Origin of the sequence: Bradyrhizobium lupini (assembly GCF_040939785.1) — a bacterium.
GTDB classification, from domain to species: Bacteria; Pseudomonadota; Alphaproteobacteria; order Rhizobiales; family Xanthobacteraceae; genus Bradyrhizobium; species Bradyrhizobium canariense_D.
The window spans coordinates 4,260,045-4,317,715 of the sequence record NZ_CP162553.1 but is presented as its reverse complement, the minus strand read 5'-3'; the positions used below and the strand labels follow the sequence as shown (position 1 = coordinate 4,317,715).

The 57,671-nt window shown below is 62.5% G+C and carries 44 protein-coding genes and 3 pseudogenes (2 of these 47 cut by a window edge); 19 read left to right on the top strand and 28 right to left on the bottom strand.

Annotated features, from left to right (window positions below):
- The 3 genes in view from AB3L03_RS20340 to AB3L03_RS20330 are tightly spaced (at most 18 nt apart) and all read left to right on the top strand, a layout consistent with a single transcriptional unit that may run on beyond the window.
- On the top strand, nucleotides 1-387 hold the 3' portion of the coding sequence (locus AB3L03_RS20340; protein ID WP_018453072.1) for an acetyltransferase. The gene continues 273 nt to the left of window position 1, outside the view; 387 of the gene's 660 nt are visible here — the last part of the coding sequence; its start codon lies off the left edge, out of view; the stop codon is at nucleotides 385-387.
- A complete protein-coding gene (locus AB3L03_RS20335; RefSeq protein ID WP_018453071.1) occupies nucleotides 384-1,577 on the top strand; it encodes an alpha-D-ribose 1-methylphosphonate 5-triphosphate diphosphatase in 1,194 nt (397 codons plus the stop codon). The genes AB3L03_RS20340 and AB3L03_RS20335 overlap by 4 nt, the downstream gene beginning before the upstream one ends.
- 18 nt (nucleotides 1,578-1,595) lie before the next feature.
- On the top strand, nucleotides 1,596-2,294 hold the full coding sequence (locus tag AB3L03_RS20330) for a DUF1045 domain-containing protein (protein WP_018453070.1): 699 nt from the start codon (nucleotides 1,596-1,598) through the stop codon (nucleotides 2,292-2,294).
- 3 nt (nucleotides 2,295-2,297) lie between these two features.
- Here AB3L03_RS20330 and AB3L03_RS20325 read toward each other — a convergent pair whose 3' ends face one another.
- The 6 genes and pseudogenes from AB3L03_RS20325 to AB3L03_RS20300 form a co-directional block, all read right to left on the bottom strand.
- Nucleotides 2,298-2,891 carry a hypothetical protein gene (locus tag AB3L03_RS20325; protein ID WP_018453069.1) on the bottom strand — a complete coding sequence of 198 codons (594 nt, stop codon included), beginning with the start codon at nucleotides 2,889-2,891 and terminating at the stop codon, nucleotides 2,298-2,300.
- 77 nt (nucleotides 2,892-2,968) lie between these two features.
- Nucleotides 2,969-4,369, bottom strand: a complete 1,401-nt coding sequence (locus AB3L03_RS20320) for a selenium-binding protein SBP56-related protein (RefSeq protein ID WP_085351558.1) — start codon at nucleotides 4,367-4,369, stop codon at nucleotides 2,969-2,971.
- A 258-nt stretch (nucleotides 4,370-4,627) separates the two neighbouring features.
- Nucleotides 4,628-5,568 (bottom strand): annotated as a pseudogene (locus AB3L03_RS20315) (dihydrodipicolinate synthase family protein).
- 124 nt (nucleotides 5,569-5,692) lie between these two features.
- Nucleotides 5,693-7,774 (bottom strand): methyl-accepting chemotaxis protein, encoded by a 2,082-nt coding sequence (locus AB3L03_RS20310; RefSeq protein ID WP_204512553.1) that lies wholly within the window; start codon nucleotides 7,772-7,774, stop codon nucleotides 5,693-5,695.
- 133 nt (nucleotides 7,775-7,907) lie between these two features.
- On the bottom strand, nucleotides 7,908-8,678 hold the full coding sequence (locus AB3L03_RS20305; RefSeq protein WP_204512554.1) for an enoyl-CoA hydratase: 771 nt from the start codon (nucleotides 8,676-8,678) through the stop codon (nucleotides 7,908-7,910).
- 17 nt (nucleotides 8,679-8,695) lie between these two features.
- Nucleotides 8,696-9,163 carry a MarR family winged helix-turn-helix transcriptional regulator gene (locus tag AB3L03_RS20300; protein ID WP_204512555.1) on the bottom strand — a complete coding sequence of 156 codons (468 nt, stop codon included), beginning with the start codon at nucleotides 9,161-9,163 and terminating at the stop codon, nucleotides 8,696-8,698.
- Between the two features lie 209 nt (nucleotides 9,164-9,372).
- Here AB3L03_RS20300 and AB3L03_RS20295 point away from each other — a divergent pair, with 209 nt between their 5' ends.
- Entirely contained in the window at nucleotides 9,373-11,091 is a 1,719-nt protein-coding gene (locus tag AB3L03_RS20295; protein WP_231190861.1) for an ATP-dependent Clp protease adaptor ClpS, read from the top strand.
- Nucleotides 11,092-11,112: 21 nt separating this feature from the next.
- Here AB3L03_RS20295 and AB3L03_RS20290 read toward each other — a convergent pair whose 3' ends face one another.
- The 6 genes and pseudogenes from AB3L03_RS20290 to AB3L03_RS20265 form a co-directional block, all read right to left on the bottom strand.
- On the bottom strand, nucleotides 11,113-12,774 hold the full coding sequence (locus AB3L03_RS20290) for a tannase/feruloyl esterase family alpha/beta hydrolase (RefSeq protein ID WP_204512556.1): 1,662 nt from the start codon (nucleotides 12,772-12,774) through the stop codon (nucleotides 11,113-11,115).
- 77 nt (nucleotides 12,775-12,851) lie between these two features.
- The gene (gene serA / locus AB3L03_RS20285) at nucleotides 12,852-14,096 is read right to left on the bottom strand and encodes a phosphoglycerate dehydrogenase (protein ID WP_368506949.1); all 1,245 of its coding nucleotides are present in this window, start codon (nucleotides 14,094-14,096) and stop codon (nucleotides 12,852-12,854) included.
- Nucleotides 14,097-14,195: 99 nt separating this feature from the next.
- Entirely contained in the window at nucleotides 14,196-15,428 is a 1,233-nt protein-coding gene (locus tag AB3L03_RS20280) for a rhodanese-like domain-containing protein (RefSeq protein WP_204512558.1), read from the bottom strand.
- 78 nt (nucleotides 15,429-15,506) lie between these two features.
- On the bottom strand, nucleotides 15,507-16,700 hold the full coding sequence (locus AB3L03_RS20275) for a PepSY-associated TM helix domain-containing protein (RefSeq protein ID WP_368506948.1): 1,194 nt from the start codon (nucleotides 16,698-16,700) through the stop codon (nucleotides 15,507-15,509).
- 62 nt (nucleotides 16,701-16,762) lie between these two features.
- Nucleotides 16,763-19,087 (bottom strand): annotated as a pseudogene (locus AB3L03_RS20270) (TonB-dependent siderophore receptor).
- Nucleotides 19,088-19,293: 206 nt separating this feature from the next.
- Nucleotides 19,294-20,179, bottom strand: a pseudogene (locus AB3L03_RS20265) (dihydrodipicolinate synthase family protein).
- A gap of 177 nt (nucleotides 20,180-20,356) precedes the next feature.
- Between AB3L03_RS20265 and AB3L03_RS20260 the strand changes: the two are divergent.
- The gene (locus AB3L03_RS20260) at nucleotides 20,357-21,769 is read left to right on the top strand and encodes an FAD-binding oxidoreductase (protein ID WP_204512560.1); all 1,413 of its coding nucleotides are present in this window, start codon (nucleotides 20,357-20,359) and stop codon (nucleotides 21,767-21,769) included.
- Nucleotides 21,770-21,777: 8 nt separating this feature from the next.
- The gene (locus tag AB3L03_RS20255; RefSeq protein WP_204512561.1) at nucleotides 21,778-22,443 is read left to right on the top strand and encodes a GntR family transcriptional regulator; all 666 of its coding nucleotides are present in this window, start codon (nucleotides 21,778-21,780) and stop codon (nucleotides 22,441-22,443) included.
- Nucleotides 22,444-22,449: 6 nt separating this feature from the next.
- On the opposite strand, the gene AB3L03_RS20250 is transcribed toward AB3L03_RS20255, so the two are convergent.
- Entirely contained in the window at nucleotides 22,450-22,614 is a 165-nt protein-coding gene (locus tag AB3L03_RS20250; protein ID WP_162847272.1) for a hypothetical protein, read from the bottom strand.
- Between the two features lie 266 nt (nucleotides 22,615-22,880).
- Here AB3L03_RS20250 and AB3L03_RS20245 point away from each other — a divergent pair, with 266 nt between their 5' ends.
- Nucleotides 22,881-24,902 (top strand): YgiQ family radical SAM protein, encoded by a 2,022-nt coding sequence (locus tag AB3L03_RS20245; protein ID WP_204512562.1) that lies wholly within the window; start codon nucleotides 22,881-22,883, stop codon nucleotides 24,900-24,902.
- Between the two features lie 659 nt (nucleotides 24,903-25,561).
- Here AB3L03_RS20245 and AB3L03_RS20240 read toward each other — a convergent pair.
- The 6 genes from AB3L03_RS20240 to AB3L03_RS20215 all read right to left on the bottom strand — a co-directional run bounded on the left by AB3L03_RS20240 (nucleotide 25,562) and on the right by AB3L03_RS20215 (nucleotide 33,382).
- A complete protein-coding gene (locus AB3L03_RS20240; RefSeq protein WP_018453052.1) occupies nucleotides 25,562-26,107 on the bottom strand; it encodes a hypothetical protein in 546 nt (181 codons plus the stop codon).
- A gap of 76 nt (nucleotides 26,108-26,183) precedes the next feature.
- Nucleotides 26,184-27,092 carry an alpha/beta hydrolase gene (locus tag AB3L03_RS20235; protein ID WP_368506947.1) on the bottom strand — a complete coding sequence of 303 codons (909 nt, stop codon included), beginning with the start codon at nucleotides 27,090-27,092 and terminating at the stop codon, nucleotides 26,184-26,186.
- 215 nt (nucleotides 27,093-27,307) lie between these two features.
- A complete protein-coding gene (locus AB3L03_RS20230) occupies nucleotides 27,308-30,292 on the bottom strand; it encodes an efflux RND transporter permease subunit (RefSeq protein ID WP_245288364.1) in 2,985 nt (994 codons plus the stop codon).
- A 50-nt stretch (nucleotides 30,293-30,342) separates the two neighbouring features.
- Nucleotides 30,343-31,428: an efflux RND transporter periplasmic adaptor subunit gene (locus tag AB3L03_RS20225; protein ID WP_204512565.1), complete on the bottom strand. Its 1,086-nt coding sequence runs from the start codon at nucleotides 31,426-31,428 to the stop codon at nucleotides 30,343-30,345.
- Between the two features lie 91 nt (nucleotides 31,429-31,519).
- Nucleotides 31,520-32,602, bottom strand: a complete 1,083-nt coding sequence (locus AB3L03_RS20220) for a calcium:proton antiporter (protein ID WP_018453047.1) — start codon at nucleotides 32,600-32,602, stop codon at nucleotides 31,520-31,522.
- 273 nt (nucleotides 32,603-32,875) lie between these two features.
- The gene (locus AB3L03_RS20215) at nucleotides 32,876-33,382 is read right to left on the bottom strand and encodes a DUF2867 domain-containing protein (protein ID WP_368506946.1); all 507 of its coding nucleotides are present in this window, start codon (nucleotides 33,380-33,382) and stop codon (nucleotides 32,876-32,878) included.
- Nucleotides 33,383-33,655: 273 nt separating this feature from the next.
- Here AB3L03_RS20215 and AB3L03_RS20210 point away from each other — a divergent pair, with 273 nt between their 5' ends.
- Nucleotides 33,656-34,678: an LLM class flavin-dependent oxidoreductase gene (locus AB3L03_RS20210; protein WP_368506945.1), complete on the top strand. Its 1,023-nt coding sequence runs from the start codon at nucleotides 33,656-33,658 to the stop codon at nucleotides 34,676-34,678.
- A gap of 44 nt (nucleotides 34,679-34,722) precedes the next feature.
- Here the strand turns inward: AB3L03_RS20210 and AB3L03_RS20205 are convergent, their stop codons facing one another.
- The 5 genes from AB3L03_RS20205 to AB3L03_RS20185 all read right to left on the bottom strand — a co-directional run bounded on the left by AB3L03_RS20205 (nucleotide 34,723) and on the right by AB3L03_RS20185 (nucleotide 41,225).
- Nucleotides 34,723-36,303, bottom strand: coding sequence for a hypothetical protein (locus AB3L03_RS20205; RefSeq protein ID WP_018453044.1), 1,581 nt, complete (start codon nucleotides 36,301-36,303; stop codon nucleotides 34,723-34,725).
- 78 nt (nucleotides 36,304-36,381) lie between these two features.
- Nucleotides 36,382-37,488, bottom strand: a complete 1,107-nt coding sequence (locus AB3L03_RS20200) for a glycoside hydrolase family 5 protein (RefSeq protein WP_368506944.1) — start codon at nucleotides 37,486-37,488, stop codon at nucleotides 36,382-36,384.
- 59 nt (nucleotides 37,489-37,547) lie between these two features.
- Nucleotides 37,548-39,701, bottom strand: a complete 2,154-nt coding sequence (locus AB3L03_RS20195; RefSeq protein ID WP_368506943.1) for a GumC family protein — start codon at nucleotides 39,699-39,701, stop codon at nucleotides 37,548-37,550.
- A 256-nt stretch (nucleotides 39,702-39,957) separates the two neighbouring features.
- Nucleotides 39,958-40,116: a hypothetical protein gene (locus AB3L03_RS20190; protein ID WP_018453041.1), complete on the bottom strand. Its 159-nt coding sequence runs from the start codon at nucleotides 40,114-40,116 to the stop codon at nucleotides 39,958-39,960.
- 698 nt (nucleotides 40,117-40,814) lie between these two features.
- Nucleotides 40,815-41,225: a hypothetical protein gene (locus tag AB3L03_RS20185; RefSeq protein WP_231190860.1), complete on the bottom strand. Its 411-nt coding sequence runs from the start codon at nucleotides 41,223-41,225 to the stop codon at nucleotides 40,815-40,817.
- 302 nt (nucleotides 41,226-41,527) lie between these two features.
- Between AB3L03_RS20185 and AB3L03_RS20180 the strand changes: the two genes are divergently transcribed.
- The 6 genes from AB3L03_RS20180 (at nucleotide 41,528) to AB3L03_RS20155 (ending at nucleotide 45,707) form a co-directional block, all read left to right on the top strand.
- Nucleotides 41,528-41,752 carry a hypothetical protein gene (locus AB3L03_RS20180; protein ID WP_018453038.1) on the top strand — a complete coding sequence of 75 codons (225 nt, stop codon included), beginning with the start codon at nucleotides 41,528-41,530 and terminating at the stop codon, nucleotides 41,750-41,752.
- Nucleotides 41,753-42,082: 330 nt separating this feature from the next.
- Nucleotides 42,083-43,336 carry a tyrosine-type recombinase/integrase gene (locus AB3L03_RS20175; RefSeq protein ID WP_368506942.1) on the top strand — a complete coding sequence of 418 codons (1,254 nt, stop codon included), beginning with the start codon at nucleotides 42,083-42,085 and terminating at the stop codon, nucleotides 43,334-43,336.
- Nucleotides 43,308-43,880, top strand: coding sequence for a hypothetical protein (locus tag AB3L03_RS20170; protein WP_368506941.1), 573 nt, complete (start codon nucleotides 43,308-43,310; stop codon nucleotides 43,878-43,880). Before AB3L03_RS20175 ends, AB3L03_RS20170 begins: the two co-directional genes overlap by 29 nt.
- A gap of 407 nt (nucleotides 43,881-44,287) precedes the next feature.
- On the top strand, nucleotides 44,288-44,917 hold the full coding sequence (locus tag AB3L03_RS20165; protein WP_368506940.1) for a hypothetical protein: 630 nt from the start codon (nucleotides 44,288-44,290) through the stop codon (nucleotides 44,915-44,917).
- Between the two features lie 38 nt (nucleotides 44,918-44,955).
- Nucleotides 44,956-45,249, top strand: coding sequence for a hypothetical protein (locus tag AB3L03_RS20160; protein WP_368506939.1), 294 nt, complete (start codon nucleotides 44,956-44,958; stop codon nucleotides 45,247-45,249).
- 41 nt (nucleotides 45,250-45,290) lie between these two features.
- Entirely contained in the window at nucleotides 45,291-45,707 is a 417-nt protein-coding gene (locus tag AB3L03_RS20155) for a hypothetical protein (protein ID WP_368506938.1), read from the top strand.
- A 401-nt stretch (nucleotides 45,708-46,108) separates the two neighbouring features.
- Here AB3L03_RS20155 and AB3L03_RS20150 read toward each other — a convergent pair whose 3' ends face one another.
- Nucleotides 46,109-46,717 carry a hypothetical protein gene (locus AB3L03_RS20150; RefSeq protein ID WP_368506937.1) on the bottom strand — a complete coding sequence of 203 codons (609 nt, stop codon included), beginning with the start codon at nucleotides 46,715-46,717 and terminating at the stop codon, nucleotides 46,109-46,111.
- A gap of 64 nt (nucleotides 46,718-46,781) precedes the next feature.
- Complete coding sequence (locus AB3L03_RS20145) at nucleotides 46,782-49,445, bottom strand: adenylate/guanylate cyclase domain-containing protein (protein ID WP_368506936.1); 2,664 nt, start codon at nucleotides 49,443-49,445, stop codon at nucleotides 46,782-46,784.
- A gap of 409 nt (nucleotides 49,446-49,854) precedes the next feature.
- Here AB3L03_RS20145 and AB3L03_RS20140 point away from each other — a divergent pair, with 409 nt between their 5' ends.
- Both AB3L03_RS20140 and AB3L03_RS20135 read left to right on the top strand, forming a co-directional pair.
- A complete protein-coding gene (locus AB3L03_RS20140; RefSeq protein WP_368506935.1) occupies nucleotides 49,855-50,253 on the top strand; it encodes a hypothetical protein in 399 nt (132 codons plus the stop codon).
- 488 nt (nucleotides 50,254-50,741) lie between these two features.
- Nucleotides 50,742-51,113 carry a hypothetical protein gene (locus tag AB3L03_RS20135; RefSeq protein WP_368506934.1) on the top strand — a complete coding sequence of 124 codons (372 nt, stop codon included), beginning with the start codon at nucleotides 50,742-50,744 and terminating at the stop codon, nucleotides 51,111-51,113.
- A 429-nt stretch (nucleotides 51,114-51,542) separates the two neighbouring features.
- On the opposite strand, the gene AB3L03_RS20130 is transcribed toward AB3L03_RS20135, so the two are convergent.
- Nucleotides 51,543-51,983: a DUF4440 domain-containing protein gene (locus tag AB3L03_RS20130; RefSeq protein ID WP_368506933.1), complete on the bottom strand. Its 441-nt coding sequence runs from the start codon at nucleotides 51,981-51,983 to the stop codon at nucleotides 51,543-51,545.
- Nucleotides 51,984-52,297: 314 nt separating this feature from the next.
- Here AB3L03_RS20130 and AB3L03_RS20125 point away from each other — a divergent pair, with 314 nt between their 5' ends.
- The 3 genes from AB3L03_RS20125 (at nucleotide 52,298) to AB3L03_RS20115 (ending at nucleotide 55,685) form a co-directional block, all read left to right on the top strand.
- The gene (locus AB3L03_RS20125) at nucleotides 52,298-53,398 is read left to right on the top strand and encodes a hypothetical protein (protein WP_368506932.1); all 1,101 of its coding nucleotides are present in this window, start codon (nucleotides 52,298-52,300) and stop codon (nucleotides 53,396-53,398) included.
- A gap of 70 nt (nucleotides 53,399-53,468) precedes the next feature.
- Entirely contained in the window at nucleotides 53,469-54,386 is a 918-nt protein-coding gene (locus AB3L03_RS20120; protein WP_368506931.1) for a site-specific integrase, read from the top strand.
- 567 nt (nucleotides 54,387-54,953) lie between these two features.
- Nucleotides 54,954-55,685, top strand: a complete 732-nt coding sequence (locus AB3L03_RS20115; RefSeq protein WP_368506930.1) for a hypothetical protein — start codon at nucleotides 54,954-54,956, stop codon at nucleotides 55,683-55,685.
- A gap of 1,356 nt (nucleotides 55,686-57,041) precedes the next feature.
- On the opposite strand, the gene AB3L03_RS20110 is transcribed toward AB3L03_RS20115, so the two are convergent.
- On the bottom strand, nucleotides 57,042-57,671 hold the 3' portion of the coding sequence (locus AB3L03_RS20110) for a hypothetical protein (RefSeq protein WP_368506929.1). 477 nt of this gene lie beyond the right edge of the window; the window shows 630 of its 1,107 coding nt (coding positions 478-1,107); the start codon falls outside the window, past its right edge; its stop codon occupies nucleotides 57,042-57,044.

The window sequence follows — 57,671 nt, the reverse complement described above, 5'->3', positions numbered from 1 at the left end:
TTCGAAGGCGAGAGCGACGACACGGAATTCTTCGACTGGCGGCGCCAGCATCACGTCCATATCGGCCATGACGTCTGGATCGGCCATGGCGCGATCGTTCTGCCGGGCCGCAACATCGGCACCGGCGCGGTGATCGCGGCCGGCGCCATCGTCACCAAGGACGTTCCGGCCTACACCATCGTCGCCGGCAATCCGGCGCGCATCGTGCGCCGGCGGTTCTCGGAAGAGGTTGCGGGGCGGCTTGCGAGGCTCGCTTGGTGGGACTGGGATCACGACAAGTTGCGTGAAGCCCTGCCCAATTTCCGCAAGCTCGGGATTGAGGATTTCCTCACGGCATACGAAGCAGGGGCACCCTCTTCTGCCAGCAAACGAAGCGCGGTCGCGTGACAGACATATTCCTCGAGGGCGGGCGGGCCCTGATCGGCTCCGAGTTCGCCGAAACGTCGCTTCTCGTGTCCGGAACGGACATCGCAGAGATCAATGCCTCGCGCAGCCGGGCGCGGCTGGCGATCAAGGCGCGCGATCTGCTGGTCCTGCCGGGCATCGTCGATCTGCATGGCGATGCCTTCGAGCGACAGATGATGCCGCGCGCCGGGGTCGATTTCCCGATCGACGTCGCGCTCGCCGACAGCGACCGCCAGGCGATCAGCAACGGCATCACCACGGTTTTTCACGCCACGACCTGTTCGTGGGAGCCGGGCCTGCGCAGCGCCGGCAATGCGCGCAGCCTGATGGAGGCGATCGAACGGCAGCGCCCGCAATTCGCCGCCGACACCCGCTTTCACCTGCGCCACGAGACCTACAATCTCGACGCCGAAACCGAGATCAGCCAATGGCTCACTGAGGGCCGCGTCGACCTGTTCGCCTTCAACGACCACATGGACGGCACGGTTGGGGACATGGCCAAGCCGCGCAAGCGCAATCGCATGGTGGAGCGCACCGGCCTGTCGAGCGAGGAATTCGACCGGCTGGTCGGACACATAATGTCCCGCGCCGCGGATGTGCCGGCTTCCGTGTCACGGCTGGCCGCGACGGCCCGCGCCGCCGACGTGCGGATGCTCTCGCACGATGATGCGACGCCCGCGATGCGCGAAGGCTTTCGCGCCATGGGCGTGGCGATTGCGGAGTTTCCGATCAACGAGGAGACAGCGCGGGCGGCAGCAAGCCACGGTGACGCCATCGTCTACGGCGCGCCGAACGTCGTGCGCGGAGGCAGCCACACGGGCTGGACCAGGGCATCCGACATGATCGCCAAAGGGCTCTGCTCGGTTCTGGCCTCGGACTACTACTATCCCGCGCAGCTGCTCGCTGCGTTCCGGCTCGCCGCCGATGGCGTGCTGCCGCTGACCGAGGCCTGGAATCTGGTCTCCGCCGCGCCCGCGCGCGCGACCGGTCTTGCAGATCGCGGCGTGCTCGCGGAAGGCCGGCGCGCGGACATTCTGCTGGTCGACGACAGCATGCCGCTGCGGCCGCGGCTGATCGCCGTGATATCAGGCGGCAAGCTCGTGCATCTCACCGAGGCGACGCGGTTGCTTGGCATGCCAGCTACCCCGCGCCAAGCTGTCGCCGCGGCATAAACCCGCTATGCTCGGACGATGACGAGTTTCCCCCGCTACGCGATCTATTTTGCCGCAGGCAGCGACAGCGCGCTCACCCGCTTCGGCGCGGAGTTGCTCGGCTACGATGCCTATACCGGCAACGAGCTGCCGTTTCCCGCCGACGCATCGCGTCTCGCGCCGGACTGGCGTGATGTCACCGCCGATCCCCGCAAATACGGCTTTCACGCCACGCTGAAGGCGCCGATGGCGCTGGCGTCCGACAGGCGCGAGGTCGAGCTTGTTGCGGCCTGCGCGACATTCGCCGGCAGGGCACGCGCAATTCCGGTGATCCGCCCGGTCGTCGATTCCATCAGCGGCTTCATCGCCGTCATTCCCGGGGAGCCGGTCGGCGAACTCCAGCAGCTCGCCGCCGATTGCGCGCGCGACTTCGACTCCTTCCGCGCGCCGCTGAGCGCGGAAGACCGTGCGCGGCGCAAGCCGGAGAAGCTGAGCGAACGGCAGCGCCACTATCTCGACCGCTGGGGCTATCCTTACGTGATGGAGGAATTCCGTTTCCACATGACGTTGACGGGCCGGCTCGACGTGGAGCGGCGCGGGCCGATTCTGGAAATGCTGCAGGGAAGGTTTGCTGCGCTCGGCCTCAAGACGCTTGCGATCGATCGCGTCGCGCTGTTCAAACAGGACCACGCCAAGGCTCGCTTCCGCATCATCGGCGAGTGGGCTTTGACCCAGTAAGCGTCAGTGCCAGCTCGCGAGATTGAAGCCGAAGGCCACAACGCCAACCAGAATGAGGCTGGTGGCCCAGATTACATCCAGATTGAACCAGCTTCGCGAGACGAACCTCAATCCCAGATGGCGGTAGACCAGCCACGCCAGACATCCGCCGGCGCTGACCATGGCAGCGACGTGCACCAAAGACACCAGAACCGCCATCCCGAGACTCGCCTTCATCAGCGCGCCGGCGGCCTCATGGCCGGCATCGAGTTCGAAGGCCTGGCAGAGCCCGAGATAGATCGGCACGAGCATCAAGGCGGCGCCGTGAGCAATGGCAACGGCAAATGACCAGAGCGCCAATTGCGTCGGCGGAATTCGTGCCAGCGCGCGCGGATGGCGCCGCTCGACCAGCCGATAGACGCCGAAGCCGATGACGAAAAGGCTCGCGCCGAGCTGGATCGAACGCTGCCACTCGGCCAGCACGAGCAGGAACGCGAATGGCAGCAGCACGAGAAGCGTTGCCAGGAGATGTCCGGCGGCCAGAGCCCACAACGCACGAAAGAGCGCGCGCGGGCTCTTGTCCATGAGCCCGGCCGAAACGGCGAGCGGCCAGCCCATTCCCGGATTGACCCCGTGATAGAGACCGCTCGCAACAAGAGCGAGCCACAGCCAGCCGAGGCTCGCGTGTGCCCAATCTAGGCCGACGGGTAGCAAAAGGAGTCCGTCGAACAATCGCCGCCCTCCAGCCTGATCTGGTGCGCACGATATCCGTCGGGGAAGCTCACGAAGTAGTTCTTGTCGAGCTCGAGGCCACCATTGCGACCGACATTGGCCATGACTTCCAAACCCGGAACGCCATCGGGATAGAACTGGTCATCCCAGGTGGAATAGAGCGAATTGGTCCAGTACACCCGCCTGCCGTCCCGGCTGATCTCGACCATCTGCGGACCGGCCGCAAATGCCTTGCCGTTCGGATGGGGGGTGCGGCGCGCGATGCCGCCGATGTGAACCGAGCCCGCAAGCTTCGGCTTTCGCGGATCACTCACGTCGTACTGGCGCATTTCACCCGTGCCCCAGCACGAGACATAGAGAAAACGATCATCCATCGACAGGTCGATGTCGGTCACCAGCGGCGGCACGGCGCCAAAGCCCTGAAGCAGCGGCGGGAGCTTCTCCTTTGGCGCAGGCTCGGGCGGGATCGTCGCCGTCTTCTCCGCATGGAATTTTCCGCCTTCGCGCCACCAGGTCCAGATCGAGGCTTCGAGATTCGTGGTGTCGACCACAACGCCTACAAAGCCGTATTCGCGAACCGGATCGTGCGCCGGCCGTACCTCCAGCGCCATCTGATGATTGGCGCCGAGGTCGATGGTCTGCACGTTGCGACGGGCGCGGAGATCCCAGAAGTGGAGACGATGGCCATATTTGTTCGCCAGCAGATCTTCCGGGACGATCCCGTTCTCGAACTGCGGCGGCAATGCCCATTCGCTCGTCACCATGTAGTCGCGCGGCAGGTTCCACCAGAAATCATAGTGCAGCGTCTGCGGACCGCGGTCGATCTCCCATCGTCCAAGGACCTCGAACGTCTCGCAATCCATGATGAAGACGCCTGGAGGCCCGTTGGTGCCGTCCTTGCCGCCGCCGCCGAGCGTGCTCACATAGACGCCGTCCGGCCCGCAATGGATGGTGTGCGGCCGCGAATAGCCGGTCTTTTTGAAGACTTCCTCGGGCTCGATGATCTTGTGGATTTTGGCTTTGGTCGGATCGGGCTTGGTATCGATGATGTAAATCCGCGACGAGCGCAGCCCGGGGATGATGAGATAGCGCCGCTCGATGAAGGCATGCCCAGTGAGCGGCGACAAGGCGGAGGAGCAGGCATTCCAACCGAAGTGATGAAACTCATCGCCCTTGTTGGGCATCGTCACGGTGTGGACGATCTGGCTGTAGGTCGGCGATCCCGGCTTGGCGTCGATCACCGCGAGAGCATCCGGTTTCGAGAAATCCGGACTGAGCAGCAACGTGTAGGCAAAGTTCTCCGCAGGAGCTTCCATCGCAAGCTTGGGCGATGCGTGAAAGGTGGGATCCGGCCTCATCGTCATGGCACTGCCTCCCTGTTTCGTTGGTTCGCACCAACCTGGTTCGGAATAGCGGCATAATGAAGAGCTGTTGCGCGATGTCTTGAGTTGCTCCGCGGGCCAGGTTGGCGAGCGTACAATATGTCATCGCCGGGCTGCGGGAAACCGCCCGAACCGCGTTAATTCGACGCCTTCAGCCAGATGGAAGCTGGCGGGATCAGGCCAGGGTGCGCACCTCACACTCAGCGTCGTCCCGGCCTTCGCCGGGACGACAGCGTTGCGCTACTTCCCCCACCTCAACGCCAGCGCATCGCGCTCCTTGGCCAACTCCAGCAGCCCGGCCCGCGTCGCCGGGTGCAACGGCTGGAGCGGATGCCGCACCGTGTCCGACTTGATCACGCCGCCGGCCTGCATCATCGCCTTGCAGGCGATCAGGCCGCATTGGCGGTTTTCGTAGTTGATCAGCGGCAGCCAGCGTTCGTAGGCGGCTTTGGCCTCTTCACGCTTGCCGGCGAAATAAGGATCGACGATCTGGCGGATGCCGTCGGGATAGCCGCCGCCGGTCATCGCGCCGGTGGCGCCGGCATCGAGATCGGCGAGCAGCGTGATCGCTTCCTCGCCGTCCCAGGGACCCTCGATATCGCTGCCGCCGGCGTCGATCAGGCTGCGCAGCTTTGCAGCCGCGCCCGGCACCTCGATCTTGAAATAGCGGATGTTGGCGAAATCGCGCGCCAGCCGCGCGAGCAGCTCAACCGACAGGGGGTGCCGGCGACAGGCGCATCCTGGATCATGATCGGAATCTTGATCGCGCCCGACAGCACCTTGAAGAATTCGACGACGCCTTTTTCGGGCACGCGGAAGGTGGCGCCGTGATAGGGCGGCATCACCATGACCATGGCGGCACCGGCCGCCTCGGCCTGCCGGCTGCGCGCGGCGCAGACGGCCGAGCTGAAATGCGTGGTGGTGACGATCACGGGAACGCGGCCCGCGACATGCTCCAGCACCGCATGCATCACGGTCTCGCGCTCGGCATCCGTGAGCACGAACTGCTCGGAGAAATTGGCGAGAATGCACAGACCGTTCGAGCCTGCGTCAATCATGAAATCGATGCAGCGACGCTGTCCCTCAAGGTCGAGTTCGCCGCGCTCGTCGAAGATGGTGGGTGCGACCGGGAACACGCCGCGATAGGGGCGCTGGGCCTTGTGGTGGGGCGTGACCGGCATCGAACTCTCCATCCCTGATATCTCTTACATCTGCCGCGACGCTCGCACAGCGCCACAGATGTACCCGCCGCGCGCATCGGCGGCAATGCCGATCGCGCGACGTAAGGACGGAAGATTGTCGAAGCTATGCGGTCCTCACCGCGCCCAAAAAGCCCTCGACCGCGACGCGGAGACGATCGGCGTCGGCGGACATTTTCGTCACGGACACCGACAGGACCGAACCGGCATTGCCCGTCTCCTGGTTCAGCCTGGCGACGCTGCCGATGGTGTCGGTGACCTCGCGGGTTCCCTGCGCGGCCTGCTGGAAGTTGCGGGAGATCTCGGTGGTGGCCGCACGCTGCTGTTCGACCGCTGCCGCGATCGCCGTCATCTTTTCGTCGATGCCGCTGATCGCGCCGCCGATCGCGCGGATGGCCGCGACCGCCTGGCCCGTCGCGCCCTGGATCTCCGCGACCTGGCGGGAGATTTCTTCCGTCGCCGTCGCCGTCTGCGAAGCGAGGCTCTTGACCTCGCCGGCGACCACGGCGAAGCCGCGGCCGGCCTCGCCCGCGCGCGCGGCTTCGATGGTGGCGTTCAACGCCAGGAGATTGGTCTGCCCTGCGATGGCGTTGATCATCTTCACGACCTCGCCTATGCGGCCAGCGGTCTGATCGAGGATTTCGACCGTCGCATTGGTCTGCGCTGCCTGCGACACGGCTTCGCGGGCCTCGCGGGCGCTGGCCTGCACCTGCGCGGAGATCTCGCCGACGGACGCCGAGAGTTCTTCGGTCGCCGCTGCGATGGTCTCGAGATTGTTGGTGGCCTGCTCGGCGGAGGAGGAGACCGCCGCGGTCTGGCTGCTCGATTCCGAAACCAGTGAGCGGACGTCCGTCGCGGTGGCATCGAGCTCCTTGGTCGACGCCGCAACGCTGTGAATGACGGCTTGCACGGTGTCGTCGAAACTGCGGCAGGCCGCATCGACGGTGCCGGAGCGGGCGAGCTGGAGCGCCTGCTGCGATTCGCGCTCCTGGCCCAGGCGTTCCGCGGTCGCCGCGCTCTCGCGCAGGCTTTCGAGTGCGGCCGCCATGGTGCCGAACTCGTCGGGATACCTGGATTGCGGGACGGGCGTCGCGTAGTCGCGGGCGCTGATCTTGGCGATCGCGTCCAGGATGGCGCGCACCGGGCGCATCAGGCGATTGCGCACCACGTACACGCCGGTCAGGGTCACGGCGAGCGCGAGCAGGAACGCGAGCGACTGCACGACGAGATTGGTGAGCGCCTTGGCCTGCACCGTTTCCGCCCGGACGATTGACTGGTCGAGCGCCTTGTTGGCCACCGCGACGATGGACGCAAAGGGTGACTGACACAGCGTATTCCATTCCGCGGCGGGCATCGCGGGCTTACCGCTGCCGTCGAAATTCTTGGTGAGGTCGCCGATCTGCTTGAGCGCACCGTCGGTCTTGGCCTTCGCGTCCGTCGCGGCCGTCACCAGCTCCGCCGCCACGTCGGGCGAGGCCAGCAACTCGGCCATGCCTGCCCAGCCGGAGGCGATCGTGCCATCCCATTGCGCCACTGACCGCTTCTGGGCGTCGTCGAGCGGCTTGCTGCTGTTGACGTTGGAGCGAAGCGACGAACAATGGATCCCATAACGGTCGCGCACCTGCCAGGCGAAGCGCCGGACCTGGATCATGCGGGCGATGAAAGGGTCATTCATCCAGGCACGGTTCGACACCGCGGTGGAGGCGAGGTTGGCCGTTTCGATCACCTTGGTGACGGCATCATACCAGGAGTTGGTCCGCTCGATCTTGCGTTCGGCGCGCGGGCGCTTGGCCTCGTCGTAGAACAGCTGGAATTGCGGCGCGGCGGCGCTCCAGCCCTGCTTCAATGTGCCAGCGAGTTCGTCGCGGCGGGCGAAATCGACGGTGGCGAGCGCGGCGCCGATGGCGTCATAGCCGCCCTGCTCGGCCTTCTCCGCCGCCTCGAGTTTTGCTCGCGGATCATCCTCGCCGAGGATCGCGCTCTGGGCATCGCCGCGATTGTTGCGCAGCGCCAGCACGCCATGGAAGATCGCCTTGTCGGCCGCGGCAAGCCGCGCGGTCTCGAGGCTGTCGCTATAGCGGCCGAACGCCCCAACCATCTGGATCGCCGTGGAGGCCAGCGCACCCGCAGCCAGCAGGGCCATCAAGGTCAGAAGGAGCGAACTTACTGATTTCTTAAACATTGCCATGGTGTCGGGGGCCTGGGTCGGGGGCCTATTCTTTCGAGCGCCACCTTGCCCGCGACATGCCAATGTTCCGTTAAGGTTTTAATCGAATGGGCGTGAGTTTCCGGCCCGACGAGCCTCAGCGCAGTCCCGGATATCACGCAACCTTGGTGAAATCCGGCGGGCGGCGTTCCGTGAACGCCGTGAAGGCCTCGCGCGCCTCAGCGGTGCGCAGGCGCAGCCCGAACTGCTCGCCTTCGGCATTCATCTGCGCGACCAGCGTCTCGCCGTTGCGCATCAGCTTCTTGGTGGCGGTGAGTGCGCCGGCCGGCTGACGGGCAAGACGCTGCGCCAGCGCGAGCGCCTCGGCATCGAGCTTGTCGAGCGGCACGACGCGGTTGGCGAGCCCCCATTCCAGCGCGGATTTGGCCGGCACCGTCTCGCCCAGCGCGAACATCTCGTAGGCCCGCGCATAGCCGATGCGCGCCGGCATCAGCAGGCTGGAGGCTGCTTCCGGCACCAGTGCGAGGCTGACGAAGGGCGTCGACAATTGCGCGTTGTCGGCAAGCACGACGAGGTCGCAATGCAGCAGCATCGTGGTGCCGACGCCGACGGCGCGGCCCTGCACCGCGGCCACCAAGGGCCGGGAGCAGCGCGCCAGCGACTGGATGAAGCGCACGACGTTGCGGCTTCCTTCCGACTTGCCCGCCGCGACCGCCGCGAACTCGCCGACATCGTTGCCGGCGGTAAACATGTCGCCTTCGCCGCGGATCAGGATCACGCGGACCGACGGATCGTGCTCGGCTGATTCGATGGCATCGGCGAGCTTGCCGTACATCGCATCCGTCAGCGCATTCTTCTTGTCGGGGCGTGCCAGCGTGAGCGTGAGAATTCCGCCGTCGTTCCGGATCCGGACGTGCTCGGTCATGGGTCTCTCCTCTATTCCTATGGATCTCTAGAAAGCTCTGTTGAAAGCTGTCTTGGAAACTTGTCCTGAATGCTGGTCAGCCAGCGCGCGACGATATCGATCTCCGCACTGGTGAATCCGTCCGTCAACGCCGCGTTGATCTGTGCCGCGCTGGCCTTCGCCTGCGCCAGTGCCGTCCGCCCCTTCGGCGTCAGCCAGACGCGCCAGGCGCGACCATCCTCGTGATCCGCGCGCCGCTCGACCAGTTTAGCCGCCGCCGTACGGTCGACCAGCCCCGAGATGCCGGCCGGCCCCATGTCGAGCGCCGCGCCCACCTCACCCATCAGGACGCCGTTCTGCTTGCCGAGGATGAACAGCAGCCCCGCTTGCGCCGGCGTGACCTCGCTCGAAGGCTGCGCCGCCATCCAGCGCTGCACGCGCCGCTGCGCCACGCTCAACAGGTAGATCAACCGATGGTGTCTCGCGCCCGCGTCTTTATTTCGCATGCGAAATAGATAATCGAGGCGGATCAGATTGTCAAAGGACGGCAGCTGGACATGTGCCGCGGCAGTCGTCGAGGAACAGGGCCGCCCCGGCGCACCAGGACCTCACCCACCAATCGCAATTAGCCGCCGCCGTCACGCTTGACGGCCGCTTCCTTTTATGTTCCCTATTCGTTCTATTCAATCATAGATTGTCCCGGAGACCTTTCGTGATGAACAGTATGCGTGGCGAGAATCAGCCGACCCAGCTCGTAATTCATAATGACGATGATACGCCGGACCAATTCGTGATGGATCTGCTTCGGCAGGTTTTCGGCAAATCAGACCGTGAAGCGACCGCGCTGATCACCCAGATCGAGCAGAAGGAAAAAGCGGTTTGCGGACCTTACCCGCAATCGGTTGCCGAAGCCCTTTTCAAATCTGCGCAACAATCCATCGAATTGGCCGGCCACCAACTGCAGGTCACGCTAGAGGCGGTCAAGACTCCTTGCGAACTCTGTGGCAAGCCTGAGGGACAGATCGACGTTCGTATCGGCGACCGAACGGTCTGGCTGTGCAGCGACTGCATGCGTGCGGCGGATGAACCCTCGAACGAACAAGAGGAAGATTTCGACTTTGCTTGCGACGTTCTCGATTGGCACCTTGCCAGCACCGCGCGCAGCAAACTCGTGACCACGATCCGCCAGTTTCCTGGCCACATGCGGGTCGATCTCCAGGCCGCCGTCGACCGGCTCTTCGGCAAGGCCATCCGGCTGGTGGGATTAAACGAGGAGCAGCGCTACGAAACGCTGTCGATTCCACGACTGCTCAAGGAGGGCCGCTATGCGATCGCGATTGCCCCGCTGCAATATTCCGACGTCGACGTAGGCGAGAAGAGCCCGGTCAAGTGTCTGGATAACGGGCTGTGGCTGTGTGAGCAGGATCATCTCCGCTATGCGGTTTTGCTCTGCGCACACCGCGAATACAGTCGCGAGCCCGGAATTCGGATCGAAATCCTGGTACCCTCAGGTTCCGCAGGCGCGGCTCTGGTCCAGCAATGCTTCAATGAATTGGAAGAAGCCGTACAGGCTGCGCGGACCTATCGCGGCAAGATCCTGTCGCTCGATGCCGACTCCGACTATCGCGGTCGCTCGCGCGGCATCACGGTGCATCGCTTGCCGCAGGTCGCGCGCGACGAGGTGATCCTGCCGGAGCAGACCCTGCGGCTGCTCGATCGCAACGTTCTGACCTTCGTCAACACCCGAGACCAATTGCGCCGGCTGGGTCAATCGACACGCAAAGGCATCTTGCTGTACGGGCCGCCGGGCACTGGCAAGACCCACACGATCCGTTATCTCGCAACGCATTTGCCCGGGCATACGACGCTGATCATCACGGCCGAGCAGATCGGTCTGCTCGGCGCCTATATGAGCCTGGCACGGTTGCTCCAGCCGTCGATGGTGGTGATCGAGGATGTCGATCTCATCGCCCGCGACCGCGATGACATGGGGCCGTGTGAGGAATCCATGCTGAACAAGCTGCTCAACGAGATGGACGGGCTGAAGGAAGACGCCGACATCCTGTTCGTCCTGACCACCAACCGGCCGGAGGACCTCGAGGGAGCTCTCGCGGGTCGCCCCGGCCGCATCGATCAAGCCATCGAAGTGCCGCTGCCAGACGAGACCGGCCGCGGCAAGCTGGTCCGGCTCTACGGCAGGGGATTGCCGCTCGAGGGGGCCGTGATCGCGGAGGCTGCCCGACGCAGCGAGGGCACGAGTTGCGCCTTCATCAAGGAGCTGATGCGGCGGCTGGCGCAAGGAAGCATCGCGCGGGACGGCGGCAACACCGTGATCTCGGCCGATATCGACGAGGCGCTTGACGACATGCTGTTCTCCGGCGGCCGGCTTAACGCGCAGCTGCTCGGCGGCGCGCAGGCAATGGCCAGCGGGTGACGCTCCGAAGTGGCGCGCCTGCTACGGCGCGCACATGAAGCTCGACGCCTCCGTCACTGGGCCGCTCTTGTAGTGCGGCCAGGCCGGCCAGCGGCACAGCGGCAGCGCGCGAAGCGTCGCAAACGACGGCGCCTCGACCTTCTGCTCGGTAACTTCCAGATCGCCGGGCGCCCTGCCCTTTTCGACCCAGTCGACCAGCACGCTCAGCATGTCGACATTGGCCGGCGCGCCGGAGCCGACATGGTCGACCCCTGGCGCGGTGTAGAGCCGCGCGAACTCGGCCGTCTCGGCTTTGCCGACCTTGCGTTCGACGTTCTCGAAATAGCGGATGCCGGCATAGGGGCTTTGCGCGTAGTCCGCCATATGTTCGAGCATGATCAGCCGGCCGCCGCGAGCGCGGAAGCGGCTGAGGTCGGGGTCGGTGGAATCCATCAGGCTGGAGACCTCGAGCAGCCGCGCCTTGTGCGCTTCGGGCTTATACGTCGTCACGTCGAGCTTGGGATCGCGCGCGAACACGTATTGGATGCCGCCGGCGCCGTAGATCCAGGCGATGCCATTATTGGGCGCGGGCGGCTGCGCGGGAGGCGCCGTGCCAAGCCACCACGCGACCCAGCCGCCGGTCGGGCCGACCGCCGGCGTGTCCTCGCCCGACACGCCCCAGCCCGGATAATCGTCGAGGCCATTGGCGAGCGCGAACGGGAATTTGTAGGTCGCATGCAAGGTCTCGATCGCCTTGATCTGTGCGTCGGTGAGGCACTGATCGCCCGTCTTGCCGCTCGCGCAACGCAGCGTCTCCGCCTTGAAGGCCGCCTTGCAGGAAACGGGATCTTGCACCAGCGCGTCATCGGAGCCGTCGGCCTTGTCGCAAGCGGCCCGCACGGCATCGCCGACTAGCTTCACCTGCGCCGGATTGATCCAGCCATCACCCATGGTCACGAGCCCCGAACGCGTGCCGGCATGCTGCAGGCCGACCCAGTTGATGACGGGCACGCGAGCAAAGATGCCGTCGAAATCATCAGGGTAGCGCTGCGCCATGGTGAGGCCTTCGCGGCCGCCTTCGGACGACCCCATGAAGTACATTTTCTCCGGCGCCTTGCCGTAAGCGCGCTGCATCAGCGCGACGGCGGCATCGCGCACCTTCTTGTAGGCGCGATGGGCGAAATTCTCGAAGGCTTCGTCGTTGAGCGCGAACAGCTGCGGCGGCTCGCCCGGCTTGGACTCGTGACCGGAATCGGTGCCGTAGGTGACGAAGCCGCGCGCGAGCGGCGACGCCTTGTCGAAGGGATAGGCCGGCGGCAGCGCCAGGCCCGTGATCAGCACGCCATTGAATCCACCGCCGCCATATTGCAGCGAACGGCCGTTCCATTCGACGGGCAAATTGACCTGAAACTTGATCGGCGGCGCCTTGGGATCGGTGGGATCGATATGGCCGAGCAGCTTGCAGAAGCCGGGATTGGCGGGCGTGACGCGCCCCGACGGCGTCGGGCCGCGTTCGGCGACGGCCAGTTGCGACGGCGCCACCAACGTCGCCGAATCCACCTTCACGGCGTCAGCGCCGCCGACGAGGCCCTTGCAGACAGTGTCCGCATCCTCAGTCAGCGTCACCGCTGAAGCGGAATTCGCGCCCAGCGCGCCCGCTGCGCCCACCAGCAATGCGCACAGCTTCACATGGATTTGCGCCATCGTTTCCCCTTGAGTTTCTGTTCGTTGTGCCAGCAGGCCGCATTCAAGGCGCCCTGCGGCCGCTCGTCAATGCAGTGCTAGTGCTCAAACACCAGCCGCGCGCCGACGGTGCCCTCGAGGCTGCGGATCTGCTGCAGCAGCGCGCCTGAATCCTGGCCGCCGAGGTCGGCATCGAGCACGACGTAACCGAGGTCGCCGGAGGTCTCCAGATATTGCGCGGCGATATTGATGTCGCGCTGGAGGAAGACCTCGTTGAGCCGGCGCAGCATGCCGGGCACGTTGCGATGGACGTGGCTGAAGCGCGCGCCGGAGGGACGCAGATGCAGCTGCACTTCCGGAAAATTCACCGCGCCCGTGGTCGATCCGGTGATGAAAAAGTCGACCAGCTTGCGCGCCACCTCGCCGCCGATGCGCTCCTGCGCCTCCTCGGTCGAGCCGCCGATATGCGGCGTGAGGATGACATTGCCGAGGCCCTGCACCGGGCTGTTGAAGCGTTCCGAGTTCGAGGACGGCTCGACCGGAAACACGTCGATGGCGGCACCCGCGAGATGGCCGTCGCGCAGAGCCCCCGCCAGCGCATCGAGATCGACGACGGTGCCGCGGCTGTTGTTGATCAGGAGCGAGCCGGGCTTCATCGCCCGCAGCTCCTTCTCGCCGATCATCCCTGATGTCTCCGGCGTCTCCGGCACGTGCAGGCTGACGACGTCGCTCTGCGCGAGCAGCTCCTCCAGCTTCTCGACTGGCTCGGTGTTGCCGTGGCGGAGCTTGTCGGTGCGGTCGAAATAGATCACGCGCATGCCGATCGCCTCGGCCAGGGTCGAGAGCTGCGAGCCGATATTGCCGTAGCCGATGATGCCGAGGGTGCGGCCGCGCACCTCGCGGCTGCCGGTCGCCGACTTGTCCCAGCCGCCCTCATGGGCCGACACCGAGCGCGGGAAAATGCGCCGCAGCAGCATCACGATCTCGCCGATCACGAGCTCGGCGACGCTGCGCGTGTTGGAGAACGGCGCGTTGAACACCGGAATGCCGCGCTTGCGCGCCGCCAGCAGATCGACCTGGTTGGTGCCGACGCTGAAGCAGCCGACGGCGAGAAGCTGGTCGGCCGCTTCCAGGACCTGATCGGTGATCTGGGTGCGCGAGCGGATGCCGAGCAGCGACACGCCCTTGAGCGCCCGCCGCAAATCCTCCCCGTCCAGCGCCTTGGTCAGGCGCTCGACATTGGTGAAACCCGCCGTTCTGAACAGGTCCACGGCGCTGTCATTGACGCCTTCGAGCAGCAGCGCCTTCGCGTTCCGCTCAGGGCTTTGGCCTGGGGCTGGCATGGAATCTCCGTGGGTCACAGCTTCGCCGCAGCTCATAGACCGCGGGGGACGCGCAGCACAATAGGGTTCGGATACGGGGAGAAGATGGCGGGGCGGTCGTCAGATCACGTAAAACCCGTGCGTTCCGTCCAGACGCAACTGTTCGACCAGGCCGTATTCCCAGTCGAGATAGGCCTGCATCGCGCGCTCGTCGACGCCGGTGCCTTCATAGGGGCGGCGGTAGCGGTGAGCGGGGTCCGGCTTGGGGAGGACGTGCGGCGGCCCGATTTCGAGCGCGCCGTCATAGCCGCCCTCCCGCACATAGACCTCCCAACCCATCTGCGCGAGCCAGGATGCCGTCATGTCGGCGCGGACGCCCTTATCGTCGGTCAGCACGATACGCGCGCCGCGCACCGGCGCCGCCATGTCCGTCTCCTGCACGAGTTGGCCGCCGGGATAGTGGCGAAAGCCCGGGAGATGGCCGGCTGCATATTCCTCGGCGTCACGCACGTCGAAGCGATAGAGCGTGCGATCGGTCTGCGCGACAAGCGCAGCCATCTCGCTCGCACCGATGTGGCGCACGCCGGCGCGATAGGCGACATCGCGCGCATTGGCCGGACCGCCCTCGAACGGCCCGATCGCGCCACGCCTGTTAGCACCGTGGTCGAGCGTATGCCGCGCCAGCGTCCAGCCGATAGTGCCGTTGCGCAGCGCCCGGACCTTGTTCGGCACGCCGGCATTGAGCAGCGATTGGGTGCCGATGATCGAGCGGGTGCGGCCGGCGCAATTGACGATGATGGTGGTGTCGGCATCGGGTGCCGCCTGTCCTGCTCGCAGCACCAGCTCCGCGCCGGGCACGCTGACCGAGCCCGGAATGTTCATGGTAGCATATTCGTCGAAGCGGCGGACGTCGAGGATGGCAATGTTGGCCTTGTCCGCGATGAGTTTTGCCACCTCGTCGGCACTGAACGAGGGCGTGTGCCTACGCGACTCGACCAGCTCGCCAAAGGCTTTGGAGTAGGAGTTGACGTCCTCGAACATTTGATAGCCCGCGTCGCGCCAGGCCTTCAGTCCGCCATCGAGCGCGCGGACGTTGGTATAGCCGAGCGCGGCCAGCCGCTCGGCACCCGCGGTGACGAGCCCTTCGCCGTCATCATAGAGCACGATCGGCACATTCTTGCGCGGCAGCCTGACGTCCGCTTCGATCGCAATCCGATCGGCAGCCATGTTGGCGGCGAACAGCGGATGTCCCGTCGCGAAACCAGCCTCGTGCCTGAGATCAAGCAACGCGATCTCCTCGCGGAGCAGCAGTGCACGGCGGATGTCGGCGGGAGTGACGGTGGTGATCTTCATGGCGTAAACCCTGACGAGGATTGGCCATGGGCTTTTGAACGATTGCAGAAGTGTTGGCTAGCCTTTGCGGCAGCCCGTTCATTCGCCGGGAACAAGCCGCCCGAGCCGTGGCTGCGCCAGCCGCCTCAGCTTTCGACGCGACAAATAAAGCAAAACGCCGGTGACCGCGAACAGCGGCATCAGCACAGCCGCGAGCATGAACGCGAGCTTGCCGGGCCAGCCCAGAAATGCGCCGCGGTGGATATCGAGCACGTTCGCGATGGTCTTCTCGCCGAGGGTCTTATCGGAATAACGCTCCGCAGACACGAATTGGCCTGTGATGGCATCGACGCGGAATTCGTCACGGGTGGTGTCGAGGGTCGAGTCTTTCCCCCAGGAGCGGATCCGTATCACCGTGCCCGGACCGGCGGGCAGCGTCAGCAACGCCTTGGAGAAACGGCCGCCCTCTTCGTGCAGGAAGGCGGCCCACGCGCGATCAAAGCCGATCGGCTGTGCCGTCTCGCTGACACCGGCAGCACGCGACGCCTTTGTGAGCATCTTGGGCTGCATCTTCGCCGCGGCGATCTGCGGGCGCGACAGCAACCAGACGACGCCATCCTTGTACCAGTCGAACGAGTACCAGAGCCCGGTGAACGTCATCACCAGATAGACCGGCAGGACCCAGGTGCCGATCACCGCATGCAGCGACCGATGCAGACCGCGGCCACTGAGCCCGAGATTCGGCTTCAGCCACATCTTCACGCTGCCTGCACGACGCGGCCAGCGCAGCACGAGGCCCGAGATCAGCATCACGATCAGGCCGAGCGCGGCCACGCCCGTGATCTGGCGCCCCCAGCCCTTGGCGTCGCCGGGAATCAACAGCCAGCGATGAAGCTTGCGCACGGTCGCGAAAAACTCTTCGCCGTCCGGTGTGCCCAACACGCGCGCGTCATAGGGATCGACATAGAGCGAGGACGGCCGCGCGCCTCGTTCGTCGCGGGCGAAGCGCACATGCACCGCGGCGGACGGATCACTCGCCAGCGTCACGGCGGAGATTTTGCCGACGTCCTGCGCCGCAGTCAGGCGCGCAACCAGTTCGTCCGGCATCAGCGCCGGTGCCTGGCGCGGCGCGACCTGCATGATGCCGGCGTTGAGATGATCGACGATCTCGTCCTCAAAACTCATGATCGCACCGGTCAGTGCGATCACGGCGAGCAGCAGCGCCAGCACGAGGCCCGCGATGGAATGGACATGAAGCAGAGCGGCCTTGATCGCGCGCCAGGACTCACGCATCGGCGCGAGCCCTCCTGCTCGGCGCGACATCCGAAGGGCGTCCCTGCGCGACATGCCCATCGCTAAAACTTCACCGTCGCCGACAGCGAGACCCGCCGCGCGTCGCCGAGGGCGACGTTCAGATTATTGACGGCGGAGGGATAGTAGACAGTGTCGAACAGGTTCTTGACGTTGAGCTGGTAGATCACCGGCGTGTTCTGGTATTTCATCTCATAGGTCGCGAAAATATCGGCGACCACATAAGGGGGCAGGAAGAAGGAGTTGATCGAATCGCCGGGACGATCACCGACATAACGCGCGCCGCCGCCGAGGCGGAGCTGACCCGGCAGGGCTGTGCCGAAGTCATAGACCAGATAGAGCGAGGCCGTGTTCAGCGCGACGTTCTGCAGCTTCCTGCCGAGCAGCGTGACATCCTCGGATGCCGTCACGCGGGCATCGGTGTAGCCGTAACTGCCGATCAAGGCCCAGCTGTCGGTGAGCCTGCCGGTGACATCCAGCTCGACGCCGCGCGAATGAGCACGGCCCACGGTGTGGAGTTCCACGACGCCTGCGCTGTTCGTCTTGGTCGTCTGCACGTTCTTCTTGTCGAGATCGTAGAGCGCCAGCGTTCCGGAGATGCGCTTGTTCAAATCGAACTTGACGCCGGTCTCGTATGACACGCCTTCTTCCGGCGCGACGTTGGAGCCGATCGTGACGCCGATCGGCGCAATGGTCGAATTCGGCTTCAACGATTCAGTATAGCTCGCATAGAGCGATATCTGGTCGGTGAGCTTGAAAATGGCGCCGCCGAGCGGAAGCATCTTGTCCTGGGACACATTGGTGTTGGTGACAAACGGCTTCCCGCGCCCGGCGATCTGGTCGTAGTCCATGTAGCGCACGCCGCCGACCAAGGCGAACCGCTCTGTCAGATGCAACGTGTCCTGGACGAATATCGACCACTAGCCAAGCTTGTCGGTCTGCGCACTGTCTGGATTGGACCCCGTCGTTCCCGGCCCGATCAGGCCGTAAACGGGATTGTAGACATTGAAGGCGGGCGTTGTCTGCCGGATCAGATTGTCCCGGTAGATGGTGCGATACTGGCCGTCGCCACCGAACACCACGTCATTGCGCATCTCGCCGAGCCAGAAGCCGCCAGAAACGTAGGACGTTCCGTAGCTTGCGTTGCTGAGCGAACCCTGCGTGCCGTCGTTGCTGCGGGTCTCGGCGCCTGTCGTGAAGTTGATGCCGGTGATACGAAGCTGGTTGGCGCTGAAGGTCTCGGTGTTGTAGCTGTAGCCGGCGGAGAGCTTCCAATCCTGATTGAAACGGTGCTCGACAGACGCCTGGATCAGGTCCGACGTGCCCCACGTGTTATTGAAGGGCTCGTCGAGCCGGCGCGTCTTGGGCACCGCCAGCGGCGCCTTCGTCACCGGATTGAACGCCGTGCCGCGATCGAACGGATAGATGAACTCGCGATGCTCGTAGTTGAGCTGCACCGTGGTGTCCTGGCCGTACCAGGCCAGTGACGGCGCAACCAGCATCTCGCGATGGCGGCCGAAATTCCGCCAGTAATCCTCGCTGACGCCGTAGCCGATGAAGCGATAGGCCAGGCCTTGATCACCGATCGGACCGGTGATGTCGAGCAAGCCGTCGGCGCCGGTCTTGGAAGCACTGAAGGCCGAACCAAGCAGCGTAACCGAGCCGTGCTGGTACAGCTCCGGCCGCTTGCTGATCGTGTTGACGATGCCGCCGGGATCCATGATGCCGTAGAGCAGCGAGGCCGGCCCCTTCAGCACCTCGACGCTTTCGACTGCGGGATTGAAGCTGCGCCCCTGCACCAGCGGCATGCCGTTGCGCATGATCGAGCCGTCGCGGTTGTCGCCGAAGCCGCGGCGGATGACCGCGTCCTGGCTGCCGGCGAGCGTGTTGGTCTGGGTGATGCCGCTGACGTTGATCAGCGCGTCGTCGATGTTTCGCGGGAGCTGGTCCTTCAGCACCTGCTCGGGCACCACGTTGACAGCCTGCGACGTATCGAGCGGCGAAGCGCCGCTGCGCAGCGTGGTCGCGCTCGGCATCGCGCGGTAGCCGAGCTTGGCGGCCTGTTGCGCGGCGGCTTCCGCGGCCGCGCGCTCCGAGAGCGTCGGCGCTGCGGGTGCGGGATTGCGATTGCGCTGGCGCGCGGCGGTCTGAGCGCGGCGTGGGGACTGGTCCGATGCACGCGCCGCTTTCGGCCGCGGTGCCGGCGCCTCGACCGTCACCGGCGGCAGAGCCGATTGCGCTTGGGCGGCCGTCGCGCTGAAGGAAGGTGCGCCGAGCAGAACGGCTGCTCCAATGAGGAGGACTGCGCAGCTCGTGCCGGCAGGAGTTCGACCGCCGCTGACGCGCTGGCCATCCAGATGAGCACGCACTTTCGATTCACTTCCAAGTCAGACGCAGAAGCTGGCGCGTCTAACAGCCGTTGTTCGTGAAGAGAACCGCAAGCGGCCTTGAATCGCTCTAGTGTTGAATGGTTCTAGGCTTTGATCGCGCTGTTCGGCAATCCTCGATGGATTGCGCAGCGACCGCGACACGCAGCGCGCGAATTCGCGGCAACGTGTCGCGGCTTCGCGCGATCTCACGCGATCGCGGGAGCCATCAGCTCGTCGAGCTTGCGCTTGAGCGCGGTGCCGTCGGACAAGGCCCGGAGCGGCGGCCGCACGCGTAGCCAGCTCGCGTCGCCCGTCTGTGCCGCGAGGATGGCTTTCAGCGTCGTGAGGAAGGATGGTGATTTCACCACGATGTCCACGGCAGCCTGCATCCGTGCTTCGACATCCTTGCCGTCGATCATTGCCTTGACCAGCTCCGGCGCGATGTTGGCCATGCCGCAGATGGTGCCGGCACCGCCGGCGGCGATCGCGCGGGTGATGTCAACCTCGTTGCCGACGGTGATGGCGAGCTCGGGGGCGGCGGCGCGGGAAGGCCTGGAATTGCTTGAAGTCGCCGCTGGAGTCTTTCAGGCCCGCAACGACCTTGCCGTAGCGCTTGCGCAAATTCGCGGCGACGCCGGTCGGGATCGCGACACCCGAGATCTGCGGGATATGGTAGAGATAGGCACGCAGGCGATCGTCGGCGACGCCGTCGAGGATCGCCGCAAAGGCATCCTCGATGCCTTCAGCGCTGACGCTTCGGTCAAAGTAAGGCGGCAGATACAGCACGTGGCGCAGGCCGAGACCGAGCACGGCACGCGTCAATGCGATGCTGTCGCCGATCGCGGGGAAGCCGCCGCCGATTCCAATTCGGTCCGGCGCAACGCCGGCCTTGAGCACGGCTTCGATGGTCGCGACGCGTTCGGCGACATTGAACGAGGTGCCCTCGCCGGTGGTGCCGAACAGCACGACACCGTCGATGCCCTTACCGAAGAGTTGCTTGGCGTGGGCGGCGAGCTTGGCGGAGTCCACGCTGCCGTCCGTCGCCAGCGGCGTCGCCGAAGCCACCCAGAACCCGCGAATTGCCTCCGTCATCGCACCATCCGTTGCTGTGGCTTCGCACCACGTCTGATCTCGGACGATCAAACCCAGAGCTTGGCAAGCCTTGTTTTTGCTTTACTTTGCGGCTTGTACCTTACATACAACAAAGGCGCAAATCCTTTCCGCCGTCATGGCGCGCATAACACGCAGCCAGATTCGAGGAGGTCTCGCATGGACATGGTGACCCCGGTCGAGCGGCCCACCCAGTTGCTCGGCGCCTTGCGCGACAGGCTCGGCGCGGCTGCCGTGCTTGTCGGCACCGACGTGCCCGCGCGCAATTGCAACGACTGGAGCGCGAGCCTGCCGCAAACGCCGCTCGCGGTGATCCGCCCGGTCGATGCGCAAGGCGTGGCCGACGCGATTCTGACCTGCCGGCAGGCGCATCTGCCGTTCGTGCCGCAGGGCGGATTGACCGGGCTGTGCCGCGGCGCATCGCCTGAAGCAGGCTGGGTCGCGATCTCGCTCGAGCGCATGAGCGGGATCGAGGAGATCGATCACGCCTCGATGACGATGACGGTGAAAGCAGGCACGCCGCTGCAGACGATCCAGATGGCAGCCGACGAAGCCGGCTTCTTCTTTCCGCTCGATCTCGGCTCGCGCGGCTCCTGCGCCATCGGCGGCAACCTCTCGACCAATGCCGGCGGCAATCGCGTGATCCGCTATGGCATGACGCGCGAACTGGTGCTCGGGCTCGAAGTCGTGCTGCCCGACGGCACCGTCATCACTAGCCTCAACAAGCTGATGAAGAACAATGCCGGCTACGATCTGAAGCATCTGTTCATCGGCTCGGAAGGCACGCTCGGCATCATCACCCGCGTGGTGCTGCGGCTGTTTCCAAAGCCGCGCTCGACCATGGCCGCGCTCTGCGCGCTCGAGGACTATGCCGCGGTGATTGCGCTGCTCGGCGCCGCGCGAAGCGGGCTCGGCCCGCTGCTGTCGGCGTTCGAGGTGATGTGGCCGGATTACTGGGACGTGATCACGAATCGCGCCGGCGTCAAGCCGCCGGTCGCCGCAGGCCACGGCCTCTACGTGCTGGTAGAAGCGCAGGGCACCGACGAGAGCCTCGACGCGCCGCGCTTCCAAAGCTGGCTCGAAGAGCTGATGGAGCGCGGGCTTCTCGCCGACGCCGCCGTGGCGCAATCGCTGGCGCAGACGCAAAGCTTCTGGCGCGTGCGCGACATCTGTGCCGAGTTCGGCCAGGTGCTGGGGCCGCACATCTCCTACGACATCGGCCTCGCCGTGGCGCGGATGGACGAGTTCGTCACGCGCTGCAAGGCGGCGCTGGCTGATGGCATCGACGGATGCGAGAGCGTCTATTACGGCCATATCGGCGACGGCAATCTGCATCTCGTCTCCTGGGTCACCGGCCTTGCCGTCGAGCAGCAGCCGAAGGAAGAGATGGACGCGATCATTTACGGTCTCGTGCGCGAGATGGGCGGCAGCGTCTCGGCCGAGCACGGAATCGGCACGTTGAAGAAGAAGTGGCTGGGTCATGCCCGCAGCGAGGCCGAGATCGCGCTGATGCGAACGCTGAAGGCCGCACTCGATCCCGATCATCTGCTCAACCCCGGCAAGGTGATCTGAGAGAGCCGATGCGATCGCTGAAGCTCGATGCACCGAAATCGCTGTCGCAACGGGTCGTGCAGCGGCTGCGCCAGGCCATCATCGACGGCGAGTTCGCGCTCGGCGCCGCCATCTCCGAGGAGATGGTGGCAAACTCCTTCGGCGTCAGCCGCACCCCGGTGCGCGAGGCGATGGGTCAGCTGCAGGCGCAGGGCCTCGTCGTGATCCGGCCGCAGGTCGGCAGTTTTGTCTTTACGCCAAGCGCGGAAGACATCACCGCGCTCTGCACGTTCAGGATCGCGCTGGAGCCCAAGGCCGCTGAGCTCGCCTTCCGCCATGATCGCGGCGGTGCGATCGCGACGATGAGCGAGGCGATCGCGGCGATGGAGCCGGCGATCGCGGCCAGGGACAACATCGCCTATGGACGCGCCGATGCCGCTTTCCATGAGGCGCTGTTCGCCCATTGCGGCAACCGCTATCTCGCCGAATCCTATCAGCTCGCATCTAGCCGCGTCGCGGCACTCCGCACCAATTTGACTTCGCCGATCGACGTGCGCACCCGCACGTCCTTCGACGAGCATCGCAAGCTGCTCGATCTGTTCGCCCGCGGCGAGTTCGCCGCCTTCGCGACGCTGATGACCACTCACGTCACCAATTCGGGCGCGGTCTATGCCAAAGCGCTGCAGGTCGATTGAGCGCTGCTACCGCGCATTTTTCGTGCCGGGCCTGTCCAGAAAATCCAGCGCGGTGTTGATCTGTTCGAGCTGGTGTTCGATTTTGTCGCGGTCCTCGGCCGTGGGCGCCTTCTCGAGCTGCTCAACGAGCTTCTGCTTTCGGAGCAGCAAGTTCTCTATGACTGTACTCACGGCTCCCCCATTCGCCAGAGGCGAACATCGAGGCGATACTAAACCCCTGGCGCGAGCGCGCGCCAGCCGGGCCCAGCGCAACCCTGCATCAGAATGTTCGCGAGGGCAGTTGGTTCCTGCGCGTGACCCGAGAAGGTGCAGACAGCTGATGGCGGCGCTCGCGAACGGTTAACGCGGTCGCACGCCTGGGCTGCCGGCCACGGAACCGGATCTTTCACGTGCCTGTCGGTTGTATTCACCGTCCCGGAGTCCTATGCGTAGGCGCCATGGACATCCAGATCGTCGCCGCCGAAAAACCCCTGATGGCGCAGGCACGCCCGCACAAGCCGGCGCCGTTCCTGCCGATGAGTCGCGCCGAGATGGATGCGCTCGGCTGGGACGCTTGCGACATCGTGCTGGTGACGGGCGATGCCTATGTCGACCATCCCAGCTTCGGCATGGCCATCATCGGCCGCCTGCTGGAGGCGCAGGGCTTTCGGGTCGGCATCATCTCGCAGCCGGACTGGCATTCGGCCGAGCCGTTCAAGGCACTGGGCAAGCCAAAAGTCTTCTTCGGCGTCACCGGGGGCAACATGGACTCCATGGTGAACCGCTACACCGCGGACCGCCGCATACGCAGCGACGATGCCTATACCGCGGGCGGCGAAGGCGGTAAGCGGCCGGACCGCTGCACCGTGGTCTACGCGCAGCGATGCCGCGAGGCGTTCAAGGGTGTGCCGGTCGTACTCGGCGGCATCGAGGCCTCGCTGCGCCGGATCGCGCATTACGATTACTGGTCCGACAAGGTGCGCCGCTCGGTGCTGGCCGACGCCAAGGCGGATCTGCTGCTCTACGGCAATGCCGAGCGCGCCGTCGTCGAAGTGGCGAACCGTCTGGCCGCCGGCGAGGCGCCGCGCGAGCTCGGCGACATCAGGGGCGTCGCGCTGTTCCGCCGCGTGCCCGACGATTACACCGAGCTGCACGCCGACGATCTCGACTCCGCCGATGAGGGCGCTTCGCGCACGAAAGGCTTGACCGTGATCCGGCTGCCCGCTTTGGAGCAGGTCGAGCAGGACAAGGAAGCCTATGCGCGCGCGTCACGCGTGCTGCACCGGGAGAGCAATCCCGGCAATGCGCGGCCGCTGGTGCAGCGCCACGGCGATCGCGATCTCTGGCTCAACCCGCCGCCGATTCCGCTGACCAGCGAGGAGATGGACGCCGTCTACGATCTTCCTTACGCGCGCGCCCCGCATCCGTCCTACGGTGACGCGAAGATCCCGGCGTGGGACATGATCAAGTTTTCGGTGACGATCATGCGCGGCTGTTTTGGCGGCTGCACCTTCTGCTCGATCACCGAGCACGAGGGCCGCATCATCCAGAACCGGTCCGAGGGCTCGATCCTGCGCGAGATCGAGAAGATCCGCGACAAGACGCCGGGCTTCACCGGCGTGATCTCGGACATCGGCGGTCCCACCGCCAACATGTACCGGATGGCGTGCAAGGACCCGAAGGTCGAGGCCGCGTGCCGGCGGCCGTCCTGCGTCTTCCCCGAGATCTGCCCGAATCTCAACACCTCGCATGACGATCTGATCCGGCTCTATCGCAAGGTGCGCGAGACCAAGGGCATCAAGAAGGTGATGGTCGCCTCCGGCGTGCGCTACGACCTCGCGGTCGAGAGCCCCGAATACATCAAGGAGCTCGTCACCCATCACGTCGGCGGTTATCTCAAGATCGCGCCCGAACATACCGAGCGCGGGCCGCTCGACAAGATGATGAAGCCCGGCATCGGCGCCTACAACCAGTTCAAGCGGATGTTCGATGCCGCGGCCGAACAGGCCGGCAAGAAATACTATTTGATCCCGTATTTCATCGCGGCACATCCGGGCACGACCGACGAGGACATGATGAACCTGGCGCTATGGCTGAAGAAGAACCGCTACCGCGCGGATCAGGTGCAGACCTTCCTGCCCTCGCCGATGGCGACCGCGACGGCGATGTACCACACCGGCGTCAACCCACTGCGCGGCGTGCGGCGCGGTGGCAGCGACAAGGTCGAGGCGATCAAGGGCCTGCGCCAGCGTCGCTTGCACAAGGCGTTCCTGCGCTACCATGACCCCGACAATTGGCCGGTGCTGCGTGAAGCCCTGAAAGAGATGGGCCGCGCCGATCTGATCGGTTCGCGCCCCGACCAGCTGGTCCCCGCGCACCAGCCGCCCGGCACCGGCAAGGCCGCCGGCACGCGGCGGCCGGTTCGTCCAGACGGCAAGACGCAGCGGTTCACGACCAAGAATTTGCGGGTGATGAAGTAGCGGGCGAGCCGGATCAGGTCCGGTTCAGCTTCGCATTGTCGCCCTCAAAACAAAAACCTCGAAAACAACCCCATGCACAGTAGCCGGCATGAGCGGGATCAATGACTTAGGCGATTGCCGAATCCGTTGAATCCGCGGGGTGAGATAACGGAAAAACCGAAATTATGTTTTGACGAAATATTGACTCGTCGGGCAAAACAGGCGCAAGATGCCATTGTCGCGGCACGCGTGGCAGGGCGAGCCCCAACCGCTACTCCGTATCGATATCCTCGAGCTTCACACCGCGTCCCGCGCGGAGGCTCGAAGCAACGTCCTCCGACTTGAATCCATTCAACACAGCAGGCGTCGATGCGCGCCCGGATGCGCTGGGGAGCGTAGTCGTAAACCCGATAGCTCGCGGGGTAGCCGGTGTCCGCTCTGTCCGCGAAACCGGACATAGCCAGTCCCGCCTTGTGAGTCAGCTAGGGGCCAACAGCGGTCATGACAGTGCTCTCTTAAAGGGGGGCGATCGCAGAGTACGGTGACTTCGCGTCGCTCCGCTCGGGATCCCTGGTCCCTCCGAAGCACAGGAGGAAATTGGACAGTAATCGCGGCGGCCTGGTAGTAGCGGTGATAGTCTCCGGCAGACCTCGGTGGAGAGCGCGGTCGAGCCGCATGCGCTACTCTCGTTTGTTCTCGCCAAGTGCATCCCCCAGACGCTCGAGTTCTAACGTGAAGCAGAACAGCGCGAACAGCGTAATCACCATCAACACCCCACGTCGGGCCATCAAGACCACGTCGGTATCGGGGCCGAGTTCGGGAAGGTGGCGAAACAGCACGATCGAGAACACAGCGCTGCCGAAGATGAAGTTCAGCCGGCCTAGGAACAGGAAGAGGTGGCTCAGGGACAGCCGTCCGCCTTTGAACGGGATCGCCACCTTCAAGAGGCGGTACCAGTAAGCCGCCTGCATAAGCATGAGAACAGCAAGGGTCAGATTGTCGTCATAGGGCGTATTGGCCGGCTGCTGACCAGGCGCGAGCACCAGCTCCCGGAAGGCCGGCAGGCCCTTCCATACGATGAAATCCGATCCGAACAATTGGACCGCCATCAAGAGCAGGTAGGTGAGCACACCGCGCCCCGCGGAAGAATGGGAAATCGGCTCTGCCAGGGGCTCAGGGATTTCCTCAGCTATGGAATCGGATGGTGTTTCTCCGCGCTTGATCAAGGGCGCCTTCCAACTGATTGGGTTTCGATTTCGGCCGATGCCTTCCGAATGAGCAATGCGAGTCCACTCCACCGTATCATCGCAGCGCGGCTCCCTGGCGCCTCGAGACGCCGCCCGTACCCTGCTGCTCGCCGACAAGGCGTGCCTGGATCATACTCATGACGGTCGTCACGTCGTCGAACGCTCGCGAATGAGCGCGTCCATGCAGGCGGGTCAAATCGAATAGCTCGACGCCCTCCCGCCGAAATTCAGCGGCATACGGCTCTTGGTCCGGATCGATGCCGCCGAGGCGGATTGCGCCTCCATGGAGAGACTTCGATAGCTTCAATGGGGCATCGTCCCGCGACACGAACAATGCGAAGCCTGGCCGTACCGCTCCCATGTCGTGCAATTGCGTACGGAAACTGTCGGCGTCTACGTCGGGCGCAACGAACAGCACGTTCTTGATCTTGGCCCCAATGCGGCCAGCTATCGCTCGCGCGCGCAAGGTTTCGAACGTGAGATAGCACCCCATCGAGTGACACAGGACGGTCACTTCCTTGACGTTCGGAGTAGCGGCGATCGCATCGAGCACTTGCGAAAATGCATCTCGAGACTGCGCCGCGCTCTCCGCATCCTCCTTGTAGGCTTCCAGGCTGACGGACCCCCGCGACGGCCAGGAGAACAGGACGGGAGCCCCCGGCGCTCCGGAATCATGAACGATCTGGGCGAACCGGTACACGGCTTCATCGAACCTGTTGTTGAAGCCATGGACGAATACAAGGACTCTTCCACGTGCTCGCGGCTTCTTTGCGGCCGCCGCCAGCGCAGCGCCAAATGCCGGTTTTTCGGCCGCTTCGGCCGAGACCGTCACGAAGTTTAGTCGTGGATCCCCGGGCGAGGAAGTCGGCCACTGAACCTGACCGACAGTGCGCGATGCGTCCGGCGGGATGGAAACGGCGATGGAGGCGTAGTTCACCTGGTCCGCCCGTTCGCTGTCGAACATCGCTGCATTTCCGGCAGCCGTTCGGTTGCGCGTCGTTGCCACCAGCAGCGGGACGACCGACACGCCTTCCGCTTCGACCTGTCCGACGGGTAGCAGCGTGTCCAGAGGCACGCGGCTGCAGGCGCAGCAGCACAGCGCCAAGACGATGAGGCCGAGGGTTGACCGGCAGATCTTCCCGGTTTCGCCATGGCTGAGGGGCGCGCGCCACAAGGGAGTCAGGCTCCTTTAGCCGAGCGGAACAGCAGAAAGTATCCTGCCGGCACGAAGAAGAGTGTCAGGACGGATGCGACGGCTAGTCCCGACATCATGAGCACCGCCATGGGCTGCCACAACGCGCCGCCGGCCAGTGCCATCGGTGCGAGCCCGAGCACCGTGGTGGCGGACGTCAGGAGGATCGGACGAAGCCGTTTTTCCGACGCAGCGACGAGGGCTTTCCGCAGCGGGAGCGTCTCGCGCTCGATGTCGATCTGATCGATCAGCACGATGGCGTTGTTGATGATGATCCCCGACAGGCTGATGATGCCCAGCGTGCCGAAGAACGAGAGCGGTTGTCCCGTCGCCAACAGCCCGAACGGAATGCCAATCAGGATCAGCGGTATGCTGACGAAGGTCAGGAGCGTACGACGGAAGGAGTTGAATTGCAGGATGATCGCCAGCACCATCACGGCGAGCGCGACGGGAAAGCCGGCGGCCAGCTTCTGGTTCGTCTCGGCGCTTTTCTGGATCTCGCCCCCCACGGTCACGTGATAGCCGCCGGTCATGTCCATCTCGTCGAGCCGGGGCTGGATCGATTCCAGTAGCTGCCCGGCCGTCAGGGAGGTGCTGCGGGCCGTGACCGTGATCGTCCGTTCCTGGTTCTTGCGGCGGATCCGCGCGAAGTCGAACCCGGGCTTCAGCCTGGCGACCTGCGCCAGCGAGATAAGCCCGCCGTTCTTCGCGAAGGTGGCGCTGGTGAGGCCTTCCAGGCTCTGCGAGGTGTAGGCGCCGGCGCGCAGTACGATGGGGATGGCGTTGTCGCCTTCGCGGTATATCGAGACCGCGGTGCCGCTGAAGTAGGTGTTCAGCAGTCGGGTCACTTCCTCCGAGGTCACCCCGAGCTGGCGGGCACGGTCCTGGTCGATCTCGACGACCACCTTGACGATCTTGTTGCCCCAATCGTCGTCGTTCTCGCGCACGTCCGGAGCCGCCTGCAGCAGGGATCGGACCCGTTCGCTGAAGCCAAGCAGCCGGTCCCCATCGGACCCCGAGATCTCGAGCTCCACGACGCCGGATTCCACCGCGCCCATGGCCAGCCGCTTGATTTTGAAGCTTGCCTCCGGATGGTTGGCGTAGAGATACTTCCAGGCGCGATCGGCCGCACGCACCGCGCCTTGATAGTCCGTGGTATTGACCAGGAAGAAAGCGGACGCCGGGTCCGGAGGGACGGGGGTCAAGGTGAGGTAGAACCTCGGGCCGCCATCTCCGACGTACAGGATCTGGCTGGAGATTTCAGGGTTGGCCGTTTTGTCGCCCAGCCATCGCTCGATCTCGCGCGCGCGAGCTTCGGTCTGCGAGATGTCGGTCCCGTCAGGCATGTTCATGTAGACCAGAAACTGGCTCCGTTCGCTGAGCGGAAACATCTCCTTTGGAATGCGTGGGAATTGTGTAAGCGCGATCACGACCAGCGCGACGCAACCGGCGAGGACGATGGGCGAGAAGCGCAAGGCCCGGCCGAGCGCGGTGGCATAGAGCCGCTGCAGCCGTGAGGGCGCGGCATCCTCCGTTCCGGAGCCGGCTCGCCGGCCGATGAGCCACACGGTCAAAGCGGGAAGGATGTACAGCGCCGTGATCCAGGATCCCCCAAGCGTGAGCGCCACCACGGCCGCGAGCGAGAACGCATACTCGCCGGACGCTCCGGACAGCAGCATGAGCGGCAAGAACGCCGCTATCGTAGTGATCGAAGAGATCAGGAGCGGCAGCGCATACTGTGCTCCGGACGCCAATCCGGCCTCCTCGGGAGGCACTCCGCGGCCGATCCGGCTCACGATGTCCTCGACGATCACGACGCCATTGTCGACCAGCAGACCGAGCGCGATGATGATCGCCGCGATCGAGACCTGCTCAAGCGCGATCCCAAGAGCCCGCATCCCGATCAACGAGAACATCACGGCGAACGGCACGATCATCGCGGCGATGGTGCCCGCCCGCAGGCCCAAGAAGACCACCACCAGCACGGCCACCACGACGAAGGTCTGGGCCACGCTGGAGAGGGCCGAATTGACGGAGGCGCTGACCTGATCGGCCTGGTAGGTGGGGAAGGAGAGGGCGAAGCCGATCGGGAGCCGCTGCTCAAATTCGCGTGCCGCCGTACGGAGCTTGACACCGATCTGGGTGACATCCTGGTCCGGCTGCATGATCACGCTGAGGACTACAGCAGGACGGCCGTTGAAATAGATCGGCTTAACCTTTGGAGAGACGTAATCCCGGCGGACAGTGACGATGTCAGCGAGCCGGACCAGGCTGTCGGTGCTGCCCACACGGGTCAGCATGGTCTCGATCGCCCGCACGTTCGGGAAATCTCCGGAGGTCTCCAGCAGGAGGCGCGTGCCGTCCGCGTTGATGTTGCCGGACGGCAGCACCACGTTCTGCCCCTGTAGGTCCTTGATCAAAGCGTTCACCTGAACGCCGATCGCGGCCAACTTCCGGGTATCGAGTTCGAGCCAGACCCGTTCGTCCTGTACGCCGTGAAGCTCGACCTTGGAGATGCCGGCGATCTGATACAGCTTCTTCCGGAAATCCTCGGCCGCATCCTTCAGCTCGCGCGGCGAAAAGCCTTCGCCCGTGATGGCGATGGTGGCGATCGCAACGTCGCCGAAGTCGCTGTTGACAAAGGGTCCAACGACGCCGTCGGGCAGTTCGACCTTAGCATCGGCCATCTTGTCGCGAAGCCGCTGCCAGGTGGCAGTGACGTTCGCGACCTCGTCCTTCAAGTCGACATAGATCGTCAGGGATCCTTCGCCCGCAAGCGTCCTGATGTCCTTGACCTCGGCGAGCTCGCGTACTTTTCGTTCGATGGGAATCGCGACTAGATTTTCCATCCGCTCGGGGGCCATGCCCGGGAAGAGGGCCGACACGACCGCAGTCCGGATGACGATCACGGGGTCTTCGCGCTTCGGGAAGTTCGGATAGAGCCCGATCCCGGCGATCAGAAGCCCGATCATGGCCATGATCGTGAATCGAGACCGTGCAAGTCCGAATCGGGTGAGGAGATTCACGGCGCGGCGTCCTCCAAGGGAAGCAGCTTCACCTTCTGTCCGTCGGCGAGGTACGACACCCCGGCCGAGGCCAGGATATCGCCTGGCTTGACGCCCTCCACGACGACCAGGCGATTGTCCCGGATCCCGCCGACGGTGATGGTGCGTTTCTTCACAGTCGAACTTGCCTCGTCGTAACCAAACACGGTCCCGGTATTCTGCAGCACCCTTCCGCCGTCGGGCACAAGCACGCTGAGCGGGACGAGGAAGCCGCTGCGACCCACGACCAAGGGCTCTTCGATCGTGACCTCGACCGACATGCCGGCGTTCAGACCCGGGGCGGTGTTCTCGAGCCGGACGACAACCGGGAAGGCCGACACTTGCTCCGCCTTCGACCCGAGCTCCTTGATCTCGCCCTTGAGCGGCAGGTCAGGCTTGTCGGCGACCTTGACCGCAATCTTGGCTCCAACCTTTAGACTCTGGAAAGTCGCGGCCGGGACCAGAAAGGACATCTCGAAGCTGTCGTCGCTGTAGAGCGTGGCCACCGGCTGCCCCGCAGCGACTTGCGCAAACGATTTGACTTCGACCCGGGAGATGGTCCCGGCGAAGGGGGCCAGCAGCTTGCTCCGGTCCAGGTTTTGGTTGGCCAATTCGAGTTGGCGCCGTGCCTGGTCAACTTGGGCCCTGGAGCTGAGCAGGGTGGCGTTCGACTGTTCGAAAGCCGCTTGGGTGGAGACGCCCCGCTTCAGGAGCTCTTCCTTGCGCTGGAAGTCCGACTGAGCGTTGTCGAGCTGCGCCTGCGCCTGCTGCACACCGGCGCTGGCCTGGTCCACCTGGCTCTGCAGCGATCTCGGGTCGATTTCGGCGAGGACGTCCCCGAGTTGCACCTTCTGGCCGACGGTGAGGCCAACGGTCTTCAACTGCCCGCCGATCTCGAACGAGAGGCTGCTGACGTCGGCCGGCTGCAGCACGCTCGGAAAGCGCCGAACACGGCTTTCGGCTGTCGCAGCGACCTTGTAGGCGCGCAGACCGCGGACAGGCTGTTCGTTCGCTTCCTTCTTCTTCTCTCCACAGCCCTGCAGGCCGACGACAAGGAGGCCCAAAGCGGTGAATCGCGCGAGATGTCGGATCATCGGGCATTCCTCGAGTCCTGCCGAATTCGACCGTTCGGAGCGGCCGCGTAGTTCCGGCAAATCACGGCACCACCGCGAAAAACAGAAACGCGGCGAAGATGACCAGGTGGACGACGCCCTGCAGCACCGTGGTGCGCCCGGTCCCGAGCGTGATTACGCTCAACAGCAGCGTGAGCATCAGCAGGCCCAAATCCTTTATGTCCAACCCGAGTTCGAGCCGATAACCCATCGCGATCGAGACCGCGGCGACCGCGGGGATCGTCAGCCCGATGGTCGCAAGCGCCGAGCCCAGGGCCAGGTTGAGACTGGTCTGCAGCCGGTCGCTTTGGGCCGCCTTCACGGCCGCCACCGCCTCGGGAAGAAGAACGAGCGCGGCGATGATCGTGCCGACGACTGCCTTGGGCACCTGAAGATAATCGATGGCGCTCTCCACGCTGGGGGTCAGGACCTTTGCAAGGCCCACGACGGCCACAAGGGAGACGACGAGGAGAGCGGCACTCAGACCGGTCGTTCTGTTGTCCGGAGGAGGCGAATGCTCGTCCGCCGTGGCACCCTTCGCGGCCAGGAAATAGTCACGGTGCCTGATCGTCTGAACGAAAACGAACGCCAGGTACAGAACCAAGGACGCAAGCGCGGCGAACACCAGCTGCGAGGTGTTGTACAGCGGGCCGAGTTCTTGCGCCGCAAGGTTCGGAAGCACCATCGTGAGGCTGGTGAGAGCGACGAGCACGGCGAGAGCGGCGCCGGCGCCTTGCGCCTGGAAACCCTGTTCACGGTGCCGGACGCCGCCCCACAGCAGGCAGGCCCCCACGATGCCGTTGCAGACGATCATGACCGCCGCGAAGACCGTGTCCCGGGCCAGTCCGGCTTTCTCGGCAGGCGCTGCGATCATCACCGAGACGATGAGCGCCGTCTCGATCACGGTCACCGCTAACGCGAGGATCAGGGTGCCGAACGGCTCGCCGACGCGGTGAGCGACCACCTCGGCGTGGTATACGGCGGCGAAGACCGTGCCGAACAGGGCCGCGCCGGCGGCTGCGTATACAATTCCGCCGCCGCCGAGAACCAGGCTGAGCAACAAGATGGCCCAGGCGAGAGCCGGCCAAATCCACGTCCAGCGCGCTGTCGTACCCACCACACCCATGTCGATCCCCCGGTTCTTGATCGCGTCTCAGGCGCGATTCTCATCCCGACGGCCGGCGCCAAGTACTGTGATGGGCCGGCCTCTTGTGACCTCCCATCATACGCGGGAACCTCCAATGATTGAAAGACATCCGGAAACAGCCAGGGGTTTTCCTCGCGGCTTAGGTCCGCTTCGGGTCACAAGCGGTCCTCGACAGATTGCGCGGCAAGTCAGCTGAGGGGCCAGAAGCCGACTCGTTGGTCGACCGCAGCCGGTCACGACCACCAAGCCTGCTCAATTCTTCATTGCTCTTGCCGCCTGTTCCAAACTGGCCGGAACGATCACGCGATGAAACGGTGCTATCGTCGTAAGATAGATGCGCCCCAGTCGGTTATGGCAATGCACCACGGTACCCGCGACCAGCTCGCGCCCATTTGCTGCATCGGCGCGAAGTTGAATGGTGACGCGGAAGTCGAGCCGGTCATCCGCACCCACGACCAACTCCGTCGCACTCTTTGACAGCACCGGGAAGAAGCCGATAACCGGCCCACGCGCCGCCGCGGCAAGACCGACGGCGCGCGACGATTTGACCGCGACTGCCGCCATCACCACATCGCGGACACGCGTGAGCGCACGAATCCACCACGCCTGTCGCTCGAGCGCGGCGCGTGCCAGCACCTCTACATCATCGCTGGCGCCCGCCGGCAGTTGAATTGCAAAGGCGTCCAAAAGGTCCGCGCCCGCGTAAAGCGGCGCAAGCACGCTGTTGCTGGGCATCGGCACGGCGCGCGCTCTTGTCATGGGATCAGGTACCGCATGCCGGGGAGGGGCGTAGCGCAGCCGGCGTTGCAGAGGATCTTGCCGCCGCCGTCCTTTTATATCCACGCGCTCTGCAACGCAACAATCCTGCGGCGCACATGTCTCAGTTAGGCCAAAAGGCCAGCTGGCAGCGATGTCTGCTTCGGTCCGCTTCCCCCTCGAGGAGCGGCACTTACCCATACGCGCTTCCCAGGTCGTCATCTTTCCTCCGGCCGAAGTGTCGCAAACTCCTCCCGTCCTCCATATGTTGCCTCCATGAAAAAGATCGGATTCCTCTCCTTCGGGCACTGGACGCCCTCGCCGCAATCGCAGACCCGCTCGGCTGCGGACACGCTGCTGCAATCCATCGAGCTTGCGGTTGCGGCGGAAGAGCTCGGCGCCGATGGCGCCTATTTCCGCGTGCATCATTTCGCGCGGCAGCTTGCCTCCCCCTTCCCGCTGCTGGCGGCGGTCGGTGCCAGGACCAGCACAATCGAGATCGGTACGGCCGTGATCGACATGCGCTACGAGAACCCGCTGTACATGGCAGAGGACGCAGGCTCTGCCGATCTCATCGCCGGCGGGCGCCTCCAGCTCGGCATCAGCCGCGGCTCGCCCGAGCAGGTGATCGACGGCTGGCGCTATTTCGGCTACCAGCCGGCCGACGGCGAGAGCGACGCCGACATGGGCCGGCGTCATGCCGAGGTCTTTCTCGACATCTTGCGCGGCGAAGGTTTTGCAAAGCCCAACCCGCAGCCGATGTTCCCAAATCCACCGGGGCTGTTGCGGCTCGAGCCGCATGCGGAAGGCCTGCGCGAACGGATCTGGTGGGGTGCCGGCTCGAACGCGACGGCGGTCTGGGCCGCCAGGCACGGCATGAATCTGCAGAGCTCGACCCTGAAGAACGACGAGACCGGCGAAGCCTTCCATGTGCAGCAGGCTGCGCAGATCCGCACCTATCGCGCAGCCTGGAAAGAGGCCGGCCACGCCCGCGAGCCGCGCGTCTCCGTCAGCCGCAGCATCTTCGCGCTGCTCGACGATCGCGACCGCGCCTATTTCGGCGGCGAGCGCGGCAGCGAGGACCAGGTCGGCTTCATCGACCCGCGCACCCGCGCGATCTTCGGCCGCTCCTATGCGGCGGAACCTGATGTGCTGATCGAGCAGCTCCGAGCGGACGAGGCGATCGCCGAGGCGGACACGTTGCTGTTGACGATTCCGAACCAGCTCGGCGTCGACTATTGCGCGCACGCCATCGAGGCGATCCTCACGCATGTGGCGCCTGCGCTGGGGTGGCGGTGACGCCTGGACTGCCGCACAATTTTCGAGGCGATGTCTTTTAAAGGCTACGTCGCGGGCTGGTAGTGTGCCAGCCGCTCCGGATCGGCATCCGGAACGGAGACCGTCTGCGCCCTGATCTGGCTGCCGATGACCAGTCCGGTGAGCGAGAGCATGAGCCCCAGCGCCAGCGGCGCGAACAAGGCCTCTTCCTGAAACAATCCATTCAGCAGCACGACCATGACGCCGAAGCCGGCGAGCCCCTGCGTCAGATATCCGGAGAACGCATAAAGACGCCAGGCCTTCAGCGCCACCGCGAAATGAAACGCCAGCGGAACGAGGGCGGCGATGCCCATCTGGTACAGCAGGACCCCGATCGCACTCTCGACGGCGCCGTTGGTCGTTCCGGCGGCCTGCGCGGCGCTCCAGTCGATCGAGAAATAATCGTCCGACAGATTTCCGCCGACGCCCAGGCCGCGGCCAAACGGCTTTTCGAGAAATCCGTTCAAGCCGCCCATGAGGCCGAGGACGTGATAGTCGCCGATCTGCAAGCCGACGCGGATCGCGACAATTGCAAACACGATCAAGGCCACGAAGCCGAGCCATAGCGTCACCACGGCGCCGAGCAGACGGGTCGATATCCAGGCCGTGGCGACGAACACCACCACGATGAGCGCTCCCTTCACGCTGCAAACGATCAGCAGCGGCAACGCCACGAGGGCCAGAACCGGACGCCCTACCGAAAACAGGAAAAGCCCGAAAAACGCGATCCCGTACGCGAAGCTGATCGGGTGCATATTCGGCCCGTGGATGCGGAGGATCTTCGACACGCCGAACCCTTCGAGCAGGGGCGTATTGAGAAAGTCGAAGCTGAAGCGATCCTTCAGATCGACCGGCACGTTGCCGGTGGCGCGCATCTCGGCTTCCCAAGCGCCGGAGCGGGCCGCCTTGAGCTCGTCGAAACCCCAGAACGTGTAGCCGTTGGTGACGGCCAGCCAGAAATCCCGAAACGCAAACTCGACGTATCCGCACAGGATCAGAATGACTCCAAGCGTCACCAGGAACGGCGTGGCGCGAACCTCATAGGTCGCGGCTGTCAGCAGCGAGAGCTGAAACAGGAACAGCGGCAGCACGATGTTGCGCAGATAGACCGTTGCCGCCTGGCCGTCCTGGACGAAGCCGATCGCGAAATACAACGACACCACGGCGAGGGTCACGACGCCCCAGCGCATGATCTGATTGACCTCAGTCGACCGGTTCCTTTGGCCGGCGACGTAGAGCCCAAATGTCGTCAGCCACATCACGGAGCAGACGAGAAAATTATAGCCTTTGATGAAGTCCAGGTCGGACGGCGCCGAAATCAGCGGCGACAGGATCGAGACGAACAGGTTCTGGAAGAACAGGACGAAGATCGCGATCGCCGGCGCGTAGGTTGGAGCCGCAACCACGATGGCGATGGCGACGAGAACTTCGACGGTCAGGGACAGGACCGGGCTCGCCCCGTGCAGGACCGGCACAAAGCCGATGGTTGCGATGGCGATGCAGAGCGTCGGGATCAGCTCGCGCCAAGGCGAACGTGAAGGCGAACGCGAAGGCTCGGGACAGCCCGCCTGCACGGCTTGAAGATGCGGTGAGGTCCCGCCACTCATGACTCGTCCTTTGGCGCAGCGCGGCGGCCACGATAGCGGCAGGATGCGTAAGGATTCGTTAACGATGACGGACCGGCTTCAGCGGCGGCCCGGCTTCGCGGCGCCGAACAGCGCGCGCATGACGTCGGGATCGGGCTTGCCGGTCCCGTTTTCGAGCAGGCCGAATCCCTGCGCCAGCTCCCAATGCGCCCAGCCCCAGCAATGCGCCCGCGCATATGCGGTCACGGCCGCGAGCCAGCGTACGCGGCTGTCCCGGGGCGCTGCGGCTTTCAAAACGCCAAATTCGTTGATGATGATCGGCCGCGAAAATTGCTGCTGCCACGCGACCGCGGGCGCGAGCCACCGGCTGACATCCGGCTTGTCCCTGGCGGCGGCAATCGCCGTGTCGAGCATGACGAGCGCCTTCGTCGCGCCTCTGTCCTGCAAATCCCGGCGGAGCGCCTGAACCCCGGGATCGCCGGCGCTGATCGGATAAGGCAGATCCGTGATGTCGTGCAGCGGATCCTGCACGTCCCAGTGGCCCTGGTGTGTGAACACCATGGGATCGTAGAAATGGATGGCGTAGACGACGTTTGGATCCGGCAACGGGCGAAACCGCGGCAGCGAGTCCGCGCGTTGCCAGTCGACCGGGCCGACGATCAGCGTGGTCGCGGGAAGCAATTGGCGAACGAAGGCGGCGAGCGTTTCGACCTGCTTTTGCCATCTGTCGGCTTCGATGTCGGGCTCATTGAGCAGCTCGGCGAACACGCGGTCGGCCGGGAAAGATTGAATGACCCGGGCGAGCGTGCCCCACGCATCCTCCAGCTCGCGCAGCGAGGCGTCGGCGTCATCCTTGTGCAGGCGATTGAAACGATCGCCGGGATGAAGATCGACGGAGATCGAATAGCCGAGCGAGATGAGCTGCTTCAATGCCTTGTCGAGCGAACGCAGCGTCTCATCGCGTTCCGCTTTCGAAGCGAAGCGCAGCATCACGCGCTCGGCCGGCACCGGCAAGCGGACATGACTCATCCCCGCCTTGCGAAGCTGCTGCAGCAATTCGCGAGTTGGAGGCGCGGATTTTTCGCCATTGATCCAGCCGTCGGCATTGAACCCGCGCGACAGTGCGGCGAGCCTGTCCGGCGCGACGGTCTGCGAGGCAGGTACGCAAGTTTCGGCCGATGTCGCGGAGGCGAGCGACGTTGGCATCAAGATCGTGGATAGCAAGATCGTGGCAAGGAGCAGACGACGGCACGGCGTCGCCATCGTCAAACCGCCCTGCTAAGCGCACCGCCGTCAGGGTGAGGCGCGGCAGAGCCGGCGGGCGCATGATTGACGACGAGACCGGTCGGCACGGTGTCGTACTTCGACAGCGCGGCGGTCACCCGTCGCATCGCCGCCGAACCGAGCTCGCCGGCGCGCACCACCGGGATGATCAGGTCCGCGTGCGCGGCGAGCGCGATCGCATCTGGCTGCAAGGCAAGATTGTTCGCATGGACGATGATCAAGTCGAACTCCGAGCGAATGTCGTCCTCCGGCCGCGCATCGGCCTTCCTGCCGGCGCTCAGCAGCTCGTCGATCGACTGGAGTCCTGCCGTGGTCGAGCCGTCCTGCCATTCGGTCACCGGCGGCTGGGCGCCCGCGAATTCCGGCTGCAGCCGGATCAGCACGCTCATCATGCCGCGATTGACGGCCGCGCGGTTGAGCGAGCGCGCAACGGTATTGCCGCCGGCGCTCTTGCCGACCGACAGCACGAGGGCGACCTTGCAGCCACGCACCGGGGCACGATCGATACGCTCGAGCAGCGGACGCAAGTAAGCGCCGAGATCGAGCTCGGCTGGGGCGGCAATCGGTCGTTGCCAGACAGTGTTGGGCGCAGCTCCCGACATCAGTTCGGGAATGCGGGACCAGACCGGAAGGTTCGGCATCGCCTCGGGTTGCTGCACGGCCGGAGCCGGACGCTTGGCTTGCCGCTTCGGCGTCTCCCTCGCCTCCGCCCGCGCGGGCGTTCGAGCCGGAGCCTCGGCAGGATCGGACTTGTCGGACATGCTCGTCATCGCCGCAACCGTAGCGGTTGACGTCAGCAGCGAGCCGATCGCGAGCGCGGCGAGCAGCAGGGCGAGCGGCGGACGCGTCGAGCGCAGCGGCGGAATCGCGGGCGAAGCGATCTTGGTCTGCGAGCTCTGAAGCTGACGCTGCTCGTTGGTCGTCTTGAACCGCGACAAAAACTGCTCGTAGATGTTCTTGTTGGCATCGGCATCGCGCTGCAGCTCCTGCAGCTTCACGAGCGCCTGGCCGTCCACCAGCATCTGCGTCTCGACCGCCTTGAGCTGCTTTTCCAGCGCGGCCTGCTGCTCGAGCTGGGCCTCGTATTCGGACTTCGCGGTGTCGATGTTCTTCTTCCGCTCGACCTCGATCTGCCTGTTGATGTCAGCCAACTGGCTGTAGGAGATCGCAAGATCAGGATGGCGGTCGCCGTAGACCGCCTTCTTCTGTGCGATCTGGTCGTTCAGGGTCGAGCGCTGCGCGCGCAGCATGCTCAGGAGATCCTGCTTCACCGGACCTTCGACATTGGCCTTGAGATCGCGCTGCACCTGCTCGTAACGCGCCTTGGCTTCCTCGGTGCGCGCACGAGCCGCGGAGACCTGCTGGTTCAGGTCGGTCACCCGCAATTGCTGGGTGGTGGAATCCTTGCCGGCATTGAGGATCTTGTGCTCGAGCCGGAAGGCTGCGACGGCGTCTTCCGAGACGCGCAGGCGCTCGCTGAGCGTCTTCAGCCGGTCCTTGAGCCAGTCGGCCGCCTCGTCCGTCGCATCGCTGCGCACGCGGCTCTGGGTCGCGACGAACGCCTCTGCGATGGCATTGGCATAATACGCTGCCCGCTCCGCACTGTTCGAGGTGAACGAGATGGCGATGACGTAAGTCAGGCCGCGACGCGAGATATCGAGGCGGCTGCGGAGTTTTTCGAGCAGGCGCGTCATGTCGGTATGACCGCCTGAGATATCCTCGTCGTCGGCGATCTTGAGCTTCTCGATCAGGGGCCGGAGAAAGCCGTCCGACTTGGCGATCTCGATCTGGCTCTGAAGCGCAGCGGCGTCCTGGCCGATGCCAGGCAGCACGTCCTGGTCCGTGGTCACGCGCAGCTCGCGGGGATCGACCACGACGAGCGCCGTCGCGGCATAGCGGACCGGCAGCACCATCAGCACGGCGACGCCGAGCGCGAAGAGTGCCAGCGCCAGCATCAGGATGCGCCGGCCGTTCTCACGCAGGAAAGAGAACGCGCCGGTGAGGGTCAGCGATCCCTTGATCAGCGCGGGGGCGGTGTTGTCGGGCGTCGCCGCCGCAGCCCGCGGCGCTTCCCACGAAGCCGCGGGCTCCGTCGGGGCGATGCTTCGCGGAGATGCGCTTCTACCGAACGCCATGGGGTTGGACTCGAAATCAACTAACAGGCACAGCCTAGAGACTTGCTGCACCGTAAATATCCATGGTTAACCCGCGGTTACGGCTGCCGCGAAGCTCGGTAAACGGTTCATTAAGGAGACGACGCACGGCCCTGCGCGGAGAGGGGTTCCGTGCGTCCGGATACCGGGCGACACCGAATGCATAAAGTCCGCTATTGGTTGGCGCGGACGCTTGCGGAAGACTTTCTTGCGCCTCGACGACCCGGCGCGCCGGATCTCAAAACAAAGCAGCGTTGCCAGCCTGCCCGTAGATCATTGCGGCCACGAGAGAGAGCAGCAAGCCCGCGCCCGAAAAGATCACGAGGACTTTCAGAGTTTCGACATCAACGTTGGTTCTCGTCGCGCGGGATATCGCCTTTGCCAGTGCAGCCATCATCGCCAGCTCCGAACAGGCCGCGCGAAGGCGCGACCTGTTTTGTCTAGCGTCATTGGGCGCGTTTGCGTGTGAAGCAGATTACAAGTGATGTTGCGTGCTGCACATCACACCGCCGGCCGAGCGTGCCTGGATCTTACCATTCATATCGCACCACGCCCTTGCCGGCGCAGCAGCGCGTGACGTGCCGCTCGCGTATCACAGGTGGTCGCGCGGTATGCATTTTGTGCGGGAACCGGCCGACTTGCTGACACTTTGCGGTGCAGGCTCGCGGCCGGTATTATTCTCAACTGATTCTCGTCTGACGAGGTACGGATGTCGCGGCCGATCATCGGCGCGGTCCCTGTCAGGCGGAAGCGATCTTAGTGCCGAGGATGATTCGGCGTCGTCAGGGGAGGACAATTTGCCATGCCTGGGATGACTGGACTGCAGCTGGCCGGCGCTGTCGCCGCGGAGCGCCCCGGGACGGTCATCCTCCTGAGCACGGGATACGCAGAGATTCCCAGCAACGAACGATCCAGCCTGCCGCGTTTATCAAAGCCATTCGACCAGGCTGCGTTGGCGAAGGCAATCGAGGCGGCAATGCGCGAAGACGAGCCAAGCGGATCCATCGTCGCTTTTCGGCCGAAGAGCGCGTGAAAGCCGGATGATGAATGGCGCACCGTCTGGTGCGGTCCCGATTCGGAAGCGCCAATGGTCCATCAAATCCCGCCGGGAAGCTCAACGCCCGCTTCCGTCAGGTCACGGAGGAATTTCCGCACCAGGAGCATGTTAGTTCTCTGCAACTCGTGATTATTGCCGAACTTGAACTGGTTGGCTTCGGTTACGATCAGACCCTGGTCGGTCTCGCGGAAAATGCCTTGCTTCTTCAAGCGATCGGCGCGCCGCCGAACGGTTTCGATCGGCAGACCGAAAAAGCGGGACAGGGCGGCACGGGAAACGCCCTGCTTGATCTTGTCCGGCTCCACCGCCTGGATACTGCCAAATTGCCGGTCGAGTTCGGGGGTCTTCATGATCTTGAGAACGTTGGCGTTCAGGACCGCATGAATGATCATCAAGTCCAGCGGATCGAAATCGTAGTGGCGGAACATCTCGCTGGCTGCGCACAGCATGTAGGCCAACGAGTGGCGGGAGACGGTTCGGATCAAATCCGATGCGATGTCCTCGCCTTCAGTCGTACCAACCATCACCAGTCCCCGCTTCTACGGATGTCCGGTCCGACGCCCACAGCCGGTTCTATGTATCCGTGGCGCACCGCGCGTGAGGCAGGACCGGTCTGCTGTTTCCCCCAATATGGGTATGGTTGCGGTTCAATCGGGTCAATAGCCGGCTTGTCGGCAATATCATTTTCACCGATACGGGATTGAGTGGCCGGGCGCGCAATTGGCGCGTGCCAACGGTGGTCGTGGGCCAAATGACATTCATCATCGAAGCTGTAAAAGACGACTGCCGCACCGTGGATTTCCGTGACAGCGCGATCGTTGCGGTGATCCTGGCCCGCAAGCATGCGGTGAATGGTTTTGTGGTGTCGATCACGGCTCCGGACGGGCAGCTTTTTTCCGCCGATCAGTTCAACCGTTTGCTGACGAGCAAGGGGCTTGGTTCGGATCCGGCGGCGCAAGATGTAGGGCGGCGCTAAAGCGGGCTTTGTCGGCGGTACGCAGAATCCCGAACAGTGCAATTGATTGTCATCGCGCCGAAACGGGTGCGCCGCCTGCGGACGAAACGAATGGATGCGGCAAATCGGCGTCGATCGCGTATTCGAAAATGGCGCGCCCGGAACGATTCGAACGTCCGACCCTCAGATTCGTAGTCTGATCGACCAAGTGATCTCAGCATTCTTCAAGGTTCCTCAAGATGGATTATCGAATTATTCTAAGCCTTTGTAGTCTGATCAAGGTTGACTGGCACATCTCTGAATGGCTGAATCTTGCTTACCGTGTGCTTACCGGAAGTGAGATTAAGGCCGATGCCCCAAGGCCGCATATCAAAAAAATCCGTAGACGCGCTGAGGTGTTCGGAAAAACAAGACCGCGTTTTTCTGTGGGATGATGCGCTTTCCGGGTTCGGGGTGGCAGCATTCCCATCTCAGAAGAAGATCTACTACGCTCAATACCGGCAGCACGGCCGATCCCGCCGCATTGCCCTGGGGGAACACGGCAGGCTCACCCCTGACCAGGCCCGCTCAGAAGCAAAGAAGTTGCTCGGTGCTGTCGAGACCGGAAGTGACCCGATCGCGGAACGCCGCGAACAGCGTGCCCGAAGAACCCTCGCCGAGGCCGCGGCGGACTTCATGGTCCATCACGTGCGCAGTAAGCGCAAGCCGCGGACAGCCATTGAATATCAATGTCTCCTAGACCGTCGCATCCTACCGGCTCTTGGCAGTCGTCGGCTTGTCGAAATCACGCGAAGCGACGTCGCGCGCCTACACTCGTGTATGGCGTCCGCGCCGTTCGCTGCAAACCGCTGTTTGGCCCTCCTCTCCTCAATCTGGAATTGGGCCGCCAGGCGGGCCGAAGTCCCTTTTGAAGAGAACCCGGCTAGGGGAATCGAAAAAAACCCGGAACGAAGCCGGGAGCGTTTTCTGACCCGCGATGAGTTTGGTAGGCTAGGCGAATCCCTGAGACTCGCGGAGACGGTCGGTGTCGCATGGGAGACAAATGACGTTCAGTCCAAACATCTGCCCCGGGAAGAAAACCGTCGGACCACATTGGATCCATTCGCCGTCGCTGCAATCCGGCTGCTGATCTTCACCGGCGCCCGTCTAGGAGAAATTCTGAGTGCGAAATGGGACCAGGTTGATGTCGACCGGCGGATCCTCTTCTTGCCCGACAGCAAGACCGGCAAAAAGCCGATCTACTTGCCTGAGACCGCGCTTGCCATTCTGGACAGCTTGCCACGGCTCGATGGTAATCCCTACATCATCGCTGGCAGCGACGGCCGCCGCGCTGATTTAAAACGACCTTGGTCAGTGCTTCGCCGAGCTGCTGATTTGAAAGGTGTACGTCTTCACGATCTGCGACACAGCTTCGCCTCCTATGGAGCGGAAGCTGGACTTGGCTTGCCAATAATCGGCAAATTGTTGGGCCACACGCAGCCATCCACCACCAACCGTTATGCCCATCTCGATGCCAGCCCTCTTAGGCGAGCGTCTGAAGACATATCAACCAGAATTTCCGGCGCGTTGAACCCACATGCCCAAGAAGAAAAAGCAATTCAATGATCCGGCTTTTCAGTTGAGCGCTCCCGGCGAGTTTTTGTTTCGGGTAAGCGAGCGACTAGAGGAAATGAGAGCCGTTTATAAAGAGGGAAACCCGCTAGGGCTGTTCGATGCTCTCGTGATAGCTTTGCAGAGTGGGATTGTTCTGCCCGATTGGGCGATCGAGGCTGCTATTGATGAACTACAACCGCTTGTGGCGAAAGGCGTCACCACCGGCAAAGGTCAGACAGGCAACACTCTCGCTGCATATAAAACTGACATGGTTCACTACCGACGGTGGAGCACAGTTGAACAATGTCGCGTCTCGGGCAAGACTTTGGAGGAGTCTTGCTATGAGGCAGAAAAAAGCTTGCATGGGTGTTTCGGAGAGGGCGGCTTCGAATCGATGAAAAAATCCTATCAGACCGTGTCGGCGAATCTAGCCGACAGCAAGGAGCGTCTTCGGTACTACAGAGGACTTTCCGTAGGGCGCCAGCTGACCGGGACGGAAGCTGCCGGTCGGCGGCTCAAGTTCGGAGTACTCGAACCGCCGAAAGGGAAGGAATAGACGCTATTCCTTCTATTCCAATCCGCAGCATCTTCGGCCATCTTCATCCTCGTTGACGCGACATAACGAGGACGTGCCGTCGATGCCGAAGCAAATGCGGACAGAACAAGCAGCCGCGTACGTACAGTTATCACCGTGTACCCTCGCCAAAATGAGGGTGCGCGGAGATGGACCGGTGTTCTCGAAAGCAGGTCCTCGCGTAGTGCTGTATGCCCAAGACGATCTTGATAACTGGCTGAACGAACGGCGGCACCGCTCAACTTCCGACAACCGAAGCAGCTAGCGACCTCTAATTCTCTTCGAACTGACGCCCGCGGCGCCGTCCGGCGCTGTGAACAAGGGCTCGTGCCTATCGACCATCAAATGATCCGACCATTCCTTCTTATAGCACCATAAACCGAGTTACGATGACCAAACACACTGACACGAAGCTCTATACAACCCCAAAGATCATCCTGGATAGGCTTACAGTTTGCTTCAACGGACCAGCTGAAATTGACCCTTCCTACATTTGTGGAGTGTTGCTTAACGACAAGCAGCAAGTACCGGGTATCAAGATCACCAGTAATGCGCGCTACAAGGTTCGCGCATCCATTCCGGTCCCATTCATCAACTCAACCGAGAATGCTCATCCCATCTACTTGGAAGTTGGCCCTCACCACAAATCCCTTCCAGCTTGTCGATTGGACTTCAACCCAGCCAAGCTCTCGCCAGAAGGTATCGACGATCTGATTACGCTGCTCGACACGTCGATGCACGCCACCCCAATTGAGTTCTTCAGCAATGGACGGATCACAAGAGCTGACGCTGCGGTTGATCTACCGGGACACACGCTGGATGACGTGATCGTGCTCGCCTCTTCTAAGAAGAAACACGGGGTTTACTCAGATCGGCACGGCCGTCCTGAGACGACCTACCTCGGGACCCCCGCTCCAAGCGGATCGTCGCCTACACCAAACATGGCGCAGATGGACAAGCCCTGCGCCTTGAGGTCCGCTGCAAGCCTCTGTGTCCGGGAAGCGCACTGGTTGAGCTGAACAATCCGTTCAAGAAAGTCCTTCTTCTCCCAGCCGACGTGCTGAACGAGCTGAAGCTGGATTTCCCAGGGCGCATTCTGGCCGACAGCATCCGCGTGCGCGGTTTGAAGCATGCCCTGTCCCCATTCCCCCCAGATCAGCGGAAACTGATCACCCAGGCACTGACAGCCGCACAAACCCTGCTCCCCGATGCAGAGCAGCTGTGGACTGGGTGGAAAGATGCGCTGCTAAAGTCGGGATTAGGCAAAGAGCTGGGACTCATCAAACCCAAGACGCACCCTCATGAACCGATCTTGCCGCCCAATAGCAGTGATTTGCAATTAATTGCATGAACTCTGCTTCTCGCTCGTCGCCAGGATTATGGAGACCAAACATGAATGCATCCGAACAACTTCTTACTTGGAAGAAACAGAAAGAGCTCATCAGATTTTTTGTAGACGGGACCGGCACGGTTCAGCCGACGAGAGACGAAGCGAATTTCGCCAGCGACCTGCTTGTTCTCATTTTGCGACACTGCAAAGACGAACACAACCTTGAAAAGGACATCAAAAAATTCACGGAGACAAGAGCGCATGAACTGAGCAACAAAAAAGTAACGGGAAGCGAAGTTCGAAGAATACGTCAGCGCTACTTTGGCTTTCTGGCCTCTGAAGTACCTACAGATGCGTACCCGCAGCCAAAACGGCCCGGCTGTATCCATGCGCAATTTCGCATCCTCCGGCTCCTCCAGCAGCACCTCTTAGTCGGCCACGATGGCCTGACGAGTAGCGACGATCCCGGCGGCAGTTAACGACCGGGTGAGCGGAGCATCGAGAAATGAAAAGGCTTCCGCCGAAGCGGGCCTACTCTTTCGCGCCGGCTTCGCTTGCACCATCTCAGCTCCGCACTCGAGGAAGGCAAAGTATATGAGCGAACATCCCGCCTGTTCGCCGATCTCGCCCAGGCCCTTTGAGGCCAGTTCGAGACAGGGCTTGAGACACGGCCGACCTGAGTGGCAACGATGCTTCACCCCCGATGATTGAGCCAAATTCAATCAGCAAATCAACGCATTGAGCTGCGGTGAAATCACTCCCCAGGCAAGGCTTCTAATCTGTCCCGCAAGTGCAGATACGTAAGAGGACAAGCCCAATGTCCCTGGAGCATACGGCGGCGACAAGTAGCCCGACCCAGAGACACTCCGCGACAATGAGCTTACGCCAACTCGTCGAGTAAAGCCTTGGCCTGCTTGAGGTCCAGGGTGTCGAAGCCCTCCGTGAACCAGCCGTAGACTGGAGCGAGAAGTTCTCGGGCCTCGTGCCGCTTCCCTTGATCACGCCACAGCCGCGCCATGCTCATCGCGGCGCGTAACTCGAACGATTTTGCCCGCTGCTTGCGGGCGACTTCGAGCGCTTCAAACAGGCTTGCTTCTGCTTGGTTCGCGGATGCTCCAAAAAGCAGTCGGAGTTCACCCTCAATTCTAAGTACGTCAGCTTGCCAGAGAAACTCGCCCGTTTCGAGAATGAGCTCCTTGGCATTGCTGATCGCGACCAGGCTGTCCTGCATATATCCCGCACGTGCTTGCAGGATTGCAAGGAGGGAATGGTAGTGCGGGGAATGAAATCGAACCTGTTCTTTGGCGGCATGTATTCCCTGTTTCACCAGAGCAATGCCGTCTTCCAGCTGGTCTGCGCCCCCGATGGCCCAACCAGTTAATATTTTCCCGCAGCTAGTTGCCCACAGTGGCATGCGCGGTCCGAGTTGTGCGTTTAAGCTATCAACATACTTGTTGATGTCCCGCGTGTTGCCGAGCAGCACAGACAACTGTGCGCCAGCGTAGATGCCAACGACGCCACTGGTATTTGCGTGTTGTGCATCCAGGGCATATTTAATTGCCTTTTTCGCGTGCTGCGACTGCCTTGTCGGGGTATCCCAGGGCCCACAGGCTCAGTGCCAAATAGGCAAGACCTGACGCATGTGGATCGGTGAGGTAAAGCACCGAAAGAGCTTGGTCCATTTCGATCCGGTCGATTGCTAGCATTTGTTCCAGCTGCGCTTTTGCCGTCTCTAAGTCGCCCACTTCTAGCAGCGATGCGCCCATCGCGCGGTATGCAATCAGTTTCGCCACGCGATCGCCCGTCTGCGCGGCCAGCGATTGGCACCGCTCCGAATACTCAAGTGCTTTGGAAATCCTGCCGCTGGCTATGCAATAGGCATACTGACCATAAAGGCATGGCAACAGGTGCTGGGTGTCGCCTAATCGTTCACAGAGCGCAATCGCGCGATCACGCGCAGCTCCGACGACCGGGTTGCCATACCCATGTTGAGCCGCCAAAGGCGTGCCCAAGGCAAGCTGATAGTCGAGTTCCTGCCTGTCCTTCTGTGCCGAATGCGGTAACGTCATCAACATCTCAAGGCCCCGTTTGAGATGACGCACTGCCTCTTCGTCGGCGGATCGTTCAGCCGCACGCCGTCCGGCCTTTAACCAGTATGGAATAGCACGGTCCGCGTGCCCGGCATTTGTGAAATGGCGCGCCAACAGCTCGGGTTCGATATGGGTGCGCTCGGGAAATAGCTGTTCGAGCACTTCAGCAATTCGTGCATGCAGCTCCTGACGGGGTCCCCGCAGCAACGTGCCGTAAGCGGCATCTTGCACCAGGGCATGCTTAAAGGTGTATTCCGCGTGTGGCGGCATTCCGCGCCTGAAGATCAATTCGGCGGATACAAGCTGGTTCAGGGCTTCATCCAGCTCAGCCGAGTTTCGCTGCCCCACTGGCAGGAGCAGCTCGTAGGAGAACTCCCGACCAATGGCGGCACCAACTTGAGCCGTTTCCTTTGCGAGTGACCCGAGCCGATCAAGCCGTGCCATCAGCGAGGCATGGAGGCTCGGAGGAACGGCGGCCAGCGGTGAGGGAATACTCGCAGCCGATCGCTCAGCACCGTTCTCGCCCGCCTCCATTACCGCTTTGGTCATCTCCTCGACGAAGAGGGGTATGCCATCGGTGCGCTCGATGATGTCCTGTCTAATGTCCGCTGGAATTTGGGCATTTCCAGAGACGCGGTCGATTATGGCCTTGCTCTCGTCCTCGCCGAGGCGGTTCAGATGCACTGCGGCGACGTATGGCGTTCCAATCCATGGCGGCTCGAATTCGGGCCGGTACGTGACAATCAGCAGCACCCGAAGATTTTTTAACCCATCGATCGTACGACTGAGTGCTTCAAGGCTCGTCGGATCGATCCAATGCACGTCCTCGAAGATCATCAGGACCGGACTGGACTTGGATAAAGCCTCAAGTCGTGCGGTTAGCGCCTCAAACGTCTTTTGTCGGCGCTGCGGCGCAGTTAGCTCCAGATGGGGGTATCGTCCGTCGTTCGGCAGGGAAAGCATTTCGGTGAGGAGCGCGATATGTTGGCGCGACGTCAAGCTCTGCCCCAGCAGGGTGTCTATCTTGTCGAGCTTGGTAAGGGGCTGATCGTCACGCCCAACTCCAGCAGCACGCTCCATCTGTCCGATGATTGGATGGAGCGGACTGTCCGTGTGCTGAGGCGAGCAGAAATAGCGCAAACCCGTGTGGGCTTCCTTTGCGACTGTTTCCATAAAGGCCGCCGTGAGGCGCGATTTGCCTATTCCAGCCTCGCCCGATAGGAGCACCACCTGTCCTGCGCCCACTTTTGCTCTCGCCCAGCGGCGCAAAAGCAGCTCAAGTTCTTCTTCTCGTCCGATCAGAGCAGTCAGCCCGCTGGGGTGCATCGCCTCAAAGCGGCTCTCGATAGGGCTTGCCTGCAGCACGGCGAAGGCTCGCATTGCTCGGGCGATCCCCTTGAGTTCCTGCGGCCCAAGGTCCGTCAATTCAAACAGGTTGCCCAGGAGCTTCCGGGTGCTCTCGGCAATGACAACGGAGTTCGGTTCAGCCAAGGCTTGCAGACGTGCCGCGAGATTGGGCGTTTCTCCGATGATGCCACGCTCCTGCGCTTCCCCTGAGCCGATCAGGTCGCCCACAACGACCAACCCGGTAGCAATACCGATGCGTGTCTGCAGCGGGACGGAAACCTTGAGTGCACCGACGGCAGCAATCATCTCCAATGCTGCGCGGACGGAACGTTCTGCGTCGTCCTCGTGCGCCTCCGGATAGCCGAAATAAATGAGCACGCCGTCGCCCATATATTTTGCCACGAAGCCAGCCGCGCGGCGAACGATCTCAGCGACGCACTTCTGATAGGCTGAAATGACCTCGCGCAGGTCCTCCGGGTCCATCCGCGCGGAGAGCGCAGTCGAGCCTACAAGGTCCGAAAACATCACGGTCACTTGGCGCCGCTCAGCAGCTCTTTCCGCCGTTTCGGTGGGCCGGGGTACCGACGCTGACGCGGCTTCGGCGCGGAGGCTAGCAATCGCGTCCAGCAGCTTACGACGATGCCCTACAAGCTCGACACCAAGGTCCTTCAAGTCCTCCGCTGTCAAGGTCGGCAGGACCGTCTCGTCGATCTCATTCTGGCGGAATGCCGCCTCATATTGTTCGAGGCCAAGCCTCCGCAGCCAACCTCGCATCTCCATGGCGGCGCTCCAGGTTCGCTCGGGCTATCCATGATCGTCCGGGCGAGACAATCTGTCTAGCGGATGGTCCAGAAGCACCCTTCGAAAACCGCCTTCAGAATGCCGGTGATTAGAGACCCAGGATGCAGTTGCATGAGCCGTTTTCAGGGACCGGGCCAAATTGAGTTGTTGAGCAAGTCCGAAACGCGAGTTGCCACGAGCTGGGTCACTCGCTTGTACCGAGGTGGACGGGGCATAACCGAATGCCCGGAAGACCTAAAGGCGAGAAGCGCCACGCCGACACCGTGCAGAACGCCGTGCTGATCGGCAGGATCGCGACCGGCGAGGTTGAGGATACGCCCGGCAAAGGGCCGAATCGGGCGCGGGGCGGCAAGGCTGGCGGAGCAAGCCGCGCTGCGCCAGTGCGCTCATGGAGGATTTGAAGCCTCGCCTTGCCAACTGCGTCCAGCTCACCACGGACGGGCACAGGGCCTACTTGAACGCAGTTAGTGAGACCTTCGGCGCGGACGGCATTGATTACGGGATGCTGGTGAGGATCTACGGCAGCGACCAGCAGGCTCAGAAGCGTTACAGCCCGGCCAAGCTGATCGGGATCGATAAAGACCTGATCCTTGGATCGCCCGACATGGCGCACGTCTCCACCTCCTATCTGGAGCGCGCTGTCGCTCTATTTCGTCTGGTACAATTTCATCAAGGCCCACAAGTCACTCAAGGGGCTCACGCCGGCAATGGCGGCCGGCCTTGTTTCGTCACCGCTGAAAATGAGCGACATTGTTACGCTGATCGACCGGCGGGAAGGTCCGGCTAAGAAGCGGGGACCATACAAGAAAAAGCAACTTACATCCGCATGAAGTCTTTGACATTGCCGGCAGTTGCGGCACAAAAATAGAAGGCCGGCACCCGAAGGTCCGGCCCGCTTTTGTCCGTAGGAGATATGCGCGTTAGCGCAGTGATCCAGCCCCACGGCACGTCCTGATTACTTACTAACAGCCGAGTCGCGATGCAATACCCCTTTTCGCCGCTGCCGAAAGTGCTGTCTGCCCTCGAAGCCACCATGTCTCCGGCGCGGCTAGCGCGTTACGTTGGAGCATCGAAAGGCGATAAATATCATGCGCTTAGACTATATGTATGGAACGCGCGACTCTGCGAAGAGTTCTATATCCCTCTTCAATTTTCCGAGGTTTCTTTAAGGAACTCTATCCACCAACGGTTAACCATCCTTTACGGAAACGAGTGGTTTGACGAGCCCCGGTTCACGGGGCAATTCCGGATCGGCACAAAAATGAAATCGCCAAAGTGGCCGCAGATGAGCGCCAAAAGCGCGGGCTCGCATTCGCGGCTGACCACGTTGTGGCCGGGATGTCATTCGGTTTTTGGCAGAACCTGCTCGGCAAAAGGCTTCAATTCATTCTCTGGTGTGACGGTATCGGTGCTGCCTTTCCCCACCTCCCGAAAGGCCTTGGCCGTAACGACGTCTACATGAGACTGGAGCGTCTTCGAAAATTTCGAAATGCGGTGATGCATCATTACGCAATTTTCGATAAGGCGCCAACACAGGAATACAAGAATATCCGGACATTGTTGCAATGGATGTGCCCTGAGACATTGTGGCTTGTGTCCGAATTATCTAATCCCGCTGCGGTGCTCCAGCGTCGGCCACAAAACTGAGACTTTCAAACTGAGGCACGACCGTAGTCCTGCCCACATGGACAACCTTCGGGGAACGAGGCGCATAGATTACATAGACGCCCTGCTTGTCGGGTGCCTCCGGCCAACCGTCTCTTGGGAATGGGATAAGTTTAGCGCGCTTCAATTTGAAGAAGCAGGTTCTCACGTAGTCTTGCTCGCGGCTGGTAATGGCAGTCTCTCGATCTGCAGCTTGCCGGGATCGCGCTTTAGCACCCGAAGATGCTCATCAGTGGGGAGATAGCGGCGAACGCCCGAAATGTCTTCCGGCGAATACCAGTTCTTGTCACCAGGGACGCGCACCCAAACCTTGTAGCTTCCGCCCAAATTCGGTTTGCGGCCCCGGACAGCCTCTGAGCCTGCCACGTTGGTGACGACGCTTGAGCGCCGCCGCCTCTCGACACTAGTCACTTAGGTGGGGTGCTTTGGGAAGCCCGGTGAGCATTCTGATTTTCCACACCCCCCGTCGCGGACGTATGTTCCCGTCCAAAGCCCCGTCTCGCTAATGGCTGCACCCGATGGGGCCTTTCCGCTGGTCCGGTACTCACCCATTCCGATCATAGCGTCGGCGCCAACCGCCGCTGCCTGCTTCACTGTGATCTCTATCCGGTCGATACCCGCCTTAAAGGCCTCCGCATAAAACTGAGCAACATCAGTGTGCGCGCCTGTAGGGTTCACGAACACTCCGTCTTTTGTGAAAAGAGCGCCGATCCCAGCACTATTCTGCTTGTCAAAGTTCTCTGTAAAAGAAACAGCAATTTTGACGACTTCCTGATTGCTCTGATCATCGGCAGCAGTTACGGGGAGGACAAGTGAAGCCAGTATAAAAAGGAGGGCGGAAAACAATCGCATGGCGCTTCTCCTGAATGAACTTCAAATAGGCCGCCGTTCGGCGGCGGCAAAGCCTATGACGGCAATCAGAAAATGATGCACGACGAGATGTGCTGCACCACACCATTGGACGTGGTCTCATCCACGCTCAGGGTCGCGGGGGGGGGGCCGCAGACGTCGAGGCATGTGACGCGGACTTACGAGGCGCGCTCGCGCTCCTTCCCGGAGCTTACTCCGCTGATTTTGCCGAGCTTTCTCTTTACATGACCGGCAACAGGTCCATCGTTAATAGCGGGCAACTTGTTTTCGCTCCCCTCAACTCAAGGAGGAGAGCAATGGACAAAATCAAAGGCATTCAATCTGCCGGGCATCATCTAGAGATCGCGGTTGGCAATTTCCAGCCTCCGTCGCCACAGCCGCTGCAAACGTCGGATTGGATCGCAATGTCAGCGATCCAGAAGGCAATTCGACGCGGGCGAACCGATCTGGCGCTCCAGGCGGCGACGACCCTCCTTCAACAATCGCCGGAGCGGCTGTGGCGCAGGTTGGCTTGCATAGCATTCGAGGACGTCGGTCTAGGTCATCTCGACCTGGTGAAGCTGGTAACGGCCGCCATGGCGGGCAAGAGAGTGCGAGCACCGCTCGGGGGTGAGTGGGCGGTCGCCAGCTATCTCACAACCAAGATGGCGGAGGCGACTAAATGCCGAGGCGCGGATGATCTCTTGCTTGTGGCAGAGAACCATCCCCTGTACGAGAGCCATCGCATGGAGCTGGGTTTCAGCACCACGCAACAACTGATCGAGGTGCTCACCACCTCCGAGCGTTGGGCGGTGAGAGCGCTGGCAGCGTGGTTTCTGCTCGGCACAGATCGCCGCCCCTCACCTCGGCTTACCCGACGACGTGGCGATATCGTTTCGCTGTTCGCCGCCCTCGGTGAAATCTTGCCTGCTGATCTGGTCGAGATCGCCCACGAGGGCTACCGGCGCAGCGGCGAGGTGCTGCCGATCTTGATGGCGCTGCTTGCGCCTCATCTGCAGCTGGAATTGACGAGCATGAAAGACGACGACATGCCAGCAGAGGTGATGGTGGGACCAATTCCAGGCTGGTGTATTGACCTCTACACCCGCCCTGGCAGAGCCGTGCTCGCCAAGTTTATCGAGGGATCAACTCGGAGCGCCCGATGGGTCCGACTGCACATTCCACCACGCAAGCGGGTCGAGTTCTTGGGGACGATTATCTTCCGGCTCGAAGGGCAATGCGTTCAGCGCCGACTGCGGTGGCCGCTAGCTGACGAACTGCGCCGGGCGACCGACTACGAGTGCAACGGCCAGCACTGCCCAGATGCGACCGAAATCCTGGCGCTCGCGCGAGCTGATCTGGGCGAGCTGAACGCGATCCGCGCCCAGCTGATGGAGGCATCGAGCCATGTCAGCTGAGCTTCTAACCCGTGATACTATTCACTTATCGGAGGTTAAAACGGCCCCAGCAGACCGTTTTGAACTTCCAATGCAATTAGTTGCACGCGCAACCGAACTGTCTCCAGAGACCCACTTTTTCATCGAAAACAGTGTTTCGGAGAATAGCCGCCGGGCGTACCTGAGTGATCTGCGGGAATTTGAGCTGAGCGGCGGTTCGATCCCCGCATCGCCTGACACCTTGGCCGAACACCTCGCCCAGAACGCTGGCAGGCTGAGCGTGGCGACCCTGGTCAGGCGTTTGGCCTCGATCTCGAAAGCGCACGAGGCCCGGGGGCTACCCAACCCAACTCGCTCCGCGCTCGTCCGGGCGACACTAAGGGGCATCAAGCGGACCTACGGCTGCGCCCAGCACCAGGCTAAGCCGCTGCTGCTCACCGAGCTGATCCAGGTGCTCGACGCAACCGGCGACAGGCCGAAGGACCTCCGGGATCGGGCTCTCCTACTGGTTGGATTTGCGGGCGCGTTACGTCGTTCCGAGCTGGTCGGCCTAAATCGGGACCACGCCGAACATGTCCGGCAGGGCGTCATTCTTCATTTGCTGCGCTCAAAATCCGACCAGGAGGCTCGAGGACAGAAAATCGGCATCCCACACGGCCGGGGCCGGTGGTGCCCGATCGCCGCCCTGGAAGCCTGGCTGGCGATCTCAGGCATCAGTGAAGGGCCGATCTTTCGACCCATTAATCGCCATGGCAGGGTCCATGATTGCCGCCTGTCCGGCGAAGCAGTTGGCGAGATCGTCCGGGAGCGCGTCAGCGCAGCTGGTCTCGATCCCTCTGGATATTCAGGGCATTCGCTACGCGCGGGGCTTGCGACCAGCGCGTCGCAGGTCGGGGTGCCAACCGGGAAGATCAGAGCGCAAACTCGGCACGCTTCCGACGCGATGCTCGCGCGGTACGTACGGGATGGAGCACTTTTTTCCCAAAATGCCGCTGGTGCGCTACTGTGAGGCCCCTTTCAAAGAGCCATAAGAATAGTTCAATGTTTTTCGCTTGACCCTGCCAGAACACCTTTTCAAGAAAGGCATTTCGATGAACATGGTAGCAACGGCTTTCGCACTCTCAATGACTTTCGCGACGACTGCGGCATCAGCAGATCCTGTATACTTGCGGTGCAAAAACCTAGACTTGCCGCCAGATGACGTGAGCTACGTCATCTTGGCCGTAGATTTAGCAACCAGCTCAGCTAGCCTCACGTCCCACTTTGCGGCGAGCATCCTAGGTCCGGCTGGAGAGAGAACTGTTCAATTCCAGGTCCAGCGGTCAGACGAACGATCAATTACAGCCACTGCAACTAGCGGAACCTCCTTCACACTTGACCGTGTGTCTGGCCAAACGTTGCTAACCCAAGTTGAGGCGGGGATGAGGCGCTTAGAGAGTTCGTTAGCCTGTCAGCCGACCAAGCGCGTTCTTTGACGATCTCGTCGTGAGCACTGCCCCGCTCGACGAGGCTGGTTCAACCGAGATTACTACAAGCTGTGTGCGATGCCGCCGCTACCCAATAGAGGGCTCGAGCCGTGTCTAGTGTATTTTTGGTGGTGTACACGTCTGCCCATCTGATCGGCGCTGTAAGCTACCCGCTGGGTGATCAGCTCTGCGCGAACGCGCTGGGGCGCTGGACTTGGGGCGGGCAAGAAATTCTGGAGAAGAAGGGCAAAGACGTGTCCGGCGAAGACCAGTACGGCGGTGCCTACACGTTCGCCTGTGAGACCCATCGCACCCGGCCGAGAGTGCAGATCCAAATCGGCAAGGGGCAGCGGGAGCAGTTCGAGAGCGACTGCGAGAACCTGTACCGCTCCTACTCTGAATATAAGGAATGTCGCCAGCTGCCGAACGGGGACGTCGAGACGACCCAGTATGACGACAACGCCGATAACAGACATAGCTGGGTGGTCAAGATCGACGAGCGCTGGAAGACCGTACGCCTCAAGGAGCAGAAGGCCAGTGAGGAAGAGTGCGGCCAGATCGAGGTGATTTTTGACGCCTGTTCCGTCTCTGAGCAGACCGCCGATTATTGCTACATGGTGCACCGCGCTGGGGCGGGCGAAAGCAGAGGCCTGTCCCAGTTCTTTTCTCGGCACCCCTCAGATGGCTTTTTTAACAAGATGCAAGCGCTGTGTCAGAAGGTCTGCTACGGCAAGATGACGGTGATCGCCGCAACCCGGAAATTCTGCCCGCATCAGCGGCCGCATTCTATGGAAAGTTACAGGCAGGAGCCCGACGTGCCTGGCAGTACAGCCCGCAAATGACCAAAAGCGTGCTGGCCAGCCGATGTTAGGCGGCGTCATTTCGAGATCAGTCTCGTATCCACACCTACAGCCCTCCTCAGAATAAGGCAGCCAGGACGAACTCACCCTGGTGTAGGCGCACGGAGGCTCAAACTACAAAGCCCAGCGGATTTTCCTTCGTGGCGCAGCCCAAGGGGACCGGCGCTGAGAGGCTGATGAATTTGAACGCACGGGCAACCGGGATCGGGAACGGCTTGCATGACGCACGAAATTGGTGGGACTTTTGGAGACGAATTCCGCATGCTTTGGCAAGTTGTCTGTCCGCCAAGAACTTCAGGTTAGAATATCTACCGGGCGCTTAGCAAAAGAAGGCTAGAGACCAACCTTGCATCGGATTTGTTGATCGCTTTCCCTCATGCAGCCAAGCAAGGTCAAGCAACTAGGGAGGCCGACCGTGGGCAATAGACTATTCGTGGGCGTGCTGGGAAACCGTAATTCAGGCAAGTCATCGACTTGGAACGATCTGTTCGGCCGGACGGTACGGCGCGGGAAGAACTCGCGGCGGCTTGAGTTAGCACCTGGAGAGTGCGTTGATGTTTATCTCGTAAGCGGGTCATTTGAAGAACGGAAAGAATACGCTGGCGATGTTCTCGACATCAGACCGCAAGGATTGTGTTGTGTTCGATGCAATATACCGAGGAAGTCCGTATAACCATCGATTATGTCATACAGCGCAACTTTGATGTTTCTATTCACTGGCTCAACCCTGGATATAGCGACGTCGAAGGGTATTTCGACAACTTGGGCCTCACGAACGTGCTGCTATCCAATTCCGCTTCGCTTAGTATCCGGAATGGCAAATTAGCCACTAAACGCCGGGTCGCTGAACTACGCGAATTGATTTATGGCTGGGCACGATTTCGAGACCTATTAGTTCAGTGCAAATGATTATCTGGCCTCGAACGGGAGCGCGCCTATTCGGTGACGCCGTTTCGCTCTTCGTCCGAGCGCGCATCGAGGCAGCGGGGCTCGATCCCTCAGGATACTGAGGGCGTTCGCTCCGAGCGGGATTAGCCACCAGCGCCTCCCAGGCTGGCGTCCCGACTTGGAAAATTCGGGCACAGACCCGCCACGCCTCGGACGCTATGTTAGGGCGTTACGTCAGAGACGGAGCGCTATTCACAAACAATGCGGCTGGCACGCTCTTGTGATCCTGAGAAGTACCGTGTCATCACCCGGTCACGCGCCAATCGCGCGCCGAGACCTCCACGGTGCCTGGAGGCTTCTTGACGATAGTGCTTCCCGAATTCTCGCCAATAGAAGGCGCGGCCATACCAACAATCATTGTCGCCAAGGCAATAGCGGTAAGTAGTCGCCTCATTTTCCTTCTCCAATTTTGAGAACAGTCAGATAGGGGGCGTCGGCCTTTACTCCGTCAATCATCAGCCGAATACGGCCCATAACTGACTTGTGCTTGGGGCGAGGTTCGTCCAGCTCACGCCGCAGCTTTGGTGGAATATCAAGCTCTCGATGTGTGATCATGGCCGCGATACCCGGCCCGACCGTGCGGTCATTGAGCAGAGGAGCGAGCCCATCAACCTTCTCTGTTAGAAGAGCCGGAAACGCCTTTAGCAGCGCAACGCCATACTCCGCTGCTCGCCTCCAATCTCCCGCATGAGTAGCGAGGTTGAAAGCGCCGTTCGAGTGAGCCACGTCGGAGGTTTCGGCGAGTTCTTCATGCAACCACATCAGCTCCTCTGCCCGGCCGGAGCGGTATGCCTTGGCGTAAACTTCTGCGCGCACGGCGTCGTCTTTAGTTAGGGAGCCTTGCCAGCCGGTATAGTCCGACAACAAGCGAATGCGCAGCATTCGATACCCTTGCTCCTGTGCTGTCGCGCTCCCGTGTTCAAACAATCCAGGCGGCGCCTTTAAGTTGGCGGCCAGGATGCCAGCTACAGCCTCCATCACTTTGATGCCGCGCTCATGGGCAGCTCGCGGATCTACTTG

What these genes read in the sequence shown, in the direction of transcription:
- AB3L03_RS20260 (WP_204512560.1), top strand. Translation starts at nt 20,357, where the DNA reads ATGGACATGGTGACCCCGGTCGAGCGGCCCACCCAGTTGCTCGGCGCC.
- AB3L03_RS20330 (WP_018453070.1), top strand. Translation starts at nt 1,596, where the DNA reads ATGACGAGTTTCCCCCGCTACGCGATCTATTTTGCCGCAGGCAGCGAC.
- AB3L03_RS20180 (WP_018453038.1), top strand. Translation starts at nt 41,528, where the DNA reads ATGACATTCATCATCGAAGCTGTAAAAGACGACTGCCGCACCGTGGAT.
- AB3L03_RS20130 (WP_368506933.1), bottom strand. Translation starts at nt 51,983, where the DNA reads ATGCGATTGTTTTCCGCCCTCCTTTTTATACTGGCTTCACTTGTCCTC.
- AB3L03_RS20215 (WP_368506946.1), bottom strand. Translation starts at nt 33,382, where the DNA reads ATGACAAGAGCGCGCGCCGTGCCGATGCCCAGCAACAGCGTGCTTGCG.
- AB3L03_RS20205 (WP_018453044.1), bottom strand. Translation starts at nt 36,303, where the DNA reads ATGAGTGGCGGGACCTCACCGCATCTTCAAGCCGTGCAGGCGGGCTGT.
- AB3L03_RS20155 (WP_368506938.1), top strand. Translation starts at nt 45,291, where the DNA reads ATGAATGCATCCGAACAACTTCTTACTTGGAAGAAACAGAAAGAGCTC.
- AB3L03_RS20280 (WP_204512558.1), bottom strand. Translation starts at nt 15,428, where the DNA reads ATGAAGATCACCACCGTCACTCCCGCCGACATCCGCCGTGCACTGCTG.
- AB3L03_RS20275 (WP_368506948.1), bottom strand. Translation starts at nt 16,700, where the DNA reads ATGCGTGAGTCCTGGCGCGCGATCAAGGCCGCTCTGCTTCATGTCCAT.
- AB3L03_RS20125 (WP_368506932.1), top strand. Translation starts at nt 52,298, where the DNA reads ATGGACAAAATCAAAGGCATTCAATCTGCCGGGCATCATCTAGAGATC.
- AB3L03_RS20310 (WP_204512553.1), bottom strand. Translation starts at nt 7,774, where the DNA reads ATGGCAATGTTTAAGAAATCAGTAAGTTCGCTCCTTCTGACCTTGATG.
- AB3L03_RS20290 (WP_204512556.1), bottom strand. Translation starts at nt 12,774, where the DNA reads ATGGCGCAAATCCATGTGAAGCTGTGCGCATTGCTGGTGGGCGCAGCG.
- AB3L03_RS20325 (WP_018453069.1), bottom strand. Translation starts at nt 2,891, where the DNA reads ATGGGCTGGCCGCTCGCCGTTTCGGCCGGGCTCATGGACAAGAGCCCG.
- AB3L03_RS20195 (WP_368506943.1), bottom strand. Translation starts at nt 39,701, where the DNA reads ATGGCGTTCGGTAGAAGCGCATCTCCGCGAAGCATCGCCCCGACGGAG.
- AB3L03_RS20140 (WP_368506935.1), top strand. Translation starts at nt 49,855, where the DNA reads ATGGAGGATTTGAAGCCTCGCCTTGCCAACTGCGTCCAGCTCACCACG.
- AB3L03_RS20230 (WP_245288364.1), bottom strand. Translation starts at nt 30,292, where the DNA reads ATGATCGGGCTTCTGATCGCCGGGATCGGGCTCTATCCGAACTTCCCG.
- AB3L03_RS20185 (WP_231190860.1), bottom strand. Translation starts at nt 41,225, where the DNA reads ATGCTGTGCGCAGCCAGCGAGATGTTCCGCCACTACGATTTCGATCCG.
- AB3L03_RS20120 (WP_368506931.1), top strand. Translation starts at nt 53,469, where the DNA reads ATGCAATTAGTTGCACGCGCAACCGAACTGTCTCCAGAGACCCACTTT.
- AB3L03_RS20235 (WP_368506947.1), bottom strand. Translation starts at nt 27,092, where the DNA reads ATGTTCGACAGCGAACGGGCGGACCAGGTGAACTACGCCTCCATCGCC.
- AB3L03_RS20305 (WP_204512554.1), bottom strand. Translation starts at nt 8,678, where the DNA reads ATGACCGAGCACGTCCGGATCCGGAACGACGGCGGAATTCTCACGCTC.
- AB3L03_RS20210 (WP_368506945.1), top strand. Translation starts at nt 33,656, where the DNA reads ATGAAAAAGATCGGATTCCTCTCCTTCGGGCACTGGACGCCCTCGCCG.
- AB3L03_RS20190 (WP_018453041.1), bottom strand. Translation starts at nt 40,116, where the DNA reads ATGATGGCTGCACTGGCAAAGGCGATATCCCGCGCGACGAGAACCAAC.
- AB3L03_RS20300 (WP_204512555.1), bottom strand. Translation starts at nt 9,163, where the DNA reads ATGCGAAATAAAGACGCGGGCGCGAGACACCATCGGTTGATCTACCTG.
- AB3L03_RS20200 (WP_368506944.1), bottom strand. Translation starts at nt 37,488, where the DNA reads ATGCCAACGTCGCTCGCCTCCGCGACATCGGCCGAAACTTGCGTACCT.
- AB3L03_RS20255 (WP_204512561.1), top strand. Translation starts at nt 21,778, where the DNA reads ATGCGATCGCTGAAGCTCGATGCACCGAAATCGCTGTCGCAACGGGTC.
- AB3L03_RS20220 (WP_018453047.1), bottom strand. Translation starts at nt 32,602, where the DNA reads ATGGGTGTGGTGGGTACGACAGCGCGCTGGACGTGGATTTGGCCGGCT.
- AB3L03_RS20245 (WP_204512562.1), top strand. Translation starts at nt 22,881, where the DNA reads ATGGACATCCAGATCGTCGCCGCCGAAAAACCCCTGATGGCGCAGGCA.
- AB3L03_RS20170 (WP_368506941.1), top strand. Translation starts at nt 43,308, where the DNA reads ATGCCCAAGAAGAAAAAGCAATTCAATGATCCGGCTTTTCAGTTGAGC.
- AB3L03_RS20295 (WP_231190861.1), top strand. Translation starts at nt 9,373, where the DNA reads ATGAACAGTATGCGTGGCGAGAATCAGCCGACCCAGCTCGTAATTCAT.
- AB3L03_RS20145 (WP_368506936.1), bottom strand. Translation starts at nt 49,445, where the DNA reads ATGGAGATGCGAGGTTGGCTGCGGAGGCTTGGCCTCGAACAATATGAG.
- serA (WP_368506949.1), bottom strand. Translation starts at nt 14,096, where the DNA reads ATGCCAGCCCCAGGCCAAAGCCCTGAGCGGAACGCGAAGGCGCTGCTG.
- AB3L03_RS20175 (WP_368506942.1), top strand. Translation starts at nt 42,083, where the DNA reads ATGCCCCAAGGCCGCATATCAAAAAAATCCGTAGACGCGCTGAGGTGT.
- AB3L03_RS20320 (WP_085351558.1), bottom strand. Translation starts at nt 4,369, where the DNA reads ATGACGATGAGGCCGGATCCCACCTTTCACGCATCGCCCAAGCTTGCG.
- AB3L03_RS20165 (WP_368506940.1), top strand. Translation starts at nt 44,288, where the DNA reads ATGACCAAACACACTGACACGAAGCTCTATACAACCCCAAAGATCATC.